The 57,671-nt window shown below is 53.7% G+C and carries 53 protein-coding genes (1 of these 53 running past the window's edge); 12 read left to right on the top strand and 41 right to left on the bottom strand.

Features of this window, described 5'->3' with window-relative positions:
• Positions 1 to 396: 396 nt before the first annotated feature.
• The 4 genes from topA to ylqF form a co-directional block, all read right to left on the bottom strand.
• Entirely contained in the window at positions 397 to 2,478 is a 2,082-nt protein-coding gene (gene topA, locus EKM97_RS02450) for a type I DNA topoisomerase (protein ID WP_125570692.1), read from the bottom strand.
• A 75-nt stretch (positions 2,479 to 2,553) separates the two neighbouring features.
• On the bottom strand, positions 2,554 to 3,405 hold the full coding sequence (gene dprA / locus EKM97_RS02455) for a DNA-processing protein DprA (RefSeq protein WP_125570693.1): 852 nt from the start codon (positions 3,403 to 3,405) through the stop codon (positions 2,554 to 2,556).
• A 56-nt stretch (positions 3,406 to 3,461) separates the two neighbouring features.
• Positions 3,462 to 4,214 (bottom strand): ribonuclease HII, encoded by a 753-nt coding sequence (locus EKM97_RS02460; protein WP_125570694.1) that lies wholly within the window; start codon positions 4,212 to 4,214, stop codon positions 3,462 to 3,464.
• Entirely contained in the window at positions 4,211 to 5,062 is an 852-nt protein-coding gene (gene ylqF, locus EKM97_RS02465) for a ribosome biogenesis GTPase YlqF (protein ID WP_125570695.1), read from the bottom strand. Before ylqF ends, EKM97_RS02460 begins: the two co-directional genes overlap by 4 nt.
• 294 nt (positions 5,063 to 5,356) lie before the next feature.
• Between ylqF and EKM97_RS02470 the strand changes: the two genes are divergently transcribed.
• Together EKM97_RS02470 and EKM97_RS02475 are read left to right on the top strand one after the other, a co-directional pair.
• Positions 5,357 to 5,752 carry a helix-turn-helix transcriptional regulator gene (locus EKM97_RS02470; RefSeq protein WP_125570696.1) on the top strand — a complete coding sequence of 132 codons (396 nt, stop codon included), beginning with the start codon at positions 5,357 to 5,359 and terminating at the stop codon, positions 5,750 to 5,752.
• 10 nt (positions 5,753 to 5,762) lie between these two features.
• Complete coding sequence (locus tag EKM97_RS02475; protein WP_125570697.1) at positions 5,763 to 6,089, top strand: hypothetical protein; 327 nt, start codon at positions 5,763 to 5,765, stop codon at positions 6,087 to 6,089.
• 77 nt (positions 6,090 to 6,166) lie between these two features.
• Here the strand turns inward: EKM97_RS02475 and EKM97_RS02480 are convergent, their stop codons facing one another.
• Positions 6,167 to 7,507: a M20/M25/M40 family metallo-hydrolase gene (locus EKM97_RS02480; RefSeq protein WP_125570698.1), complete on the bottom strand. Its 1,341-nt coding sequence runs from the start codon at positions 7,505 to 7,507 to the stop codon at positions 6,167 to 6,169.
• Between the two features lie 24 nt (positions 7,508 to 7,531).
• Positions 7,532 to 8,431 carry a LysR family transcriptional regulator gene (locus tag EKM97_RS02485; RefSeq protein WP_125570699.1) on the bottom strand — a complete coding sequence of 300 codons (900 nt, stop codon included), beginning with the start codon at positions 8,429 to 8,431 and terminating at the stop codon, positions 7,532 to 7,534.
• Between the two features lie 134 nt (positions 8,432 to 8,565).
• Between EKM97_RS02485 and EKM97_RS02490 the strand changes: the two genes are divergently transcribed.
• The gene (locus tag EKM97_RS02490) at positions 8,566 to 9,048 is read left to right on the top strand and encodes a GNAT family N-acetyltransferase (RefSeq protein ID WP_125570700.1); all 483 of its coding nucleotides are present in this window, start codon (positions 8,566 to 8,568) and stop codon (positions 9,046 to 9,048) included.
• 73 nt (positions 9,049 to 9,121) lie between these two features.
• On the opposite strand, the gene EKM97_RS02495 is transcribed toward EKM97_RS02490, so the two are convergent.
• From EKM97_RS02495 to EKM97_RS02515, 5 genes are all read right to left on the bottom strand, one after another.
• A complete protein-coding gene (locus EKM97_RS02495; RefSeq protein ID WP_125570701.1) occupies positions 9,122 to 9,790 on the bottom strand; it encodes a SpaA isopeptide-forming pilin-related protein in 669 nt (222 codons plus the stop codon).
• 56 nt (positions 9,791 to 9,846) lie between these two features.
• Positions 9,847 to 11,778 carry a BspA family leucine-rich repeat surface protein gene (locus EKM97_RS02500; RefSeq protein ID WP_125570702.1) on the bottom strand — a complete coding sequence of 644 codons (1,932 nt, stop codon included), beginning with the start codon at positions 11,776 to 11,778 and terminating at the stop codon, positions 9,847 to 9,849.
• Positions 11,779 to 11,893: 115 nt separating this feature from the next.
• Positions 11,894 to 13,519 carry a SpaH/EbpB family LPXTG-anchored major pilin gene (locus tag EKM97_RS02505; RefSeq protein WP_125570703.1) on the bottom strand — a complete coding sequence of 542 codons (1,626 nt, stop codon included), beginning with the start codon at positions 13,517 to 13,519 and terminating at the stop codon, positions 11,894 to 11,896.
• A 245-nt stretch (positions 13,520 to 13,764) separates the two neighbouring features.
• On the bottom strand, positions 13,765 to 15,837 hold the full coding sequence (locus EKM97_RS02510; protein ID WP_164507407.1) for a BspA family leucine-rich repeat surface protein: 2,073 nt from the start codon (positions 15,835 to 15,837) through the stop codon (positions 13,765 to 13,767).
• Positions 15,838 to 16,146: 309 nt separating this feature from the next.
• Positions 16,147 to 17,757, bottom strand: coding sequence for a SpaH/EbpB family LPXTG-anchored major pilin (locus tag EKM97_RS02515; RefSeq protein WP_125570705.1), 1,611 nt, complete (start codon positions 17,755 to 17,757; stop codon positions 16,147 to 16,149).
• Between the two features lie 242 nt (positions 17,758 to 17,999).
• Here EKM97_RS02515 and EKM97_RS02520 point away from each other — a divergent pair, with 242 nt between their 5' ends.
• Genes EKM97_RS02520 through EKM97_RS02530 form a run of 3 tightly spaced genes read left to right on the top strand, consistent with a single transcriptional unit; the run spans position 18,000 to position 20,583 of the window.
• On the top strand, positions 18,000 to 18,833 hold the full coding sequence (locus EKM97_RS02520; RefSeq protein ID WP_125570706.1) for a class C sortase: 834 nt from the start codon (positions 18,000 to 18,002) through the stop codon (positions 18,831 to 18,833).
• A complete protein-coding gene (locus EKM97_RS02525; protein WP_125570707.1) occupies positions 18,830 to 19,783 on the top strand; it encodes a class C sortase in 954 nt (317 codons plus the stop codon). The genes EKM97_RS02520 and EKM97_RS02525 overlap by 4 nt, the downstream gene beginning before the upstream one ends.
• Positions 19,783 to 20,583 carry a class A sortase gene (locus EKM97_RS02530; protein WP_125570708.1) on the top strand — a complete coding sequence of 267 codons (801 nt, stop codon included), beginning with the start codon at positions 19,783 to 19,785 and terminating at the stop codon, positions 20,581 to 20,583. Before EKM97_RS02525 ends, EKM97_RS02530 begins: the two co-directional genes overlap by 1 nt.
• Before the next feature lie 69 nt (positions 20,584 to 20,652).
• On the opposite strand, the gene EKM97_RS02535 is transcribed toward EKM97_RS02530, so the two are convergent.
• The 6 genes from EKM97_RS02535 to EKM97_RS02560 all read right to left on the bottom strand — a co-directional run bounded on the left by EKM97_RS02535 (position 20,653) and on the right by EKM97_RS02560 (position 24,872).
• Complete coding sequence (locus tag EKM97_RS02535) at positions 20,653 to 21,561, bottom strand: helix-turn-helix domain-containing protein (RefSeq protein WP_125570709.1); 909 nt, start codon at positions 21,559 to 21,561, stop codon at positions 20,653 to 20,655.
• 331 nt (positions 21,562 to 21,892) lie between these two features.
• Positions 21,893 to 22,735, bottom strand: a complete 843-nt coding sequence (locus tag EKM97_RS02540) for a sce7725 family protein (protein ID WP_125570710.1) — start codon at positions 22,733 to 22,735, stop codon at positions 21,893 to 21,895.
• Positions 22,732 to 23,436 (bottom strand): hypothetical protein, encoded by a 705-nt coding sequence (locus EKM97_RS02545; RefSeq protein WP_125570711.1) that lies wholly within the window; start codon positions 23,434 to 23,436, stop codon positions 22,732 to 22,734. Before EKM97_RS02545 ends, EKM97_RS02540 begins: the two co-directional genes overlap by 4 nt.
• A gap of 115 nt (positions 23,437 to 23,551) precedes the next feature.
• Complete coding sequence (locus EKM97_RS02550) at positions 23,552 to 24,109, bottom strand: hypothetical protein (protein WP_164507406.1); 558 nt, start codon at positions 24,107 to 24,109, stop codon at positions 23,552 to 23,554.
• Complete coding sequence (locus EKM97_RS12190) at positions 23,994 to 24,263, bottom strand: SWIM zinc finger family protein (RefSeq protein ID WP_125570713.1); 270 nt, start codon at positions 24,261 to 24,263, stop codon at positions 23,994 to 23,996. The genes EKM97_RS02550 and EKM97_RS12190 overlap by 116 nt, the downstream gene beginning before the upstream one ends.
• A 66-nt stretch (positions 24,264 to 24,329) precedes the next feature.
• A complete protein-coding gene (locus tag EKM97_RS02560; RefSeq protein WP_125570714.1) occupies positions 24,330 to 24,872 on the bottom strand; it encodes a TetR/AcrR family transcriptional regulator in 543 nt (180 codons plus the stop codon).
• 89 nt (positions 24,873 to 24,961) lie between these two features.
• On the opposite strand from EKM97_RS02560, the gene EKM97_RS02565 reads away from it, so the two are divergent.
• Together EKM97_RS02565 and EKM97_RS02570 are read left to right on the top strand one after the other, a co-directional pair.
• Positions 24,962 to 25,681 (top strand): hypothetical protein, encoded by a 720-nt coding sequence (locus tag EKM97_RS02565; protein WP_125570715.1) that lies wholly within the window; start codon positions 24,962 to 24,964, stop codon positions 25,679 to 25,681.
• A gap of 201 nt (positions 25,682 to 25,882) precedes the next feature.
• Positions 25,883 to 27,226, top strand: coding sequence for an IS3 family transposase (locus tag EKM97_RS02570; RefSeq protein WP_125570716.1), 1,344 nt, complete (start codon positions 25,883 to 25,885; stop codon positions 27,224 to 27,226).
• Between the two features lie 68 nt (positions 27,227 to 27,294).
• Here the strand turns inward: EKM97_RS02570 and EKM97_RS02575 are convergent, their stop codons facing one another.
• From EKM97_RS02575 to EKM97_RS02585, 3 genes are all read right to left on the bottom strand, one after another.
• Entirely contained in the window at positions 27,295 to 27,924 is a 630-nt protein-coding gene (locus EKM97_RS02575; RefSeq protein ID WP_125570717.1) for an SDR family oxidoreductase, read from the bottom strand.
• Between the two features lie 85 nt (positions 27,925 to 28,009).
• A complete protein-coding gene (locus EKM97_RS02580) occupies positions 28,010 to 29,173 on the bottom strand; it encodes a MalY/PatB family protein (protein WP_125570718.1) in 1,164 nt (387 codons plus the stop codon).
• Positions 29,173 to 30,039, bottom strand: coding sequence for a DUF3737 family protein (locus EKM97_RS02585; protein WP_125570719.1), 867 nt, complete (start codon positions 30,037 to 30,039; stop codon positions 29,173 to 29,175). The genes EKM97_RS02580 and EKM97_RS02585 overlap by 1 nt, the downstream gene beginning before the upstream one ends.
• Before the next feature lie 203 nt (positions 30,040 to 30,242).
• Here EKM97_RS02585 and EKM97_RS02590 point away from each other — a divergent pair, with 203 nt between their 5' ends.
• The gene (locus EKM97_RS02590) at positions 30,243 to 30,680 is read left to right on the top strand and encodes a MerR family transcriptional regulator (RefSeq protein ID WP_125570720.1); all 438 of its coding nucleotides are present in this window, start codon (positions 30,243 to 30,245) and stop codon (positions 30,678 to 30,680) included.
• An 84-nt stretch (positions 30,681 to 30,764) separates the two neighbouring features.
• On the opposite strand, the gene EKM97_RS02595 is transcribed toward EKM97_RS02590, so the two are convergent.
• The 4 genes from EKM97_RS02595 to EKM97_RS02610 all read right to left on the bottom strand — a co-directional run bounded on the left by EKM97_RS02595 (position 30,765) and on the right by EKM97_RS02610 (position 34,671).
• The gene (locus EKM97_RS02595; RefSeq protein ID WP_125570721.1) at positions 30,765 to 31,952 is read right to left on the bottom strand and encodes a multidrug effflux MFS transporter; all 1,188 of its coding nucleotides are present in this window, start codon (positions 31,950 to 31,952) and stop codon (positions 30,765 to 30,767) included.
• A gap of 296 nt (positions 31,953 to 32,248) precedes the next feature.
• Positions 32,249 to 33,112, bottom strand: a complete 864-nt coding sequence (locus EKM97_RS02600) for an aldo/keto reductase (protein ID WP_125570722.1) — start codon at positions 33,110 to 33,112, stop codon at positions 32,249 to 32,251.
• Between the two features lie 17 nt (positions 33,113 to 33,129).
• Positions 33,130 to 34,167 (bottom strand): zinc-dependent alcohol dehydrogenase family protein, encoded by a 1,038-nt coding sequence (locus EKM97_RS02605; RefSeq protein ID WP_125570723.1) that lies wholly within the window; start codon positions 34,165 to 34,167, stop codon positions 33,130 to 33,132.
• Positions 34,168 to 34,197: 30 nt separating this feature from the next.
• Positions 34,198 to 34,671: a flavodoxin family protein gene (locus EKM97_RS02610; protein WP_125570724.1), complete on the bottom strand. Its 474-nt coding sequence runs from the start codon at positions 34,669 to 34,671 to the stop codon at positions 34,198 to 34,200.
• 475 nt (positions 34,672 to 35,146) lie between these two features.
• On the opposite strand from EKM97_RS02610, the gene EKM97_RS02615 reads away from it, so the two are divergent.
• Positions 35,147 to 35,962 (top strand): SLAP domain-containing protein, encoded by an 816-nt coding sequence (locus tag EKM97_RS02615; protein ID WP_125570725.1) that lies wholly within the window; start codon positions 35,147 to 35,149, stop codon positions 35,960 to 35,962.
• Positions 35,963 to 36,175: 213 nt separating this feature from the next.
• Positions 36,176 to 38,260 carry an isopeptide-forming domain-containing protein gene (locus EKM97_RS02620; RefSeq protein WP_125570726.1) on the top strand — a complete coding sequence of 695 codons (2,085 nt, stop codon included), beginning with the start codon at positions 36,176 to 36,178 and terminating at the stop codon, positions 38,258 to 38,260.
• An 82-nt stretch (positions 38,261 to 38,342) separates the two neighbouring features.
• Here EKM97_RS02620 and EKM97_RS02625 read toward each other — a convergent pair whose 3' ends face one another.
• From EKM97_RS02625 to EKM97_RS02655, 7 genes are all read right to left on the bottom strand, one after another.
• On the bottom strand, positions 38,343 to 39,164 hold the full coding sequence (locus EKM97_RS02625; RefSeq protein ID WP_125570727.1) for an aldo/keto reductase: 822 nt from the start codon (positions 39,162 to 39,164) through the stop codon (positions 38,343 to 38,345).
• A gap of 219 nt (positions 39,165 to 39,383) precedes the next feature.
• On the bottom strand, positions 39,384 to 40,802 hold the full coding sequence (locus EKM97_RS02630; protein WP_449814792.1) for a S41 family peptidase: 1,419 nt from the start codon (positions 40,800 to 40,802) through the stop codon (positions 39,384 to 39,386).
• Entirely contained in the window at positions 40,799 to 41,035 is a 237-nt protein-coding gene (locus tag EKM97_RS02635) for a YozE family protein (protein ID WP_125570728.1), read from the bottom strand. The genes EKM97_RS02630 and EKM97_RS02635 overlap by 4 nt, the downstream gene beginning before the upstream one ends.
• Entirely contained in the window at positions 41,028 to 41,552 is a 525-nt protein-coding gene (gene msrA, locus EKM97_RS02640; protein WP_125570729.1) for a peptide-methionine (S)-S-oxide reductase MsrA, read from the bottom strand. Before msrA ends, EKM97_RS02635 begins: the two co-directional genes overlap by 8 nt.
• Positions 41,553 to 41,595: 43 nt before the next feature.
• Positions 41,596 to 42,264: a YpmS family protein gene (locus EKM97_RS02645; RefSeq protein ID WP_125570730.1), complete on the bottom strand. Its 669-nt coding sequence runs from the start codon at positions 42,262 to 42,264 to the stop codon at positions 41,596 to 41,598.
• Positions 42,264 to 43,091 (bottom strand): SGNH/GDSL hydrolase family protein, encoded by an 828-nt coding sequence (locus tag EKM97_RS02650; RefSeq protein ID WP_125570731.1) that lies wholly within the window; start codon positions 43,089 to 43,091, stop codon positions 42,264 to 42,266. The genes EKM97_RS02645 and EKM97_RS02650 overlap by 1 nt, the downstream gene beginning before the upstream one ends.
• 104 nt (positions 43,092 to 43,195) lie before the next feature.
• Positions 43,196 to 44,038: a DegV family protein gene (locus tag EKM97_RS02655; protein WP_125570732.1), complete on the bottom strand. Its 843-nt coding sequence runs from the start codon at positions 44,036 to 44,038 to the stop codon at positions 43,196 to 43,198.
• A gap of 192 nt (positions 44,039 to 44,230) precedes the next feature.
• Here EKM97_RS02655 and trhA point away from each other — a divergent pair, with 192 nt between their 5' ends.
• Complete coding sequence (gene trhA / locus EKM97_RS02660) at positions 44,231 to 44,881, top strand: PAQR family membrane homeostasis protein TrhA (RefSeq protein WP_125570733.1); 651 nt, start codon at positions 44,231 to 44,233, stop codon at positions 44,879 to 44,881.
• A gap of 932 nt (positions 44,882 to 45,813) precedes the next feature.
• On the opposite strand, the gene EKM97_RS02665 is transcribed toward trhA, so the two are convergent.
• The 10 genes from EKM97_RS02665 to EKM97_RS02710 all read right to left on the bottom strand — a co-directional run.
• Positions 45,814 to 47,706 carry an ABC-F family ATP-binding cassette domain-containing protein gene (locus EKM97_RS02665; RefSeq protein ID WP_125570734.1) on the bottom strand — a complete coding sequence of 631 codons (1,893 nt, stop codon included), beginning with the start codon at positions 47,704 to 47,706 and terminating at the stop codon, positions 45,814 to 45,816.
• A 16-nt stretch (positions 47,707 to 47,722) separates the two neighbouring features.
• Positions 47,723 to 48,907, bottom strand: coding sequence for a CCA tRNA nucleotidyltransferase (locus EKM97_RS02670; protein WP_125570735.1), 1,185 nt, complete (start codon positions 48,905 to 48,907; stop codon positions 47,723 to 47,725).
• An 86-nt stretch (positions 48,908 to 48,993) separates the two neighbouring features.
• Positions 48,994 to 50,256: a tetratricopeptide repeat protein gene (locus tag EKM97_RS02675; protein ID WP_125570736.1), complete on the bottom strand. Its 1,263-nt coding sequence runs from the start codon at positions 50,254 to 50,256 to the stop codon at positions 48,994 to 48,996.
• A 534-nt stretch (positions 50,257 to 50,790) separates the two neighbouring features.
• Positions 50,791 to 51,066, bottom strand: coding sequence for an HU family DNA-binding protein (locus tag EKM97_RS02680; protein WP_125570737.1), 276 nt, complete (start codon positions 51,064 to 51,066; stop codon positions 50,791 to 50,793).
• A gap of 229 nt (positions 51,067 to 51,295) precedes the next feature.
• Positions 51,296 to 52,603 carry a ribosome biogenesis GTPase Der gene (der, locus tag EKM97_RS02685; RefSeq protein ID WP_125570738.1) on the bottom strand — a complete coding sequence of 436 codons (1,308 nt, stop codon included), beginning with the start codon at positions 52,601 to 52,603 and terminating at the stop codon, positions 51,296 to 51,298.
• 95 nt (positions 52,604 to 52,698) lie between these two features.
• On the bottom strand, positions 52,699 to 53,958 hold the full coding sequence (gene rpsA, locus EKM97_RS02690; protein ID WP_125570739.1) for a 30S ribosomal protein S1: 1,260 nt from the start codon (positions 53,956 to 53,958) through the stop codon (positions 52,699 to 52,701).
• A 105-nt stretch (positions 53,959 to 54,063) separates the two neighbouring features.
• Positions 54,064 to 54,735, bottom strand: coding sequence for a (d)CMP kinase (gene cmk / locus EKM97_RS02695; RefSeq protein WP_225419198.1), 672 nt, complete (start codon positions 54,733 to 54,735; stop codon positions 54,064 to 54,066).
• A 39-nt stretch (positions 54,736 to 54,774) separates the two neighbouring features.
• Positions 54,775 to 55,365 (bottom strand): SAG1386/EF1546 family surface-associated protein, encoded by a 591-nt coding sequence (locus tag EKM97_RS02700; RefSeq protein WP_125570741.1) that lies wholly within the window; start codon positions 55,363 to 55,365, stop codon positions 54,775 to 54,777.
• A gap of 54 nt (positions 55,366 to 55,419) precedes the next feature.
• Entirely contained in the window at positions 55,420 to 56,838 is a 1,419-nt protein-coding gene (locus EKM97_RS02705; RefSeq protein ID WP_164507408.1) for a RecQ family ATP-dependent DNA helicase, read from the bottom strand.
• Positions 56,828 to 57,671, bottom strand: the 3' portion of a protein-coding gene (locus tag EKM97_RS02710; protein WP_164507409.1) for a helix-turn-helix domain-containing protein. The gene runs 173 nt beyond the window's last position; the window shows 844 of its 1,017 coding nt (coding positions 174-1,017); the start codon falls outside the window, past its right edge — the gene reads right to left on this strand; it ends in the stop codon at positions 56,828 to 56,830. The genes EKM97_RS02705 and EKM97_RS02710 overlap by 11 nt, the downstream gene beginning before the upstream one ends.

Genomic DNA, 57,671 nt, shown 5'->3' on the forward strand with positions numbered 1-57,671 from the left:
GTGTTTTCGCCAGCGTGGTCTGAAACTTTCACCACCATAGTCATGTGAATGCGCGTCGGAACTGGGTCGGATTCGCGACAGCGGACGGGAAGGGTGTGCGTGCCCACGAAAATGGCAGTGTATGTTTCGCACATGAACTTCGTGCGAAATGTACACCGCCAATTTCGTTAGGAGCGGGATTTTGCCGGTGGGTTTGCGGCAAAATCACCAGTGGAAGACAGCGCAGCTGGCTGGAACGGTCCCACGCACACCCTTCCCGGGAGCGTAGCAAATCCGGCCCAGTTCCGACCTTCGGTCTAACCACTATTTTCATCCTTACGGATGAAAGTTTCATGACTCACGCTGACGGACAGCGAACACAAAAAGCCGCCCCTTGCGGGACGACTTAGCGTGGTCTTACTTTTGGATTGGTTCTTTGTAATCGCCGTTCGGGCAAACAACCTGGCGGCCAGCCTTGCTCTTCTTCTCAACGAGGAAGTGGTGGTCGACTGGGCAGTCGCGACCGATTGGTTTGTCCCAGGAAACGAAGTCGCAGTCTGGGTAGCGGGAGCAGCCGTAGAAAATCCGGTTGCGCTTGCTCTTGCGTTCCAGAATCTGGCCCTTCTTGCACTTCGGACAGATAACGCCGATTTCCTTGACGATGGCCTTAGTGTTGCGGCAGTCAGGAAAACGGGAGCAAGCGTAAAACTTGCCGTAGCGGCCCATCTTGATAACCATTGGCGCACCACAGATGTCACAATCGAAACCGGCCGGTTCGTCCTTGAGCTGGACCTTCGCCATCCCCACCTCAGCGTCGGAGAGTTCCTTAGCAAAAGGCCGGTAGAAGGAATCCACAACCGGAACCCATTCGTTCTTACCAGATTCGATACCGTCAAGTTCGCCTTCAACCTTCGCGGTAAACTTGATGTCCACAATGTCAGGGAAGAACTTGACGATGAGATCATTGACGATGGTACCGAGCTCAGTTGGCTCGAAACGCCGCGCCGTGAGCTTCACGTAGTAACGTTTTTTGAGCGTTTCAATCGTTGGCGCGTAGGTCGATGGCCGGCCAACCCCGTTTTCTTCAAGCGCCTTAACCAGGTTCGCTTCAGAGTAACGTGCTGGTGGTTGGGTGAAGTGCTGGGCCGGATCGGACTTGCTCATCGTGAGCTGGTCACCCTCAGCCAGTTCTGGCAGTTCCTTGTCGTCACCAGACTTATCGCGCGACGAGACGTACAGCGTGGTGAAACCAGGGAACTTGGTGTGGCTCCCGTTGGCACGGAACTGCACACCGTTTTGCTCAATCTTCACGCTGACGGTATCCATGACGGCGGGCGTCATTTCACTGGCGACGAAACGGGACCAAATCAGCTGGTACAAGCGCATTTGGTCACGGTCCAACACGTCGGTCAGACTCTTCGGCGTGCGCAGCGTTGATGTTGGGCGGATTGCTTCATGCGCATCCTGTGCGCCCTCTTGAAGCTTACCCTGCCGAATTTTGACGGCCGCGTACTCCTCACCATATTCATCATGAATGAACTTACTGGTTTCGGTCTTGGCGACGTTGGAAATCCGGGTACTGTCGGTACGCATGTAGGTGATGAGCCCCACGGTGCCCTGCTTGCCGCCAAGGTTGATCCCTTCGTACAGCTGCTGGGCGAGCATCATCGTCTTGCGCGCGGCAAAATTCAGCTTCCGGTTAGCTTCTTGCTGCAGGGAACTGGTTGTAAACGGCGGTGCTGGGAATCGCTTGCGTTCCTTCTTGACGACGCTGGTCACTTCAAAAGGTGCCTTCTTGTCAAGACGCCCCATGACGTCAACCACGGCGTCGTTGTTTGGCAGCGGCTGCTTCTTGCCGTCAAAACCATAGAATGATGCTGCAAATGCCTTACCGCGGCCCTTTTTGAACTGGGCGTCAATGCTCCAGTATTCTTCTGGCTGGAAAGCGTTAATTTCGTTTTCGCGGTCAATGATGAGCTTCAGCGCAACGGACTGCACACGGCCGGCGGAAAGGCCCTTCTTGACCTTCTTCCAGAGCAGCGGACTGATGGAGTAACCCACCAGCCGGTCCAGAATCCGGCGCGCCTGCTGGGCGTCGACCAGGTTCATGTCGATGCTGCGGGGTGTTTTGAACGCGTTCTTCACGGCGTCCTTGGTAATTTCGTTGAAGACCACGCGGTTAGGTTCGTCTGGTGACAAGCCCAAGATGTGGTTGACGTGCCAAGCAATTGCTTCCCCTTCACGGTCCGGGTCAGCTGCGAGGTAAACGTGCTGCGCCTTGGCAGCATTCTTCTTCAGGTCTTTAATGACATCCCCTTTACCACGAATGGAGATGTACCGAGGTTCGTAATTATTATCAATGTCGATCCCCATCTGACTCTTGGGGAGGTCGCGAATGTGCCCGAGGCTGGCAACTACCTTGTAGTTGCGGCCCAGGTACTTCTCAATTGTTTTAGCTTTGGCAGGGGATTCCACGATGACCAAGTTCTTGGCTGGCATGGTCGCCCTCCTTTCTTAATAGGAAACAAAATCAGAGCCTATCTTAATAGTAGGAAGGCGGTTATGTCAAATGCCTTAAGCAAAATAATGGAGCTCTGCAGTAATATCTGCCGCCGATTGCACCAGCGCCGCGCCGTTTTGCAGAATTTCGTTAGTGCCCACGCCCAGGGGCGCATCAATGCGATTAGGCAGTGCAAACACAGTGCGCCCGGCATCTAGTGCCATGGTGGCGGTAATGAGGCTGCCACTATGGTGCGCGGCTTCCGTCACCAGCAGGCCATGCGCCAGCCCGGCGATGATGCGGTTACGCGCGACAAAGCGAAACGGCAGCGCGGTGGTGCCGGGCGGGTACTCACTAAGCAGCAGTCCCTTGTCAGCGACCTGTTCTTGCAAGTTCTCCGCCCGCCGCGGATAAGTGACATCTAGCCCGGTCGCAATCACGCCAATCGTGGCCCGCTGGTTAGCCAGTGCCGCGCGGTGAGCGCAACTATCCGCACCTTTTGCCAAGCCGGACACGACGCAGACGTCTGGCGGCAGTTTGGGGATGAGCCGCTCCAGCGATTGACGGCTGTACTCCCCCGCCCTGCGCGCACCGACCACGGCCAAACACGGCCGGCGCAATAAATCTAACTGCCCGCGCCAAAACAGAACGAGTGGCGGTTGGGCCAATGTGCGCAGACGCTCGGGATAATCATCGTCCACGTAACTGAGAAACGGCTGAGCTTGTAACTCTGCACAGCGGGCTTGAAAATCCGGATCCGCAGTCGTCGCCGCAAGCCTAGTGCGCTGTTTACTGGTGACCGCAGCCAGCAGCGTTGCCTCACTGGCTTCTTGCCCCGCTGCCAGTAGCGTCAGCACGCTAACGGCAACGCTGGGACTAGCGCCGCTAGCTAAATGGGTGTAAAGCAAAAAATCGCGAATATCCATGGCTACCTCCTTGGTCACCATAGATTTCGCGATTCACTTGCATTTTACCTGTCACACTATAAATATTTCTGCACTGGGCTAAAACTGCGCCGGTGAATTGGCGTGATGCCGTGTGCAGCCATGCCGGCCAGGTGCTTGGCCGTCCCGTAACCCGCATTATCAGTAAAGTCATACCCCGGATAAATCTGGTCATACATATCCATGAGGCGATCCCGGACAACCTTGGCCACGATACTGGCCGCACCGATACTGGCGGAACGGGCATCCCCCTTGATCAACTTGCTTTGCGGCAAATCAACTGGCACCGTCATCGCATCGACTAACAAGTAATCTGGTTGCACGCGCAGGTTGTGCACGGCATCCGCCATCGCCAGTTCGGTCGCATGGTAGATGTTGTAGCGGTCAATATCTTCACTACTGCGTACACCGATCGCAACGGCACGCGCCTGACTAATAATGGCGCCGAACAACTCGGCGCGCCGGTGCGGCGTCAGTTGCTTGGAGTCGTTGACCGGCACGTCAAAATCAGGTGTGATAATTACGGCGGCGGTCACTACCGGGCCGGCAAGAGGGCCGCGACCCACTTCATCAATGCCGGCGATGGCGTCATAGTGCGGCCACAAACCGCGTTCGAGGCGTTTGTGCTCCTCCAGCATGTGCTGTTGCGCGCGGATTTTCGCCTGTTTTTTGTCGTAACTTTGCAACAGCTTTTGCACGCCAGCACGCGGATCAGTGCGTAATTCAGTGATTAGTTCTTCGTCGACGGTTGCGGCACTGAGCAACTGCTTCACTTCCGCAATCGTGCTCACTGCTGGTCGTCCTCGGGCAGTTCCAGCGTGTAACGGCCGAGTTCGCCCTTACGCACGTCGGTGATGAAGCGCTTGGCCGCGCGGTCATATTCACCGCCGTAACCGAACTTGTCCGTCAGCAATTTCATCGTGTCCGCCGCGTTCAGCTGCATCTGCGCATCGCTGAGCTTGTACAAGCGCTGGAGTTCGCCCGGATAGTTGGCCTTAAAGTAGTCCACGCCCCAAAGCGCGACATCGTCGTCAGTGAAGACGCTGTCGGCAATGGCACCAGTGAGTGCCAGACGCTTGCCGATAATCTGGTCGTCAAACTTCGGCCACAGAATCCCTGGTGTATCGAGCAATTCGAGGTTGCCATCGGCCTTGAGCCACTGCTGGTTCTTGGTCACGCCGGGCCGGTTACCGGTGACGGCGATGTTCTTCTTTACCAAGCGGTTCAAAATCGTGGACTTACCAACGTTCGGAATCCCAATACACATTGCACGCACGTGCGGGTTCCGAATGCCCTTGGCACGTTTGCGCGCAAGTTTGTCCGCCAGAATCTTTTCTGCAAGCTGCGGAATTTGCTTCAGCTGGCGCGCATGCTGGGCGTCGATGGCGATGGCAGAACGGTCGTCGCCGCGGTAGGCATCCAACCAGAGTTGGGTGCGCTTGGGATCGGCTAAATCGGCCTTGTTGAGGATGGAAATACGCGGCTTCTGCTGAAGCATTTCCAGTAGCATCGGGTTGCGGGAAGATTCTGGCAAGCGCGCATCAACGACTTCGAGCACGATGTCGACTTGCTTGATTTTTTCGGCGACTTCCCGGCGCGCCTTTTGCATGTGGCCTGGGAACCAGTTAATACTTGGCATGTTATGTAACTCCTTCGTTTTGCGAAATCTACGTCCGGTGCCGGTCAAGCAACGCTGAGTAGCTTTGGCGTTCAACCGGCACATTCTTTTCTATATTAACATGAATCCAGCCGCACCGCTTTGCCGAGCCGGCTGACACACCGCATAATTAAGTTGATAACGGTTTATAATGAGGCCAGATATATACAAATCACGAATTTAATGTCAAAAATGGTAATTTTTGCCTGATGTCAAAAATATTTGCTACTAAAATTCCGCGCTAATTCCTATTCTGAAGCTAAGGAGTGATCAGTCATGATTATTGGTGAACAACTACGCAAGGCCCGCACGGATGCCGGCATGTCGCAAGAGCAGCTGGCCGAAATCATGGCAGTCAGTCGGCAAACCGTCTCGAACTGGGAGAATTCCCGCAGCTATCCTGATATTGAGCGCGTCATGCGCATGGCTGACCTATACCATCTCTCCTTAGACAAAATGTTGCGAGGTGATGAGCAAATGATCCAATCTTGGCTGAACGCGGCCAATCTCGCCAAAACGGGCAAGCGGCTGAGCGGACTGCTGCTTCTGAATATCGCGTTAACAGTCGCAATTATGCTGTTTAGTCACAGCTTGTGGCTATCTGCGATTCTCTTACTGCTTCTAGTCGGCAGCATCAGCGCCGTCTTCTACTTGCTAATCAAACTGATTTGAGGTGAAAATCATGCTAATCTGGCTCTTGTTTGTGCTCTTAGCCGCCATGGTCACGGCAGTAATCACGTTATTTTACCAACTTAGTCAGCTGCTAACACTCGACGCGACGGCCCGTAATCTGGCGCATCCCAAAGTCACTGCCGTTCTGGCCGCAGGCACGCAAAATGGTGTCGTGCTACTAGCCTATTTGGCACTGCGCCGCGGCCACCCCATTGACGCAACGCGGGATGACCCGCGTCGTCGCGAGCGACTCAAAGTGGGAACGATTGCGGCGTTCGCGGTGCTATTGATCTGCGGGGTCTGCACGGCCATGTTGCTGCTGTCAGGGCAAATTTAGTTTCAGCAAGCTGCAAGCAAAACGGTCCAGAATGGTTGGTTGTCCAACCAATCTGAACCGTTTTTTGCTGCAATTCTTTAACGTGCGGCGTGCTCTTCAAACTCACCTGCTAAGGCTGCAATCAGCCGGATGCCCTCTGCAAACGCCCGCTCCGTCATATTCTCATTCTTACTGTGGTTGTTCTGGTCAAAATTCGCCAGTGGCAAAGTAAACGCCTGCGCACCCAGAATATCGGTCCACACGTAGTTCGGCACCGTCCCCGCCATGCACGGTTCAATCAGCAACGGTAAATCAGCCGCGGCGGCTGCGTTCCGAAACACGGCCAGTTCCGCTACACTCGCCTTGGTGGTTGCCGGCGGGATGTCACCAGTGGACTCGATGGTGAGCACGCCGGCCGCGGTGAAGGGTGCAAGCAGTTTAGCGACTGCCGCCGCAATTTGGTCAGGCTTCTGCGTACCAACCAGGCGCATGTTGATGCTGGCAGTCAGCTCACCCGGAATGATTGTCTTAATGCCCGCACCGTTATAACCGGACGCCACGCCCGACACGTTAAAGGTCGGCTCAAACATCAATTTGTGGTAATAGTCACGCTTGTTGCTGGCCGTGATGGCCCCACCAAACACTTCTGCGGTGTGCTCAGGGTCATAGGGCAAATCGTCAATCAGCGCCCACTCGGCAGCGGTGGGTTCGGCAACGCCATCGTAGAAACCCGGAATACGAACGTGCTGCTTGTTCGCATCGTAGAGCAGATTGAGAATTTGCTGGAAAATCAGCACTGGATTCGGCAAAATGTTGCCCGCGTTACCCGAATGATTGTCATGCTGCGCCGTTTTGATATGTAGCTTGATGCCAAACAAACCGCGATTGGCGAGTCGCAGCACATGTGCTCCCGACGCATTCATGGAGCCGTCCACCACGATGACCCGCGTAACGTCCGCTAGTGCAGTCGCACGCAACTTGCGCACAGTATCTGCAAGATGCAAACTCCCCTGCTCCTCTTCGCCTTCAATGAGCAGCTTAATGGTCTGCTTATGGTTAGGGTGCGCAAGCAGGAAGGCGTTGAGCCCGTTAATGGTTGCCAGCAGTTGCCCTTTGTTGTCGCCAGCGCCGCGGCCGTAAAGCCGCTCGCCGCGCTTAGTCATGGTGAACGGTTCACTGTCCCAGTCCGCACGTTTGCCCGGATCCATCACGTCATAATGGCCGTAGAACAACACCGCATCAGGCGTTGTTCTCGGAATGGTGGCCACAAGTGCCGGCGCACCGCCCGTGGTCACGCGCGTCACCACTGCGTCGCAATAATCCGTCAGTAAGGTGGTGAGATATGTACAGATGGCTGCTTTTGCCTGCGGATTAGCGCTTGTACTCTGGTAACTAATGGCTTTGCTGAGGCTAGCCTCAGCGTCGCTAATTTTACGCATCCTTTTGCCTCCAATTAATGTTGATTAATCACCACTGACAGGTCCAAGCTCCGCACGCAAAATGCGCATGAACGCATCCGTCAGCCGCGACTTGCTCTGATTATCGCGCCGAATGACCACGATTTGCAAGCTATCCAGGTCCATCCCCGTTGCGAATTCGCGCAAACTGCCCGCCGCAATTTCAGCTTGTACCACAAACCGCGGCAGGTACACCATCCCCAGGCCGTTCAAAACGCTACGCTTGGTCGCCTCGACACTGCCTATCTCCAGTAAGGAGGCGAATTGCTGGTCGTGCTGGCGTAGATGTGCCACTAGCCGCTTGTGGTAGATACTCTCAACGTCGTCTGTCAGCAGGCTCACCGGAAGTTGCACGTGTTCGCGGCGCAGGGTGTCAGCGTCGACGTGTAAATCCGGACTACCCACCAGGGCCATGGGCACAATACCAAGTTTTGTTACCCGCAACTTGGGGCCATAGCCGCCGACATCGTAGTGCACACCCAGGTCAACTGTTGCCGCGCGCACCTTCTGCGGAATACGAAAGCAATTCGTTCGTTGCAAACTCAATTGCACGCCTGGCAGCTGGCGGTGAAACGCGGCGATAACCGGCTGCATTTTGTAGGTCAGTAGAGTGTCTGGCAACGCCACACGCAGCTCGCCAGTGAGCGTAGCGTCACTGCGGCCATAGTTTTTCATGGCGGTCACGGTGCCCAGCACCTGCTGCACTTGCGGCATCAGGTCGCGGCCGGCCTGAGTCAGAACCATTTTGCGGCCAGTTTTGGCAAACAGCTGCAAGCCCAGTTCCTGTTCGAGTTGTTGCACCTGGGCGGTCACGGTGGACTGCGCATAATTCAGCTGGTTGGCTGCCGCTTGGAAGCTGCCCGTATCCACGATTGTCCGCAGCGTAATCAGATTTTTGATGTCCATGAATGACCCTCCGTGTTTAATACATCGAAATGACTGAATTCATAATTCGCATGTTTCGACTATTCCGAATTAAGCATGTGCTTTACTATATGACCTAAAGAAAGCACTTGTCAATCGAACAAGGAGATAACAACATGCAGATTAGCACTTACCAAGCTTCAGACCGCAACCAGGTCATCGCCCTCATCCTGTACTTACAAAATTACGACAATCGCGTCGACTTATCACTAGAGGAACAGCCGGACATGGCGGACATTACGGGGCACTACCTAGAGACAGAAGGCGGCTTCTGGGTGGCCCGCGCCGACAATGGGGATGTCGTCGGCACGATTGGTCTGCTGAAGCCGAACGCGGACTACGGCGTGCTCAAGAAGTTCTTCGTGCTGCCCGAATACCGCGGCCATGAAAAACACGTCTCGGCCGATTTGTTTCAGCAACTACTCACCAGCGCCCGTGCAAAAGGCCTGCGTGCACTCGTTCTCGATACGCCGGAGAATTGTCACCGCGCACACCACTTCTACCGCAAGAATAGCTTCGTAGAACTGACACGCGAGCAGGTGCCCGTGCAGTACGATTATCCCGATCGGGACTCACTGTTTTTTGAGCTCACACTGTAAGTCGCAGAACACGCAAGAGCGCCCGCCGGAAAAATTCCGACGAGCGCTCTTTATTTACCTTAACTCAGCTGTTTTAACTCAGCTGTTTTTTGCGTAAGGTCACGGCCGCAAATCCGGTCAGCATCAGCAGTGCCAGCAGTGCCGCGACAACTGGTGCCCCCAGCAGACGCAGTTGACCACCAGTCTGCAAAATGGTGTCGCCCGCCTGGCGGTTACCGGTCAGTGTGCTGGTGTGGCGCACTGTGCCGTTGCCAACGGGTTCCTGAGTGTCCGGCAGACTGCCATGCGGCACGTCGACACCTCCAGTCAAACCTGACTTAGGTGTGTAAGTGTACACGGCATGTGTGGCGTCAAAAACCAGGACAACTGGTGCGGACGGCTTGTCCACACCGGTGCCAGCCAGTTCTTCGACGAGGTAGGTCGCACCCAGACTTAAACCGGTCAGTTGCGCTTGGCCTTTGGCATCAGTGGTCAGCACTGTCGACAATGCGGCAGCACCAGTCACGGCGCGATACGAATCCGCCTTAGTCGCATCAATCGGTGCCCCACCACTGGCTTGAATGCGTGTGACCCGGTAGCGAGCCCCGGCCAACGGCACGGTTTCTTGGCTACTACTCTCGTCCGCCGCAGAAACGCGTTTATCGACGTTCAAAACGGCAGTTGTCGTGGCGTTCACCGGTTGCGGCTGCGCCCAGACGACCAGCATAAAGAGCGCGCTCACAATCCATACCCATTTCTTCAATTTCATTCCTCCCTTCTGTGTTTTACCCTTTGTAACTCCTTGAACCATGTTTCAACTTACAAAATGCGCAACTTAGCAATCGTGCCCGTCGCACCGACCATTGCCAGCACAATTCCGGCAACAATCGTTAACAGTGTCCCATGGCCACCAGCCTTAGGATACTGACCGACCAGATCAGCATCATTTTGCTCATCAACGACAAAGGTCACGTTGGCATCCGCCCCGTCAATTGTGGCAGTTGCCGTGTCAACGGATGCGCTGTAACCACCAGGTAATTCGCCCAGTTTGACCGTGTAGGTGCCTGTGGTGACGTTGAGCGGCAGACGCACCGTTCCGTCAGCGCCAGTCGTGCCAGTTAGAACCACTTTGCCGCTTGCATTGGTCACGGTGAGTGGGACATTCGCCAATGGCATCGCCGCGCCCTCACTATTCACAATTTTGGCCACGATATCGTAGGCAAAACGGAAAGTTTCGACACGGTTAGCGGCTGCACTCGGTGGCGTGTACGTTTCTGTCTTGGACCCCGCGCCACTGACGTTGTCCTTGTCGTGGGTCACGCCCCGCCAAGCGCCGTACATGCCGGCACTCAGCAAAAACTGCGGCAAGACGACCTTGCCGGTCCAGTTGCTACCAAAGGTGATTGTCTTCAGCTGCGACTTGGCGCTACCGTTGTATGCGTACGTTGGGAAGACTTTATCGGACGCATCCCATGCGCCCTTAACGGTCCATCCGGAAACATCGATTGCCGTTAAGGCGTTGTCTCCCCATAAAATGTTGGTGATGTTGGTGTTGCCGCGGCTATTGAGTTGCCATTTAGCAACTGGCAAATCAGTGATGCTACTCATATTTTGAAACATACTGGTGAGGTTGGTCGCACTGGCGAGAACCCAGTTTTCAATGCCCGGCAAACTGATTAACTTCTTGTCGCCCTCAAACATACTTCCAAAATCCTCACCAACAGTCGGTTGCCAGCCGCTGAGGTTCAGACTCGTCAGACCAGTGTTCTGGTAAAACATGTTGCTGAAATCAGTGCCCTGACTCACATTCCAACTGCTCAAATCCAGCCTGGTGAGTGCGGCGTCATCGGCAAACATGCTACCAAAAAATTCACCTGAACTCGTGTTCCAGTTCAAGGTGCTTAAATTCGCCAATAGCGGGTCTTCAGCAAACATGAAACTGAAATCCGTAGCAGATTTTGGTTGCCAATTCTCAAGTCCGGCAATACTCGTGACTTTATCCAGATATGCAAACGCGTACTGGAAATCAATCACTCTGCTGACATCCCAACCGTTCAAAGGCTCAATTGAGGACAAACTTTGATCATCATAAAACATGTGGCTCATATTCGTAACATTGGCTGTATCCCAGTTGCCAACCCCAGCAACACTTTTGAGCAAAGGCTGCTTTTGGAACATGAAAGACATGTTTGTAACGTTACTAGTATCCCAGGAGCCAAGTCCACTCAGCGTCGTGATTTTAGCATTTGTTGACGTTGTCGTGTTGTCCGAATTGGAGACCAATGACGCAAACATATAGTTCATATTTGTCATTTTGCTAACATCAACGTTCTCAAGGCCGGTAACCGTTGTTAAATTGGTAAAATTTTGAAAAAAACCCTTTGAACCATCAATCATTGAAGTACTACCTTCAAAACTAATGCCGGTCACCTGATCTTTAAAACTGCTCAGCTTGATATTGTCCGAAATGACGTTCTGAGATAAGGCCCCGGTGCTGCTTGCAAAATGTAGCGTGCCTGCGTTATCCAGATAGAATTTTGCCCCAGCAGCATCACTCGTTGCAGTAGCGGGACCACCCCGCCAGATACCTTTGATACTGGCGGCATTGTACGCCGAATTATTAAATGTCGCAGCGTTGACATCCTGTTGTCCAGAAAGCAGTAGCAAACCCAGCAACAACGTCAGCGTGCCGAGCAAACCGATAGCCCACCGGCGACTGACAAATCGAGCACGTGCATGCGTTTCATTCAATCCTTCCACCCCCTTCCCTGAAGATTGGTAAATTGAGTTGATGCGTTATTCCCCTATTTCCACAAATAGGCGTGGCGATAAAATCGCTACGCCCCTTGCGGAATATCCTACTTAATTACTTAGCTTCACGCTGACGACGCTTCATGACGTAGACACCGGTTGCACCGGCAACAATCAGAACCGTAGTGAAGGCGTAAAGAATAATCTTCTCCTGGGAACCAGTCAGTGGCAGGTTTGGCAGGAGGTTGTCGTTATCGACAACCGTTGCGTCAACATCGGTATCCTGGGTCGCGTGGACAAGGTGTACCGTTTGATCAATATCGTAACCAGCAGGCGCGTCAGTTTCAACCAGGTAGTAATCCCTAGCACTACCGTCGCTGTTAACTTCAAGACCAGTAAACTCGGCTTTCCCGTCTTTATCAGTTGTCACCTTGTACGTGCTGCCGTCTTTCTTGGTTACGGGGTTGGTACCGGCTTCAGCATCTGCCTTAGTTGGGTAAAGTGTGAAGGTCGCGTTAGCCAGAACGTCCCCGTTATCGCTCTTCTTCAGAACATCAACGTTACCAAAGTAAACAGTTGGCGTTGTTGTGTGGTCATCGCCATCACCGCCTGGCTTGGTTGTCTGGTGAGTTTCGGTATCAGGGGTAATGGTACCCTTGTAGTAAGTATCGAAGGTGTTGATGATTTTGGCATCAGAGTCGGCCTTAACCGTCGTGTCGATGGTTGCGACCAGCTTGCTGTCCTTAGAAGCGCCAGCGAACTTCTTAATCCCTTCGTCAGTCAACTTAACGGTAACGGTGGTCTTACCGTCCGCGTCATCGGCAGTCACGGTGTAATCCGTGTCTTTAACCAATGGGGTGTCGGTCATACCGGCCTTAGAGTTAGGAGAACTAATGGCAACCTTAGAAATATCCTTGTAGGTCATCAGCGAGTCGTCGAGGGTATCAACCAGGCGCAGTTCGTTCGCATAGGTCTTGTATTCGGTCGTATCCTTAGTGGTGGTGCTGCCATCTGCGTTCGTAACGGTCTCGGACTTGTTGCCGGCGGTCACAACGCCGGAATCATGGATGTCAGAAGGCCGGTTAATGGTCAGGTCCCAGCTAACGTCCGCGCCGCTTTCAACACTCTTCGTAGTGGAATCATCGTCAAAAGTCTTCACTGGGTTCAGCAGAACACTTGTAGTATCAACTTCGTTCTTCGGGTAAACGTTTACGTCATAAAGCAAAGACTTGTCGTTCGTCGTGGCGTCAGAATGTGTCATTGGTACGTGCACGATAAATGGTGCAGCCGCAGTCTTCACAGCATCACTTTCCTGTTCAGTGACCAGGTAGTAACCGTCGGCGGAGGTACCGGTACCCAAATCAGCTGATGCTGTACCATCTGCAGCAGTGGTTACGGTCTGTTCAGCAAAGCCAGTATCAACGGTGTAGGTTGAGCTGTCGCTCGCATCAAAAGTCTTACCAGCAACCTTCGTCACCTTCTGCACCGTGAAGCTAATCCCGCCAAGTGGCTTGGCACCTTCAGGCACGGTTGAACTTGGTTCGCTGCCGTCAGTGTTAACGGCTGGCGTCCCGGTGTACTTATGCAGGGTAATGCTGCGTTCGCTGGTGGTGTCCGCTACGACCCCAGCTGCAGATACCGTTGCAAAGTGGGTCTGGATGAGCGGTGCGCTGACAGCTCCCAGAGTGCCGAGTGCAAGGCTGCATACGCTCAGCGCATGGATCAATTTCGTCTTCTTCATTATGAATTCCTCCATTCATTTTGCGCCCGGCGATCCCCACTTCGCCTGACTTACAAAAATAGTGTAGCATCGGCAAAAGCCTCTATGTGGAAAGCGGACACTAGTGTCCTAGTCACTTCTGTCCTAGACACTTCTGACCTGTTGGCTGTTATTTCTGGGTCACAATCGCCAGCAAAAAAGCCCTGCCCAACCTCCACTCAGGAAGTTAAGCAGGACTGCCTGCACTTATCTTGATTATTAAGCACCTAGTCGCGCTGCCGCCGGTAATAGACCGCACCAGTGCCACCAAGTATGATCAAACCAATCCCGCCGACAAGCCAGGACAACTGCCCGCGGCCCCCAGCCGCTGGATACTGACTGACCAAATCAGCGTCATTATCCTCGCTTAGCAAAATGTTCACCAGAGCATCGCCTGGTGCTAAGGTTGCGGTTTTGACATCCGAATCACCGGTCCAACCAGTGGGCACAGCCGTGGTCATTTGTGCCTTGTAAGCACCTGCCAGCTGGTTGCTCAGTACTGCCTTCCCGTCACTATCAGTGGTAATGGTCTTGATCGTGCCGTCTGGTGAGGTGAACTTAATATCAATTCCGGCTTTCTTAACGGCGTTACCGTCATTATCTACGAGCTGCACGGTTAGGTCGTTCGCCAAGCGCAAGACATCAGTCCGATCCGCATCGCTCCCACTTGCTGGTGCCTTATATTCGGTCTGGCCATTAAAAAACCTTGCACCGCTGGCAGATGTCAACTGTGAAGCGCCAGCCACTGTTGGCACCGCCAGTGCAACATAGCTCAAATCGTGAGTTTCCCCGCGCCACAGGGCGTAACTAGACATCTTACCTTGAATGAGTGCCTGTGGTGACAGAATCCGCACCGGCAGCATCAGTGAGGTCGTAATACTTGGTCCCACAATGACTTTGGTCAGCTTGGGATCACAATTTGCATCCGTGGGGTCCGTAACGTCGGTCAGCTGAAAGAAATTGATAACACTGTTTGTACTCGTCAATTTGAGACCAGTCAAGTCTACCGTTTCCAGTGAGGCACAGTCGGCCATCCCGTTGCTCATTGTCGATATCGTGGCTCCCCACCCATGTGTCGTGATACTTTTGATATCTGGCATGGATCGGAACATGCTCATCGCATTAGCAAGGGATGGCACCCGCCACTGATCAAGGCCCGTAATCTCCGCCACACTGCTACCAGCAAAGCCGTTGGTAGCGGATGTGAGATTTGGCATCGATCCAAAACTACCGACATCTAATTTATCCAGACTCTTCGTGTTGGCAAATGCGTCGGAAAGATCAGTTACATTTGGCAGGACCCACTGACTCGTGTTCAGGGTTTTAAGGGACTCACACTCTGCAAACAATCCGCTCATGTTCTGCGCACTTTGTGGTCGCCACCCCGAAACATCAAGGATGCTCATGCCACTACGTCCACGAAAAACACTGTTCATATTTGTCACATGACCCACATTCCACTTACCAACGGGAATTGTGTAATCACTGAACGTATCAATACCCTTATAATAATTGGGCGAGCTACTGTCATTTTCCTCGTCCAACGAAAACATGCTGGCCATGTTGGTCGCTGAACTTGTATTCCAATTAGCTAAACCCGTAAAAACGCTGGGAGATAAATTAGGCAGTCTGTTGAACATGTTGTAAAAAAGGCTGACCTTGCTAACGTCCCAATTGGCAAAACTATCAATAGTTTGCAGATTGGGACAACTGGCAAACAGACTGCCCATGTTTGTCACTTTACTGGTATCCCAATTGGCGCTACCACTGATGCTAGTTACACTTAAAGACGCAAACCAGCCTTCCATACTAGTCACTGCACTTGTATTAATATTTTGAAGGCCACTAATACTTGTCAAGCCTGTCTTATTCGCAAAGCGAATCTGAAACAAATTAAACAAATTACCAAAATTATTGTCGACCCGCAACGGGCCGTCAAAGACAATCTTGCTTACCCCTTTGAACGCCGCCTGATTAAGGATACTCAGATCGGTTGCAGCATCAGAACGTCTCGTATCGAAAATCCAGTCACTCCCGGAGTCCGCGGCCGAGCTGCCACTGACGTGCAGTGTGTTATTTGCATCAATATAGGCTTGGATATCATACCGGTACGCCCCAGTATTGACATTACGCATGGCATCAATCGCCCCCTTGTAGGTTGCCGCATTATACGCAGATTGATCAAATGCCGCGGCCACTGTCCTACTTGGTGAGAAGTAACAACTAAGCCCAATCAGGAGCAGTAGGTAACTAAAAAGCAGCGCGAGTCTGCGTCGCGACCCAATCATTTTTTCTTTCATTATCTTATCCTCCAACACTGACTTACACATATACTCGTGCGCTGCACGCGAAGCCGCCAGCGCACTCGTACCCGCCCCCCTTGCTTCTCCTACGTCCAGAGTATCACGCAACACCCCCGTGCAACTGTGACCGGACAGAAGTGACTAGGTCAGAAGTGTCCCGTTCGGCGTGTCCGCGGAATCTCATCAATAAAATACCCCGCCTGCACTCCTCGGGGAGAAGCAGACGGGGTACCTTCATAGGGAATTGGGGGGAATGGTGCGAACCTGCGACCAAAAGTTCTCGGGGGGATGATCGCGGGTTATTGCTTAGGCGTGTTTGCGCTTAAGTAACACCACACCGGCGGCACCAATAACAATCAGGACGCCGGCGGCTGCGTAGAGCAGCAGACGCTCATTAGTCCCAGTTAAAGGTAAGTTTGGCCACAAATTATCGTGGTCGACAACCGTTGCGTCAACCGTAGTGTCGCGCTTTGCGGTAACTGAAAACACCTTACCATTCAGATCGTAACCGGCTGGTGCATCGGTTTCGGCCAGGTAGTAGGTTTGCTGCTGGCTGGCAGGATCAACCTGCAAGCCGATAAACTCTGCACGACCGCTCACATTCGATTTGGCGGTGAGGACCTTTTTGTTACCATCCTCCACCGGATTAGTCCCCGCCTTGGCGTCAGCTGCCGTTGGGTAAAGTGTGAAGACTGCGTTGGCCAGTGCGTGGCCGTCCTCATCCGTCTTGTCGACGTCCACGTTCCCCGTGTACACGACTGGTGCGGAGGTGTCAGCGCTGCTGGGCAACGTTGGCTTTGTCGTATCAGAGCTGCCGGTGGCTAGCGGTTCGTCGACGCCAGAGTGCTCATGGACAAGCGCGCCGGTTGCCGTGCCTTTGTAGTAGCTGTCGAAGGTGTTTTGCACCATACCGTTCACGTCGGCAGTAACGGTTGTTGCCACCGGAATAATGAACTTGGTACCAGCAGGCTGATCAGCAAACTTCTCAATACCAGCAGCGTTGAGTTCAAAACGGGCAACCTGATAGGCACCATCTGACGGCAGATTGCCAACTGCATCACCAGAATGCGTCATCCACTCTACCGGTACATCCGTCTTGGTACCATCAGGTGCCAAGAAATACGGCTTGTCATAGCCCAAATAACTCAAGTTGGCTGTAATCAACGGATCGGCAAGCACGATTTGGCTGGCGTAAGTCACCGTGCCATCGTCGGCTGTCGCCTTAATATCCGTTGGCCGCGTGACGCTGAGGTTCCACAAAACGTAATTACCAGTCATCACTGAAGTTGCGAGCGCATCTTTACCGTCGACATCCTGCACTGTCTTTTGCGGCTTGAGTGCAACTGCATCTTCATCCAAATCGTTCTTCGGATAAACGTTGACGACATACACCAAATCGTTATCGCCGGTGCTGGCATTCTTGGTAGTCTGCGGCAGGTGCACGATGAACGGATCACTCGTGGTCGCAACCAACTTGCTGGCCAGTTCGGTTATTAGGTAGTAACCATCCGCCGCTTTACCGGTGCCGACTTTTGCAGTTGCTGCACCCTGAGCGGTCGTTGTTGTCGTGATTGCATTGAAGCTGTCATCAAGGGTATAGGTGCTCGCATCACTCGCTGCTAGCTTTTTACCACTAACTTTCTGGATGCGTTCGACCTTGAACTGAATGCCCTGAAGCGGCTTGCTGTCGCTCGGCACGTTTGCGGCATCGGCAGTTGTACCGGTGGCCGGGGACGTACTTGGCGTCGTGCTGCTTGTGTACTTATGCAAGGTGATGCTGCGCACCGAGGTATCATCCTCGGTAGCAGCGGCGACGCGGATGGTTGGCGCAACATTCGTGGCAGTCATCATGGCACCCATGCAGCCGAATGTTAATCCAAGTATCAACGCCCCATGGATTAAACTTGTTCTTTTCATTTTGCACGTCTCCTTGGTCGCGGCCAACCCGCCGCTGAATCTAATTTAGCATGGATAAGTGCTCAAAAACGGGCAACGGACAGAAGTGGCCTGGACACTTCTGTCCTGTTCATTGGCGCTTCCAACGCCGGTATCAAGCCAAAGCGGACACGAGTTGCAGCAAAGCGGGGGCTGCCGGCGGTTTACCCCGCAATGAAATCTGCGTATGCTAAACCCAGACATAAGGGGAAGGAACCACGAAAATGAAGCGAAAACGGAGGGTGCGCCGCTACCGCACATATTGGCTATATATTTTGATTTTATTGCTGGGCATTGGCCTCATTCTGAGCCCCAGCATCTACACCCATGTGCTGACGCAGCGGCACCGGGAAACCGCAACGGTTTATGAACACCGCAGCCGTAAACAGCTGGGTAAGAACGCGCAGCAGTTGCAGCGGTATAACCAGCAACTCGCTAAGGGCAAACTCATCACGCTGCCCCTCACCCAGACGCAGCGCAAACAGAGCATTGGCTTCGTCACCATCCCCAGCATCAACGTGACCAACCAGCCGATTTACTACGGCGGCGACGACAAGACGCTGGCAAAAGGCGTCGGTGTGATGCCGGGTACCAGTCTGCCCATCGGCGGCAAGTCGACGCTCAGCGTGCTGTCCGGCCACTCTGGTTTCAGCAACCAGGTGATTTTTGACAACATTCGACACCTAAAGAACGGCGCGTACTTTTACGTCAGCGCGCTAGGTCAGCCGCGGCACGCATACCGCGTTTACAAACGGCTGGTGGTTGACCCACGGGCCAAGAACGCGCGCAAGCCAATCCACATCCAAACTGGTCAGGACATCACCGTGCTCTTAACCTGCACGCCGCGCTTCATCAACTCGCACCGCCTGCTGGTGTTCGGTAAACGTGTGTCCCTGCCAACTAGAGCGCAGGTTAAACACGCGACCCGGAAACAAAACAGCGACTTACCTTGGCCAGCCATCACTGCAATGTTTGTGCTTGGCGTAATCGCAATTGTGGGCGCTATTTGGTTCGCACGGAGCCGCCACCCGCACGCACGTAAAAGGAGGCAGTCATGAAAAAACGGCAAGACCAAACGCAGTCAGTCCCGGCACGCAAAAATCGCCACGGTTGGTTGAAGTGGTTCTTTGGCACGCTGCTGGTTCTTGGGGCCATCCTCTTCTTCGCGCCAATCATTTACGACATGCAACAAACGAACCAGCGCGACAAGCTTGAAGAAAGCTACGTCAAGCACATGTACCCAGCGGATGCGCAGCGCGACGAACTGATCCGCCGTTACAACGCTAACGCGCACGCCACCCAGCAAAAGCTAGCCAAGCCTTACCCTAAGCTTAAAATCAGCCAAATCGTGAAGTACCCGAAGTCACCAATCGGCAACATCACCATCCCGGCGATTAAACTCAAACGGATGCCCATCTACTTCGGGGATAGCGATGAAATTTTGGCCAAAGGTACCGGCGTGATGCCCTTCACGTCCCTGCCCAGCCCTGGCAAGTACGTTACCAGCAGCGTGACGGGGCACACGGGGATGGCGAACCGCGTGTTCTTCGACAACATCCGTTACCTCAAGCACGGGGATGTGTTCTACATGGACGTCTTCGCCCACCACCTGGCCTACGAAGTCACCCGTATCAAGGTCATCGACCCAACCAAAGCCACGGCGGTGCAAAATTTCTACGTCAAGGATGCCAAGAACAAGGCAATTCTCATGACCTGCACGCCAATCGGGATTAATGATCACCGGCTACTAGTCTACGGTAAGCAAATTCCAATCAAGGACGCTAAAAAGCATGCCACGCACGACCGCACCGCACTTAGCCCCTTGCAACTGTGGCAAGACGCCATTATTTTGCTGCTGATACTGGTGCTCATCTGGTGGCTGTACTGCCTCTGGCGCGATCAACGCGAACGGCAAGCTAAGCGGCAGGCGGCGTTGATCCGCATTGCGAGCGCCCTGCTTGCCCGTAGCCAGCAATTGACTGAACAAACAAGAAGGAACGATGACTAATGAAACGTTTTTTACGCTGGTTCTGGCCGCCGATTTTGGTTGTCTGCATACTCGCAGGCCTGGTGTTTGCCGGCAGTGAAGCGGTCACCCACGACGTCCCACTAAACTTGCAGTCGTGGCGCGCTAATGCAACAACCAATCAGGACAAACGTGTTGGCAAATCAGTCGCCATCAACGACATAAGCACGCCGGAACTCGCTAAGGCGCAAGCCGCCGCCCCGACGCAGCAAAAGCACTACGGAATGGGCGAACTCACCATTCCGAAAGTGCACATTGATCTGAGCATATACGCGGTCATCACCAACCTAACACTGGCAACCGGTGTGGCCCGCTATTTTCCTGATCGGCCAATGGGCCAAGGCAACAACGTGTACGCGGCGCACAATATGTTTGGCGCCAACATTTTGCTCGGCGGCATTAGTCGGCTCCATAATGGCGACAGTATCTCTCAGACCGACTTCAAGAAGGTCTACACCTACAAGGTGGTGTACAACCGGGTGGTGCGCATGACCGAGACCACCGTCCTTAACCAAACGAGCGAACGTCGCATCACGCTCATTCGCTGCGAAGGGCCCCGCCACAGCAAGTTCCGGCGCGTCGTGATTGGGCGGCTGCAAAAGGTGGCCGCGTACAAACCGCAGCGGCAAGCACCGCACCATCTTCTGCGGACTAGCCAGCGACTGACCGGAGTCCTCGCGATCGGACGCGTGAACCGCCCGCTCATCGTTGTTTTAATCCTCCTGTTCATCTTCCTGCTCGCTTTGTCATGGCGGGGTTACTACAACGACAACCGCTCATAAAAATAGGCAAAATAAATAGCCCGTGGAATTCAAATTCGAATTCCGAGGGCTATTTATTCGCACCATCGACTAATCGGCATTTGCCGCAATTTGTTCAACGGAGTGCCAGAGTTTTTCAATTCCGTCCCGGTCGTGGCGGAAAATGCCCTCGGGGATGAAATTGGCCACACTGACGAGCAGCTGGTCCTTTGTGCTCGTTGCGTTCACACAGTCACCATCCAGATAGCCGCTAATTGCCAGTGCCAAGCGTTTGTACATCCGGAAGTAATAGTTACTCCAAAGCACCACACGCTTCTTGAACATCTCGCAGACCTCACGAACATTATCCGGGTTGGCAGAGTCAACCGCGCTGTCGAGCAGGCTGATGTAAAAACCATCCAGCACGGAGTCCGCCTGGTCATCAAGATTGGACCAACCAACGTTACGCTGCGCCATGTCACGGCCTGGGAAAATTTTGCGTAGCTCCTGATACGGAATGTAGCTAACGACTCGACTAACCAAACGAAAATCGAATGCAGTCAGGGAGTCGAAGCCGAGATAGCGCCGGAACAACTTCATGGCATCATCCTTGGCATCCTGGGCATTACCCTGCAATTCCGCAATCATCAGTCGACAGGTAATGACCTCACTGCGCATCCACGGTATGTGGTACTGCTCATAAGCCGCCTCGAGCTGGCGCACCAGCTTCTTGAGGTCGTCAATATTCCCCGTGGCGCCGGCGCTGATCACGCGCTCATCCACCAGGTTGCAGACCGCGATGGGATCATCGGTCAACCCGCTAATTTCACTGGCATCTGCGGCCAAGTACGCTAGCAAAGTAAGAAACTGACTCACCTTCATGTCGACCTGCCCGTATGCAATGCGTTGCAGTGTTTTATCCGACCAACCCAAGTCACTGGCAATCTGTTGCCGGGAGATGTGCTTAGACTGCCGCACTTCTTCTAGAAACTCACCAATTGCTTTTAAATTAACTGCCACCTGTAAGTCCTCCTCAATGAACGACCCCCGCAGTTTGGAACATAAGCCCACTCAAACCTATCAACTCTAGCAACCTGCCCCCAAGCAGAATTAACTAATTGTTCGCGCGTTGAAGCTTATGGATAAAGAATACACTATATTCAATGAATTTGTACAAGTGTGGCAAAATTATATTTTTGGTTAATTTAAAGACAATATTTTTTCATTTGTTTGTTAATTACACCTGTAAGCACGCGTTAAGCGGTTAGTGAATCGCTGCGTTAACTATTAAGTCAAAAGTTTTTTTTACTGCATTATTCGTTCAGAACGAAACATGATTCGCGCCTTTGCCCTAGCAATCGAGCCAGCGTCCGTAAATGGCTAACCAGTGGGCAAGTTCCAGCTTACGGACAGTGCCGAGACCGGGAAAATGTTGATCGGTGCTTAAACGTTCCAATTGCATGGTCGCTTGCGTCGCAGCATCGGGGTGCACCGCAAGCCAGGGCGTGAGCGTCGCCAGTGCTTCCAGGAATTTGGCACCAGGTTTACTGAAATCCGCGTTATTCACCGAGACAAAATGGTGCACCCACAAGGCCCCTTCCCGCTCGTACAGAAGATGCAGGGCAATCGCCCGTTGCGGGTAACCATGCTCATCATAATTCACAGAAGCGAGCGGGTAATCGGCCAGTCCGACGCCCTGCTGAAACTTCAAGGGGTACTGATAAAGTTCATCCTGGACGGTGTAGTAATCCGCAGTGTAACGGCGACTGGGTGTGTGGTCCGCGAGTAAAATACGTCGGTCGTGCGGCAAGGCGCGCACGCGCGCCTCATCGATGACAAGGGCCAATTGTGTTGGCGCCAGTAATTGCGCCTGGGCGTACGTTTGGGTCAGAAGCAGTGGTGCCGGCGCGTCGGTACCATCAAAGTAACGGGCAGCCTGCACAGGCGTAGGTAAAGGATACGGTATGGGAAAGCGTGGCTGAGCCAGCAAACCGTATTGCCCCACCTGCGGATTTTGGAGAATGTACAGCGGATGCTGAGCCTTGGCGAATGCCTTCACGAGCCGTGGAAGCGCAGCAATGTCCTTCACGGGTTCGACAATGGGAATAATCCGTTCACTTAGCCCCGCCTGCACCGCATCAATTAGCGCCAGCAGGTCGTACTGCCGCCCACGAATGAGTGGGTAATAGTTCATGCTTGCGCCTCCCCATCGGCTGGTAGATGCATTTTGAGGGTCGCCAACTCCCCGTTCAGCGCGTCCACTTCTTCTTGCAAGGCGGTAATCGTTTCGTTTTGCAGCTCGTCCGCGAACTGGTCATACAAGTTGGCGTCTGGATGGTAAATATCGTAGTTACTGCTACGTTTGCGTAATTCCTTCAAAAGCTGCTCATCGCTGAACTGCCCGAGTCCCTTCTCCACACGCTTGGCCTTCACGACTTCACGGTTCAAGCTCGTCAGGAAGCGTTCCGTAATCGCCGCGTCGTCAACCAGTAATTCCTGCCGGCGCGCGGGCCGCACGATGGTCAGGGCGCCGGGAGTCGTCACCGGCACCAACGCGGCGGCGAGCGCCTGCTTGTCGAAGGCCCGGTAAGTCATCACGCCAACGCCCGCAGGAATTTCATCTCGAACCTGCGCGTACAATTTCGGAGTGAGAACAAAATAATTGTAGTGACCCACGAAGCTCAGCTTGGCGTCGCTGTGGAAATCGCTCTTGGTCACTTTGAGTTCAAAACAGCGCCAGGTGTGCATCTGCGTCGCATCGGTTTGTAACACTAGGGTGTCCACAATTCCCGTATCGTCAGGCATCGCGACTTCTTCCACCGCAAGCGCGCCCTGTTCTTCCCAATAGGCGTAAAGTGTTTTCTCAAGATCAAGGGTGAGCTGCGTTTTGGACATGATGGTGCCTCCTGCAAGTACGATAATTTTGCTACTTTAGTATTAAACCGATTATACGAACATACGCTCGCTAGTGCAAACAAAAAGGACATGTTGCCATGTCCTCTCACTGTGTTTAGTTCATTCCCTTTAAATGGTCATCCAACCGCGCGTCTAAATCGTCATCAAAGTTTTGTCGAAGTAAACTTGGTGTCTTTTTCTTGGCTGTGAACCCTGGCCAAACACCTAATAAATCGATACCATCCAGTTCAACCTCACCTGGGATTTCAAATGCCTGTACAGCTTCAATAAATGCCGAAACATAAGGCGGAATCAGCTTCAAAGCTGAATTGTTTGTTGCTTCATAAATTGCTTCCATTTCGTTTTCATGCTTAGTCATGAACATGCGCGTGGCTTCTTGAAATTTGCGCATCTCTTTACGCCGCAGAACGCGTTCTCCGTCGTTGTTTTCGGCAATATTCGTCTTTTTGGTAATTAATTTCACCAAGAAGTATGGCGTATCAGGAACTAAGTCATATCGATCATAACTAAACGCCCCAACATCACCGTCGATATTATCAACAATCAAATTCAGAATATCTGTCTGCATCTCGCCAAATCCTCTCACTTTGCGCGGCCGTACTATGTTTGCAGTATCCGGCACCGTCGAAAAACGGGCAGTTGCAGCGGCCATCCCGCTCATCCAGTCCCACAATCGCGTCGTAAGCATATGCTCCGTAGACGGTCACTTCAACGAGTTGCGCACCCTCGTCAATCGACAAAATCTGAACCGCCTTTTGTTCACTAAAACCGCACTGCGCTCCCGATAAATGCGCGGCATCCTGCATTCTAACAGGGTGTTCCCCATTCCGTTAAGCTAATGCTGTTATTTTACCACAGAACTGCGCTTGCCCTCACGCGCTCAGCATCCCCCAATCACGCCGCACCATCTCGAGCACCACATCACTTAGCTCCGTAAACGGCGGGGCTTGCGGTGTGTTCAGCCACTCCACATAGAGCGCAATCACACCATTGGCCACGTATTGCGCCCGCATCTGCTGGCGGGCGCTCGGCTGCGGACTGCGTGTCAGTAGCGCCGTCGTCAGCATTTTGGCCATGTCTAGCAGTAGCACATCCTGCCGGCGGTAACGACAAATGTAGGTGAAGCCGGCGAGGTTTGCCTCGAATATGCGATTGAAGGTGCCGACCAGCGTTTCGGGGGATGCTGCCGCACCGGCGAGGACGTGGCCCAACTGTCGGCCGAGCTCCGCCTCGTACTCTGTGAATAACGCCCAGACATTATCGTAGTGCAGGTAAAAGGTGCGGCGATTGATCTGTGCCTGCTTGCACAGTGCCGTTACCGTGATGTCGCCGACCGCTTGCGTTTTAAGGAGCACGAAGAGTGCCGCGCGCAAGGCCTGTTGTGTGCGGATGAAACGGGGATCTGCTTGCCTCATAACTAATTCACACTTTCTACCATGATGTGGTTAATCGATTGTGATGACTGCTTTATATTATACACATTCAATGATTTGGAGGTCATGATATGTATACGATTAATTCCGTCATGAACGTGGTGTACCACAACCCCGCCGCGGCCGTGACGATGGCACTACTCACTTACGCCTTCGGGTTCGCGCAGTACATCACCAGCATGTTGATGCAGGTTAAGGGTAAGGAGGCGCCGTTCTACTTCTGGATGCACGCCTGGTACTTTGGCCACGACTTAACCTTCTCGCTACTGTTCTACCAGTGGTTCCACGTGGTGCACTTCTGGCTGTTTGAAGTCCTGTGGGCCGGCTGCGTCATCTTCGTGGGCATCGAACTCTTCTCGCTATTTTACTCTGTGAAGTACGAACGCGACCGCATCTGGGGCAAGTATCTGCACGCGCAGGTCAGCGTTAGCACCGCTTGGCGTTACGGCATCGTCGGGTATGCGCTCGGCTTCGCCCTCTTCTTCCTGATTCGGCTTGGTTTGGGTGACCAGATGTGCCTGATTCTGATGATGTCCACCAACGCCATCCTCGCACTAGCGGCCTCGTTCAAAATGCAGGAAATGGGCACGCGCCGCTTCGGCACAGTCATGCTCGGCTGGTACACCCTGTTTGGCACCATCTTCACCTTCCTGCCGAAGGGTTACGGTTTCTTCGCCACTCTAGTCGCACCACTGGATCACGCCTGGTTCTCCGTTCTCGGCGTCATCTGCGTGTTGTTTGCCATTCGCTACTTGGTACTGGCGTTCAGAATGCCGAAAGCGGCAAACTAATTGCGTGTCTGAACTGGATCAGTTGAACCAAAATGCACGCAAAATTCAGCACGTGCTAATAATTTATCTTATGTAAACAATGGTGCGACTGAATTCGCAATTTCGTTTATTTTCAAAATTTTTCCCAAACAAAAAGCAGCAGTCAATTATCGCGTTTATGACGTTTACCCCCAAAGTTGGAACAACTTTGGGGGTATTTTTATGACCAAAATTTCTATGGAGACCAAAATTCAGGTAGTTGAAGACTATCTCCTTGGTTCTGAGTCAAAGCTCGCTATAACCAACCGTTATGGCATTGCTCGAACACTCTTCGATATTTTAGTCGCGATTTACGAACAACATGGTAGGAATGGACTACTAAATCCGCCCAGTATTACTGGTCAGCTTCGGGTTTCTCTTGTACAGTGGAAGCAGACTAATCACGCATCCATGGTTGAAACTTGTGCGCAATTTGATGTACTTTCCGTTGAAGCTATTGTTCGCTGGGAACGTATATACAATCTGTATGGCAAGCAACCATTACTTGAGATGCGACCGGGAGTGAAACCTCATCGCAAAAGAATCAGATCAGGACAAGATCAAGCGCCTGGAACAAGAGAACTTATCCTTGCGGATACGCGTCGACGCCTTAAAAAAATTGCATGCCTTGAGACAGCAACTAAGAAAGAAATCAGTGAAGTCATCATCGAACTCAGGGCAAAATACCGATTAACTGATTTAATAGCTGCGTTACCAATTTCGATGTCCGTGTTCCAATACTGGCACCAAAAGCTACGCCATGCAGATCCTGACCACAAGCTCAAACAGCTAATTAGGCAAGTGTTCGAAGAACACCATGGCAATTATGGTGTCCCACGAGTAACAGTTGCCGTTCGGCGGCACTATGAATCTCAGGGGTTAACGAAACCCAATCACAAGAAGATTCAGCGCATTATGCATGAACTTGGCCTTAACAGCTCGGTTTACAGAAGGCGCACTCGTAAATACGATTCTTCGAAAGGTCCTCGCGGTAAGGTGGCTAAAAACCTGCTTCGTCGTCGTAATGTAGCAGACCGTCCATATCAGAAACTCGTGGCCGATGTGACCGAAATGAAGGCCAAGAACGGTGACAAAGTATACGTCGAAATCATCAAGGATTTATGGAGCAATCGTATCGTGTCATGGGCAATGAGTCCGCACCCAAATTTAAATTTTGCGGTAACACCCCTGATAGAACTGATTAGAAACATGCCCGCCACCGGTTACCAGGTTACCCTGCACACGGATCAAGGATGGCAGTATCAACACAAAAAATGGCGCGACTTACTCAAACGTGGTCGCATCAGACAGAGCATGTCTCGTCGCTCAACATGTTTGGACAACGCAGCATGTGAAACGGTATTTGATAAGCTAAAAACAGAGATTGGCCCACTCAAACAATTTGAGGATTATGAAGCAGTCTCCACGCCAGTTGATGTATGGATTAAGTACTACAATGAAACGCGAATTCAAATGAAATTAGGCGGTCAATCACCGCTCGAGTTCGAGCGGCAACTAACTGCCTAATTACAGAAAACTATTCAGTTCCAACTTTAGGGGTAAACGTCATTAACGCGCATCTGACTGCTGCTTTTTTAGAATGCTTCTGCAATTGGTGTGTCGCCGCCGACAATCTCGTAAGTGGCGCCCCACTTTGGTGCCTTACGCAACGCCACAGCAACTGCCTTGGCCACGTCCGCACGTGTAATTGCGGCGGCAGTGCCATTATTCACCGCGATGGTCCCGCGGGCCGGTTCATTCAAGAGTGTGCTTGGCTGAATGATCAGGTAGTTCAGTCCGCTTTCGCGCTTGAGCCACTCTTCGGAGTAGTACTTGGCAACGTAGTACGGCAGAATTGACGTCGGCCACTGCTCGCGCTTGTCAGCATAGAGTGCACTTATTAGCACGTACTTGCCAATCTTGGCCTCGTCCGCCGCCTGCATGGACTTAATCGCCCCATCTAGGTCCACCCGCAAGGTCATGTCGTCGCCGGTCTTACCACCTGAGCCGGCGGCAAAAATCACGGCATCCATACCGTTCATTGCGCGCGTCATGTCCGCGATGGGTCCGGTCACGTCCAGTGCCACCACGTGCACATCGTCCGCGAAATCCTTGGTTTGCGCCATATTGCGAATGCCGGCATACACTTCTTCGCCTTGCGCGCTTAAGTCGCGCACGAGCTGTTGGCCAACTTGGCCGTGTGCCCCAATGACTAGTACTTTCATGTTCTGCACCACTTTCTTTTGTTGTCAGTTCAGTTTCCGTTCACTACCTGCATCATCAGCGCGAACTCGGCACGCCGCAAGTCCTTTACGCACGCTGGTAGGCCGCGATGCCGGCCTGCAGCCGCTGCAAACCATCCGCCAGCATCGCGCTCGGGCAGGCAAAATTCATGCGCAAGAAGCTGTTACCATTACCGCGGTACTCCGCTCCGGAGGAGAGAATCAGACCGGTTTCCTTGCGCAGCGCCGCCACCAGCGCGTCCGCGTCATCCGTAATCGCGCTAACATCCAGCCACATCAGATAGGTGGCGTCACTAGCCACAACCTTAACTCCCGGCACCTTTTGGCTAATGAAGTCGGCTGCTTGCCGGTAGTTTTGCTGCAGTTGTGCGCGCAGGGCGTGCAACCACTCGTGCCCCTGCGTGTAAGCGGCGATGGTGCCCGGCAGCGCGAGCAGGTTCGGCTCGGCCACCTCGTCCATGTTCAACCCGCGGTTCACACTCGCGCGCAAGTTGGCTTCGGGTACGATGACGGTAGCCGCGTGCAGTGCTGCCACGTTGAAGGTCTTACTTGGCGACACCAGGGAGATGACCCCGCGGTTGAGTGGTTCCGGCAGTGAGAATGCCGGCACGTAATCGCGGTCGCCGCGTACCAGATCACCATGAATCTCGTCGGAAACGAGCACCACGTGGTACTGGTGGCACAACTGGGCAATCGCCGTCAGTTCACCGAGCGTCCAAATTTTGCCGACCGGGTTGTGCGGGTTGCACAGAATCATCATCGTGGTCAGCGGATCGGCGAGCTTGGCCTCTAGATCGGTGAAGTCAATGTGATACTCACCGTCCGCGTAAAGCAAGTCGCTGGATAAGGTGTGCCGCCCGTTGTTTTCAATCGAGTGGTAGAACATGTTGTAGACGGGCGCCTGCACCAGCACGTTGTCACCGATTCCACTTAGCCGCCGCACGATGGCGGAAAGCGCCGGAATGACGCCGGTGGCAAAAATCATCCAGTCAGTCTGCGGCCGCGCATTGTGCTCCGCAGCGTACCAGTCCGCTACCGCGTTGAAGTACGCGGCGTGCGGCTCTTCGTACCCGAAAGCACCGAGTTCGAGCTTCTTTTGCATCGCCGCCACAATCTCTGGTGCGGTCGCAAAATCCATGTCGGCGATCCACATTGGTAGTTCGCCTTCCTTGACATCCCACTTCACCGAGTCGGTGTGCAGCCGCTGCGGTGCGTGTTCAAAATCATACATTAAGCCGTCGCTCCTTTTGCTTTGTGTGTCTCCGTAATAATCTGCGTCTTTTGCGGGTCAATCACGGATGCGTCCATAATCAGTTCACCAATGCCGTGGGCGCGAATGATGCCGCTAATCGGGTTCTTCACGCTGTCGATATCGGTCGTAATCTCCGCATCAATCTGGCTGCAATATTCAAACGCTAGGTCGGTCCGCAAGAGGCGGCAGTTGATCATTTTGAGCCCGTCGATGTAGCACAGCCCCTGGTCACTTTCGATGGTGCAGTTCACGAGCGTCAGGTTCTTGGTGTTCCACGCCAGGTACTCGCCATCAATTGTGGAATCGTAAATCGTGACGTTCTCGCAGTTCCAGAACGCATCTTTCGAGATGAAGCGCGAATTGTGGACCTCCACGTCCCGCGCCCCGTCGAAGCAATAATTACCCACAATGTCGACATGGTCAAGGTAAACCTGCTGACTGTCCTTGCCGAAGTAGTTGCCGTTCACCTGCACGTTGGTGAGGCGCACGTCCTGACAAGTCCAAAGTGTCTCCTCGGCGTCGGCAAAATGCACGTGGTCGAGCTTAATCTGACTACTGCGCCGGAAGAGTTTGGGCGCCTGCAGCGAACTGTTCGTCACCGTGATGTCCTTGGTGTACCAAATCCCCGACCGTGACATCGTCTCGAACGTCGTGTTGTCGGCGCGCACGTGCTGACTGTACCACAGCGGGTACTTCCACTTGAAGACACTATCTTGGAGCGTAATGTTACGGCTCTCCTTGAGTGGGGATTCCCCCTGTCCAAAAGTCGTGCCGCTAATTTCGGCGTCGTGTTCACCAAACAATGACCGTTCGCCTTCAAAATACTGATTCTTGTATGTGCTCATGATTATTCCATCTACCTTATTTAAGTATCGGGTCGTGCGAAAAAACCCACAATGCTTATCCTAGACCCTTAGAGCTACTGTAAGGCAAGCGTCTTGGCCAATTTGTCCGTAAAAATTTTGCATGTAGTGTGCACCGAACTTGCGGCAAGTCGCACTTGCGCTATAATAGGCACAACATTCTAGTTAATCGAAGGGAGAACCGCATGACTTACACCGTTCAACAAGTTGCCAAGAAGATGGGCCTGACCGCCTACACCGTCCGTTTCTACCACGATCACGGCCTGTTGCCCTTCGTGAAACGCGACGAAAACAACAACCGCATCTTCGATGACGTCGACCTCGAGTGGTTGCACCTGATTACCTGTTTGCGGCAAACGGGGATGCCGCTGGACAATATCAAGCACTACTTCGACCTCGTACAGGAAGGTAGCGACACCGTCCCTGAGCGCTACCAGATTATGCTCGAACAGCAAAAGCGCACCCTCGACGAAATCGCCGAGCTCAACCGCCACCTGGCAACCATCAACGTCAAGGTTGCCCATTATGCCGACGTGCTGATCAACCACAAGCCCGACAGTTTCGTGCCGTCGAACGTGCAAGAAGCGCAGACATTACAAACTAGCGGTTCTGGCAGTAAGTAAAGCAGCAAATAGGCGCAACGCCGCATCCCCAGCAGGGACACGGCGCTGCGCCTATTTTAATATGACTGATTCAGTTCAGGTAAATTATTCCTGCACATGTCGCAGTCGCGTGTGTAGCCAGCAAGCCAGCAGCAGCATCACCGCCGTTACCCCGAGTACATAGCGCGGTAAAGCCAGCACACTGCCATTGTGCAAGACGCTCATCAAGTAAGTCAGCGCGCTAATGAGCAGGTAGTACACGAAGCTCAGCAGGCCGCTGGCCGTACCGATGACATCCGCAAAGCCAATGAGTGCCCGGTTGAGCACAATCGGCAGCGCGGTGTTAATGCCGGCAAACACCAGGAAGATGGCCATGAGTAGTACTGGCAACAAACGTGCCCCCAACCACATCCCCACCGCCCCACTCAACGCGAGTGTCAGGCCAAGATCAATAATACGCTCCGGCCGTAGCATGCGCGCCAGGAAGTTCGCCGCAACAGCGCCACTAATAGTGGCACCCGCGATGACGAGTCCTAAGTAGCCATATTGCAAGCTGCTGAAGTGGAAATGGCTTTCAAAGATGAACGGCGCCTCCGCGTAGTAGCTGAAGAGAATGCCGTTAATGCCACTGATGAGAAGGCAGTATACCCACACCCGCGGACTACGCAGCATGCGCCGCATCACCGCACCGGTCGCGATCGGATTACTCGTGGCGACTGGCAGTTGCCGCGTTTCCGGCAAACAACGCAGCACGTATAGCCACAGCAGCACGGCCATGATGACCAGCGCGCCGAACACACTCTGATAGCGGCCGCTACCGGCGAGCAATGCCCCGCCGAGCAGCGGTCCCAGTGCGGGTGACAGTGCGAGCGCGGCACTGACCTGGGCGAAGACCTGCTCACCGCGCACACCGCTGAACGATTCGCGCATAATGGTTTGGGTAAGGACGGAGCCAGTCGCGGCCCCAAACGCCTGCAAAATGCGGGCGGCAAGCAGCAGGCCAAAGTGCGGCGCAAGTAGTAGCCCAAGGTTACCGAGTAAGTAGATTGCTAGGCCCCATAGGAAGGCTGGCCGCCGCCCAATCTGATCAGATAGACGGCCCCAAAAGAGCACGCCGACGGCAAACCCGATGAAGTAAGTGCTCATCGTCAGCTGACTACTTTGCGCGCTGACGCGCAATGCACGGCTGAGCGCCGGGAGCACCGGCGTGAAGATGGATTCGCTCAACTGCGGGAAGCCCACGAGGACAATAATTATTAAAACGGATGGTACTTGTTTACGGACGTTTTTCACGAGATTTCTCCTTGAGTAATTAATCTGCGGAAGAACGTCCCTCATCGTTTACGGTTGCACAAACAATGAATTGCACATAGGTCGACATTGCTCGTCTCAACCCCTTTCTGTTTAAAAAGCTTGTTTCAGTCTACATGAAGCGGCACGCTCAGGCAAATAGACCGCGGTAAGCGCGCATACTGACGAAAAATGCCCCGGCGATTCATTATGAATCGCCGGGGCATTAGGTTAAGGCTCACACTAGCAATCAGTAAGAATTCACGCTACCGATAATCGATATTCGCGCGTGAATGTGCTTAGTTAGCGTGTACGTCAAACGCATTCAGCAAGCGTTCCGCAACACCAGGTGCGTCAGGGTCATGACGACCATGGCCGCGATCCAGCGCCACAATTGAAGCCATTTCAGCATCGGTCAAGGCAAAATCAAAAATGTCTTGGTTAGAAGCAATCCGCGCTGAATGTACAGACTTCGGAAATACTACGACACCGGACTGATACTCGAAGCGCAAAATAATCTGGCCGGCGTCCTTACCGTACTTGGCCGCCAACTTAGTAATGGCGGGTTCCTGGAATAATTCCGGATCACCCTGACCGAGAGGTGCCCAGGCCTCCAGTACCGTGCTTGTAGCCGCCATGAGTGCGCGCAGGGGCTTTTGCTGGAAGTAGGGATTGAACTCGGACTGGTTAACGGCCGGTTTAACTGCAAAATCTGGCACAAATTTCTGCCACAGCTTGGGCGTCACGTTAGAAATACCGATTGAGCGAATTTTGCCCGCCTTTTGCGCTGCTTCCAGTGCTTGCCAGGCACCAGGCACGTCACCATATGGCTGATGCAGAAGGTACAGGTCGATGTCATCGACACCGATCTTGCGGAGTGAGGTTTCAATGCCAGTCGTCGCAGCGGCGAATCCATAATCTTGAAGCCAGAGCTTGCTGGTGACCCAGATCTGGTCGCGGGGGATGCCCGATTCTGCGATGGCCTGACCGACTTCTTGCTCGTTGAAGTACGCCGCCGCGGTATCAATGTGGCGGTAGCCAAGGCGCAGTGCAGTGGCAACAGCGGCCTTGGTGGAACCGTCCGCAGGAATCTTGAAAGTGCCGAAACCAAACGCCGGAATCTGGTTACCGTCGTTCAAATTGAACGTGGGAATCTTGCTCATGTTTCTCCTCCCTATTATTATGCAATTACTAGTAGTGACTTGATTGCCTCACGCTTGTCCATGGCCTCATACGCGGCCTGTACATCATCCAGCGCAAAGCGCTTGGTGAATACCTGCCCGGGGTGAATGTCACCCTTGAGCACGGCATCCAGCAGCACACTGCGGTCAAAAGTCGTAACGGAGGCAATCCCGCCACGTAGACCCACGTTCTGCCAGAACAGGTCGTTCGTGTTCATCATCGGGTTCTGCGGAATGCCCACGCGGCCGACGACGGCGCCAGGACGCGCCACCTTCACGGCCGTGTCCACGGACTGTTCCATGCCGACACATTCGAGCACGGCATCGGCGCCCGCGTTGTCCGTCAGCGCCATGACCTTGGCCACAGCCTCATCACCACGTTCCGGCACAATGTCGGTTGCGCCAAACTTCAGGGCAACTTGCTGGCGGTCTGCATGGCGACTCATGGCGATGATGCGCTTGGCACCCATCAGGTGTGCCGAGAGCACGCCGCACAGACCAACGGCCCCGTCACCCATCACCACCACGGTGTCACCCGGCTTCACTTCCGCACTGAAGGCGGCGTGGTAACTAGTGGCCATGACGTCAGACAGTGCCAGCAAGTCATCCAGCTGCTCATCGCTGTAATCTTCAGGCTGACCCGGAATCTTAACCAGTGACCAGTCGGCGTTGGCGTAACGCACGTACTCCGCCTGGAAACCAGTACTACCGCCGCGGGTGTCGCTGGTGCAGTTTCCTTCGTAGCCGGCACGGCAAGCGGCACAGTGACCGCAACCATGGGTGAATGGCAGAACGACGAAATCGCCCGCCTGCACGTGACTCACTGCACTCCCAACAGTTTCAACAACCCCAATGGCTTCGTGGCCGGTGGTCATACCCGGCTGGCGCTCGCTAATCCCGCGGAACCACCATAGGTCGGAGCCGCACACGCAGGCGCGCACGATGCGAATAATCGCGTCGGTTGGCTGCTCGAGTTCTGGCTTGGGCATTTCGCGGACTTCAACTTTGCCCTTTTCAACGAATACTGTTGCTTTCATGATGTACCTCTTTCTTGAATGACTAGGTGACTAAAACTGTTCTAACCAGGACGCAATCTGGATGTCGGCATCAGCGATGTGCGCGCCAACCACACCCATGCCCTTGAAGATCTGGTGCTGACCAGCCAATGCGGCGAATTCCTGCTCGTAATCGTCCGCGCTCCCGGTGTGGGTATAGAACGGCGCGAGCGGTACGCTGCTGCCCGCGATTTCCTTGAGAAAACTACGCACGGGTGTTGCCGGTGCGCCGGACCACACCGGTCCGCCAACCAGCACCAGGTCGTACTGACTGAGGTCAGGAACGACGACGGTCAGACGCGGCAAGTTGCCACTGGCCAGCTGCTTCTGGGCGATGGCCGACGTCTCGTACATGTCGGCGGAGAAGGTATCGGTGGGGATGCTCATGTTGTAGACATCCGCGCCGAGCGCCGCTTGCAACTTCTTGGCTAGACGCGCTGTGATGCCGGACCAGGAATAATAAGCGATGAGAATCTTTTTGGTCATGTAATTGCGACCTCCTTTTGACTTACGGACTTAGTGTAGACCTTTAAGCCCACTTTAAGGCAAGGGCTATTTGCGAAAATTACGCGGCTTTTTGACGCAATAATTGCCGAAGTTACGCCCGGCATGTTTCATATACGTAAAAAATCGGCAAATTAATTACTGCGAACGAAATGTTTTGCGAATCCACAACGATTTGCGATTGTATCAATTGGTGATTTCGCTATTCTTGATTACGGTTGTTGACGTTGCGCGAAGCTGGCACAAAATTATTCTGGATGATGGTGTTTAGGAGAGTCTTGGTGCATGTGGGTCCACACACCAACTCTTAATCCCGCCCCGCCGCCTAAAATAATTATGTGATAGATCCACGCAATAATACCGATATGACAGCGCGCGCCTTGGCCGGCCGCACTCAATTATCAGAGCAAGACTAATTCGAAACGACATAAACACAGAATAAAGGAGAACTAAAACAATGAAGATTTCAACAAAGCTCATGGCCGCCGTGGCGGCACTCAGCATGGCCGCACCAGCCTTTACGCCAGTTGCTAGCACGGTGGTCGCACACGCGGCAGTAATTACAGCAACGGATGCCAAGGCTAATGCCGAACAAGCAGCAAAGGACCAGGCACAAGTTGATGCCAATAACAAAGAAGCAGCTAAGATTGCCGGTGAAAAGTGGACTGGTTCCATGACAAGCAGCAATACATCCTCATCTACTTCCAGTTCCACGAAGAAATCCACCACGTCTTCCAGCTCTTCTTCCAAGACCAGCTCCTCTAGCAAGACGACAACGTCTAAGCCAAGCACGACGAAGAAGACCACTACTTCTACCACTAAGAAGGCAACCACGACCGCAAAGAAGAGCAACTTTCGCCTCTCCTATAAGGGTGTTGCTGTTACTAAGCGTGCTGCTAGTCTTTACAGCATCAACGGTGCTAATCTGGCGAAAACGAGCAAGACACTAAAGAAGAACACCGCCTGGAAGATTACCGCACTGGTATCTCTAAACGGCGTTGACTACTACCAGGTCGGCACTAACCAGTACCTGTCTTCTAAGGACGCTAGCTTCCGCCGTACCGGCACAGCGCATGTTAACTACAACAAGCACTACGGCATTCAGATTTGGACCGCAACGCACGGCTTCGTTAAGAACGCCAACGGCAGTGCCAAGAAGCTCCCAGGCCAGACCAACTGGAAGGTCTTCGGTAAGGCTGTCATCAACGGCTCCACTTACTACAACCTCGGCGGCGACCAGTACATCGACGCGGCATACGTTACTGTAAAGTAATTGCTTAAGTAATTCATCTCTTTAACTGTTCTTATTAACCACGACCCCCCTCAGGGTCATGCAGTTGATAAGGACGGTTATTTTTTTATTTACCGACAATCCTGTCATGATCATTTCTAGATGCTCGCGCTTTTTCATTAGGTCGTGCTAGGATGAAGTCAAGTATGGCGTTTACGCCATCGATAACACCCGTAGATAAGGACGTGAAATGACATGTCGATTCCATTAACTAAAAACATTAAGACCGCGGGTTGTATTCTCGGCGTTGCTGCAGCACTGACTCTAAGTACTGCCATCGCGCCGCATGCAAGCCCCCACGCGTCTGTCAACACAGTCAGCGATTCACTGCCCGTCGGGGCACTAGGTCTCAACAAAACCACTAAGATTGATAGCGCATCTAGTGGTGGTATTCGTACTGACACCGGTATTGCTTCAACCCAACATACCGGTACAAATCGACAATGGGTTATTCCTGTAAGTAATGGCTCATCGCCATCAGTCGTGTTCGACTCAGCAGCCACATATGAAGACCAAGTGCTCGACGTCAAAATCCAATTTTCAGGAATAAAGACCGAAAGTCGCTATGCTTGGCCAAGCCCAAGGCAGAAAGAAACTCACGGGACAACGCCAACAGCCATTGGTATCTATGAGAACATGCAGAACGGGTTCTACTTGTTCGGTGTGCAGGAGGCAACTGTCTCATACACCTACTACCGGCACAATACTTCGGAAATTGTGCATCTAAACGACGCCGCTCATCCAGCCTACATGACCGTTCGCTCCTTAAACCCTTACGCATTGGGCGGTGGCACTGAAAACCAGCAGATGTCCTGGTGGGTTGGTAAAGGTACCGTGCAAAAAACCAAGACCATTACCGTGCCCTACACTGAGCAAGAATCTACTTGGCACTCAGGCTACACTAACAGTTACGGCAACTATGTCTCTGGTTACTACACGTACCGTACCGTTCACTATACCAAGAACGTGAACGTCAAATACACGGTCACCTATCACGGGATGAAGGCCAGCGGTCTTGACGATGGCAAAACGCACAAGAACACCACCCAGAAACTCACTGCTAACTACGGCAATGGATCCGCATCCGCAGGGGTAGATAAGGACATCTATCGTCAGACTCAAGTTGGTGACTCTGGTATCGTCGATAATCCGGGCAGTAACTTAGCCGATTACCTAGCAGGTGACCTGGATACAGTTTCTGGTGAATGGGCAAAATATGTAAACAGTCAGGAAGGATATGTCACAAAAGATTCCCTGATTAAACAATATACGCCCGCATTCAACACCGGTAACAAAAATGCCAAAACGCGTGCGCAATCATCTGGCAAATTTACTTCCGTCACCAATGACGATGGCTACTCGCCAAACCCAACAGAATTCACTGCGGCTAACAGCATCTTCGGGGCCCAAGGCGCTAACGGCTCCGACACGGTTGATTCCGATGCGGCTATGTCCGTCGGTTTCAAGATGAGCCCGACCGCCGACTTACAATCCTTTACCGTTGGTAACCCATGGGGCTTCATGTGGGCCCACTTCAGCGGCGGTGTATACCGCCACAAAGATAAGACCCCGCCTCCACACGAAGACACCCCGAAGAAGGAAGTCTCCAAAGCCACCCTGCATAAACAAGGCGAAACTTTTGACTACACCATCTCCGGTAAGGTGCCGAAGCGTGAATGGGTCTTCGACAACGGGGAATCGATGTACAAGAAAGATAACTTCACCATCTCCGACCAGGTGCCGAAGGATCTCTCCATCACGGGTGTCGACGTCGAAGGCATCTACCAGTGGAGCGGCCCCGACAACGGCAACGAGATGCTGGATAAGAACTACACCCCGGTCAAGGCAACGGTGTCTGGCAATAAAGTGACTGTTTCGACCAAGGACTGGCGCGGCTTCGCCCACTCCAGCGAGAACAACTACAAAATTGTCATCCACGTCAAAGCCGACAAGCTCCCGCAGGCCAAGAACAACGAAGATGCCAAGCAGAATAGTAGCGACGTTGGCTTCAGCAATGACCCCACCAAGAGCGGCTACTACTACATCGATAACAAGGCCGAATCCGACCAGATCATCTACGGCCAAACCTTCACCCCGCCTTCCAACAACGCGCGCACCAAGATTCTGCGTTTCGAAGGCACGGTTTACCACTATGACTACGACAGCAAGGAAACCGGCGATTTCAGCTTCAACAAGTTAAAGCCGCAAGCGACCAATGATGAGAACTTCCAGAAGGCAGGCACTTGGGACAACGCAACAATTTTTGAAGTTTCTACATAGCACCAATCCAGCAATAAATTCATCCATAGCAGTTCATACGAAATAAGGTTCGCACCCTCTTCCGAGATGCGAACCTTATTGTTTAGTACCGGTCTTCGTGCATCGTCGCCGGCCACCCATTAATGCCGTGGTGCTGGTCGAATTGGCGCAAATCCGCCATTTCATCATCGGTCAGCTTGAAGCCGAAGGTGTCGAAGTTGCTGGCGATGTGCGTTGCGTTCAGTGACATCGGGATGGTTACAATCTGCTGCTGGGTCAGGAAACGAATCAGAATCTGGGCACCAGACACGCCATACTTCGCAGCCAATGCCTGAATCTCGGGCAGGTTCATTAGTTCGCGGCCCTTGGTCTCCGCTAGCGGTGCCCAGGATTCATGGATGATGTCGTGCTGTGTTAAGTAGGCGTGCATGCGTTGCTGTTGCCAGTACAAGTGCGTCTCAATCTGATCAATCACCGGCTTGACCGTGCTGTCGGCCATGAGGCTATCGAGTTGTTTGGCATTGAAGTTGGACACACCGATTGCCCGAATTTTGCCCGCCTGATGTGCATCTTCCAAGGCCCGGTAGCTCTCGTGACTCTGCGGCATTGGCCAGTGCAGAATCATCAGGTCAAAGTAATCGCCACCAAAGCGCCGCAGCGAAGCATCGATGCCCTGCTTGGTTTCCTCGTAACCGTCCGTATTCGCCTTCGAAGTGATGAACAATTGGTCACGCGCAATACCGGCGTCTTTAATCGCCTGACCAACGCCAGCTTCGTTGCCGTAAGCCTGTGCAGTATCAATGCTGCGGAAACCCGCATCCAGCGCCTTCTTCACGTTCACCGCCGTGATGGCCGGTGGCGTCTGGTAAGTCCCGTAACCCAGGACCGGCATCTGCACGCCATTGTTGAAAGTCACATATTCCATAGTGAGTGCCTCCGTTTTCTTGATGCCTTCAGTATAAAGTGACTTATCGAAAGTAACCAGAACAATCCGTGAAGTATTGGTGGTCAATGTGCGCGGTCTGTCCGGATTTCGGCGCAGTTGCACCATCAAACCCGACGCGATACAAAAAGTTCCTGCTCTCGGCACGCTGACGCTGCGCCGGAAGCAGGAACTTTTCAATTTAGGCACGAGAACCACAAATTACTTCTCCGCCTGCAGCTTCTTGACCGCAGCCTTCATTGCATTATCATTCTCGCTAATCTTCTTACCAAGCTGAGTTTCAATCTTCGCCAGCGTCTTGGCATCAGCCGTGCCGCTTGCAGTCAGCCCGTTAGCACTCTGGAACTTGGCAACGGCGGCCTTGGTGCTAGCACCATAGTAACCGTTGGTGGAACCAGTGGCGTAGCCGAGTGCGGTCAAGGTCTTTTGCAAGGTCTTGACGTCGGCGCTCACGGCTTCTGGCTTCACGGAGGTGCCGGTGAAGGTGCTCAGGTAAGCGTAACTCGGGTAATCCGCCTTAATGGTTGGCTTAATCCCCTTGTGGTTGATCCACGAACCATCTGGCGTGAGCCACTTGGCAATGGTCAGCTTCAGTTCGGCGTTCTTCCCCATCTGCGCAACGGTCTGCACCGTGCCCTTCCCGTAACTGGTGGTCCCAATCAGCGGGATGCCGGCACTCTGGTTGAGCGCTGCGGCGGTGATTTCACTAGCGGAAGCCGAGTTACCGTCAATCAGCACGACCGTTGGTTCGGTAACCTTAAAGCCCTTGTCGTATTCCTTACCGGCCTTGTAAACTTCGGCCTTACCGGTCCGCGACTTAACCTTGAGAATGGTTTTACCATTCTTCAGCCACATCGAATCAATCTTCAGTGCCTCTTGAAGGACACCACCAGGATTACCACGCAGGTCGAGGACGAACTTCTTGGCCCCCTGCTTGCGCAGCTTCTTGACCGCGTTCTTCACCTGCTTCCCAGAAGTCTCGGTGAAGGTACTGAAGGTGATAATCCCGATGCTCTTGTCGGTCTTATCAAGACTAGTCGTCACACTCGGCACACTGACCTTGGCGCGCGTCATGGTGAAGGTGAGCTGCTTACTGCCGCGGCTCACAACCAGCTTGACCTTGGTGCCAATCTTGCCGCGCACCTTAGAAACGACGGCGTTGATGTCCTTTTTGGCCATCGACTTACCGTCGACGCTGACAATTTTGTCGTTTGGTTTGATACCGGCCTTCTGCGCGGCCCCGCCATTGGTGAGCGAGTCGACGTACACGCCGTCACTCGTCTGCGCCATGGTGGCACCGATACCGCCAAAGGAGCCGGAAATCTGCGTATCAAGGCTCGTCGCGTCGGAATTCTGCAAGTAGTTACTGAACGGGTCGCCCAGCGTCTTGACCATGCCGCTGATGGCACCATCAGCCAGTTTCTTCTCACTGACCTGCTTGTAATAGCTGCCCTCAATTGTGGCGTAGGTTTTGAGCACCTTATCAAAGGCACTCGGCACACTGGTGGTGACCGTCTGGGTAGCGTGCGGCGCGAAGTAACCGCCAAGCGCGCCGACCCCCAGGGCAACAATCATCCCCGTTATCGCGCCCCATAAGGGCATGCGTTTCTTATTCTTCAAAACTGGCTTTCCCCCGTTCCTTGTTCCTGATACAGGCGGAACGCCTCGTCAAAAACATCCATGTTGGGCAGGTAGCTGCCGTTTAATTCCAGGTAATCTGCCAATTCGTGATAATCCGTGCTTTGCTTCGGAAAACTGTGATCCAGGAAGGCATTCTGCGCAAAAGTCGCAACTTCCCCGTGATCATTGGGATTCCGCTGCGTCATCAGGAAGCGGTAAAAAGAATCACTCATCGCCTTTACCCCAATGTTCGGCGTTAAACGCACTACGCTGTTCGTGTTCCTGCGCGTAGCGGCGCGGGTTCTTTTCGTAGAACTGCTGGTGGTATTCCTCGGCCGGGTAGAAGGGCTTGGCGTCCTCAATTTTGGTCACAATCGGGGCATCGAACACACCAGAAGCGGCGAGTTCGTCGCGAGACTGCTGCGCGAGCTGGCGCTGCTCATCTGAGTTCACGAAGATGACTGGCCGGTAGTTGTCGCCGCGGTCCTGGAACTGACCCATGGCGTCGGTCGGGTCTGTCTGTTGCCAGTAAATCTGCAGGAGCTGCTTGTAAGTAATCACTTCTGGGTCAAAGGTGACCTGGACGGCCTCGGTGTGGCCAGTGGTGTGCGAGCAGACCTGCTCGTAAGTCGGGTTGGGCACGTGGCCGCCGGTGTATCCGGACAACACGTTCAGGATGCCGGGCATGGTTTCAAATGGTTCCACCATGCACCAAAAGCACCCGCCGGCGAAAATTGCTGTTTCTTGCATACTCTTTACCTCCAACATCTGGGGTCGTTTGCCGCTTTCGCTGCTACTTGGCCAAGTAACCCGTCAGGTTAATGACATCGCTACTCAGGTCAATGCGCTGCGCGCGCACGTGCAAGCCGTTGCCCAAATCAAATTGGTTCAATCTTAGCACAATGCTTTGTTCCTTACTATTAATGCTGACCATCTTGGGCAGGTCGTAATTCTTAGCGACATAGCTCATGACGTAATCAATCGGCACGGACAGCGCGCCGACGTTAATCTTAGTCGCCTTCAGCAAAATATTGCCGTTGGTTTGCACGTAGGGGTCGCACTGAATGCCAAAGCCCACCGTCGCGCCGAAGAACTTGAAGTTCCCCTTCAGCACCGCGTGGTCGCCAATGGTCAGTGAGTACTTCATGTTGCTGTTCTTCAGGTAGTGCTTGAGGTAGTTGTTAATGAGACGGTTGAGTTGCTCTTTCGTGAGCTTGATGCTCATCACGTTGCCCTTATTGTCGGGCAACTTCACGGTGCTCGTTGTCTCAACTGGCTGGGTAACGCGGTGCACGACCGCCAGGCTCCCGCCGATGATGATGCCGCACAGCACGATGAAGGCCCACTTCCAGAGGTTGAGCGGCCGCTTCAGTTTCATTTTGGCCGGTTTATTGGTACTGCGCTGCGCTTTGCGCGGTGAGCGTACTGGCTGCTTAGGTGTCTGCTGCTGATCTTCTGCCATTACTTATTCCACTTTCCTTCCGTCGTCTTCATCACGTCCCATAGCTGGGTCGTCATCTGCTCATAACCCGCGTTGTTCGGGTGGAAGTGATCCTTACCGTAGATGAGGTTGTTGACCGCCTTTTGCTTCTTGGCGGAGCTGGCCTTCTTCTGGCCGTTCCCCTTGGACAGGACAGAATCGATGTCGACGTAGTACACCTTGTTCAGCGTAGCCAGCGTCTTTTGCGTCTGCTTGTTCCAGCGCTGGACACTGGTCTGCATCTTGGTGATGTTCGGGAAGTAAACGTAGAACGGGTTGTAAATGCCGAAAACGTAGATCGGCGCATTCGGATTCAGGGCGCGCACATCACTAATCAGACTTGTCAGGTGCTTCTGGAAGGTGTTAATCCCCTTGGTGACGTCCTTGGTGTTGATACTGAGCATATTCTTTTGCAACAGGTGCATCAAGTCGTTGCCGCCAACGGTCATGGTGATGATGTCTGCGTTCTTGACGCTGGTTTGCAGTTTCTTTTGCGTGCGCACCCGCTTTTGAATCTGGCGCGCCGTGTCGCCGGTCACCCCGTAGTTACTCGTGGCAACTTTGCGATTGGTGGCCACCTGCATGTCCTGGGCGATGAGCGGCACGTAGCCGCCCTGGTGCGTGGTGTCACCCACCCCGTGGGTCAGCGAGTCGCCAACCGCCGCGAGGTGGATGGTGCCGCCATCACCGCCATTGCCACTGGTATCGAGTGCCTTGGCTGCCGGCAAACCGCTATTGAATGCCAGAAACGCCACGATACTGACAACTAGGAACGTCGCAATCCCCGTGATGACTGATTTCAACTTCATTGTGGCCGCAACCTCCCTTTGTTTAATGCTCTAACTTTAACACAAAAGGGCCGGAACCAAGGTCCCCGCCCTTCAATGCGCCGCTACAATGCGGTAATTGTCGCTTAACCTTCGTAGTACAAAATGGCGAATGCGCCCTGACCCGCGTGAGTGGCCACAACTGGGGTGGTCGTGCGGACGAGCACTTCAACGCCGGGCAGTGCCTGGCGAATTTCTTCGCCCATCGCCTGGGCGTCTTCCGGAATGCCCACGTAGGACACGCCGACGCCCTTCACGTCTGGCAACTGGCTCATGGTCTGGATGACTTCATCCTTGAAGGCGCGGATGGTCTTCATGCCGCGACCCTTCTTGAGAATCTCAAGTTTCCCGTTTTCCATGCTGAGGGTGACCTTGATGTTGAGCAAACTGCCAATCATGCCGGCAGCCTTAGACAAGCGGCCCCCCTTCACGATGTTGGTCAGATCAACAACGGCCATGCGCAAGGTGGTGTTGGCTTCAACCTGCTTGACCGTGTCGAGGATGGTCGCCATTGACGCACCCTGCTCGGCCAACTTAGCGGCTTCAATGACCTGGAAGGACATCGCGCGGTCAGTAAACTCGGAGTCAACGACCGTCACGTCGCCATCAGCCATCTCGGCTGCCTGACGTGCGGAGTTCACGGTCCCACTCAGGCTCTCCGCCATGAAAATGCCGAGCACAGAACTACCGTCGGCGGTCAACTCGTTAAACTTGTCGACCATCGTCCCGATGGCGGGCTGACTGGTTGTCGGCAAGGAATTACTGTTGTTCATCTTCTCGACGAATTCGTCGCGCTGGATGGTCACACCGTCCACGTAGACAGTGTTGTCAATCATAATACTCAGGGGAATCACCGTGACGTCGTACTGTTTTATTTCTTCCGGCGTCATCTGGACAGATGAATCGGTGACTACTTTAATCTTGGTCATCTGGAAGCCACGCTTTCTTTTTAAGTTCTTTCTTTAAATCGTTCACGGATAATTATAACGAACCCGCCGGAAAAATCATAGTGGCTTTAATGTTCCTTATCATATAGTTTTTAAGACTAGATGTGCTTGACTTAGTTTTGAGAACCAGATAGTATGTAGTCAGACATGAAAAGGCATACGGGGGTCAGCAAAATGCAACTCACAACAAACATTCACAGCAAACGCTACAGTATTCTCAACGAACTCTGGAGCGCCGTCACGCACGGCGTCGGCATCCTCTTCGCAGTAACCGCGCTGGTTTTGCTTGCGGTGCGCGCAGTCCAGGTGGGCGGCGCCGTGCGAATTGTATCCTTTGTCGGCTTCGGGGTGGCGCTAATTATCCTCTACACCGCCTCCACCCTGTTCCACGCGCTGTACTTCACGAAGGCTAAGCACGTGCTGCAGGTACTGGATCACTCCGGCGTCTTCGTCCTGATTGCCGGCTCCTACCTGCCCTACTGCTTAGTCGCCATCGGCGGCACGCTGGGCACGGTACTGCTAGCCACCATCTGGACGCTGTGTGCGGCAGGCATCATCATGGATTGCTTCTTCGTCGGCCGTTTCAAAAAGCTGGAAGTTGCCATCTACATTTTGCTCGGCTGGATGTGCCTGATTGCCATGGAGCCGCTCTGGGTGCACCTCGGCGCTATCGGCTTCTTCCTGCTCCTGGCGGGCGGGTTGTGCTACACGATTGGCGCACTGCTGTACACGCAGAAGAACATTCCTTACATCCACGTAATCTGGCACCTGTTCGTTCTCGCCGGATCGGTGTGCATGTTCATTTCCATCTACTTGTTTGTCTAATCACCGCAAAGAAGCGCCCACACAGTTGTGTGGGCGCTTCTTTATGCTGTGCTTCAGCGTATGCATTTCAGTGACGAAGTCACATCGGGCCTCTTTGATGTTTTCATACCGCCGCAAGGCGGTGGGTCGGCAACTCCAGCGTGAGTGCGCTTGGGCTGCGCTCTGGTGAACTACGTCGGGCGGGACCGCTTCAGGCGGCCCTACGGTGTCCGTCTCACTACGCGCTAAAGCGCGAGGTCGACTGGCTTCGCCATCTTCCGCTGGCAGATTTGCCGCAAACCGGCGTCAAATCTGCGCTCCTGAGATAATCTGCAGTGTACACCCGGCAAGACCCATGCCGGGCATACACTGCAGATTATCTTGTCGCCCGACTCCGTTCCCTTCGCTGCGCCCAAGCACACTCACGCCTCCATGGCCGACACGTAACTAGGCAGAAAATACTGCGCTAACCTTTGGCTACAGCTAGGCAATGACTGTCTTCTGCACTTAGAAAGGCAGCGGCAGCCGTATTCACCATGTTCGTAAAGGCAGTTGAATCGCTCGCCGTAATCGCATTTCTCATTACGTATCCGTCTATGGCTGGTATTCCCGCTAGTGTAGTCTGAAACTTCCACCACCAGAGTATTGTTGTAGCACTTAGGGACTGGGGTGAATTGGTGGAACACTCGCGGGCAGGTGACGCGAAAAGAACAGGCAGACCCATGGCAACCGGCGATAGCCGTTTTACCATGGGTCTGCCTGTTCGGGGTGAACCTTTTTGACGTGGGTTTCGGCAAAAAGTTCAGCGGTAGCCTGGCTTGCCAGGCGTGAGCGACCCCGCGTTACCTGCCCGTGAGTGTGGAACCAATTTGCCCCAGGCCCGACCTTCGGTCAATTTTCACAGCAGCCATCCTTGCGGATGGTATTTTCAATCCTTACGCTGACGGACAACTCTAGTTCACGTACTCGTCGAGTTCGAGGTACCGATTCATGAGCTCGTCTTGCTTGGCGTTCGCCTCGTCGAGCTGCTTTTGCAGCTCAGCCAGCTTACCGTAGTCATCCCCGTTAGCTTGCATATCGGCGTTGATCTGGGTGATCTCCTCGTCCAGCTTGTCAATCTGCGGCATCAGGGTGTCGTACTCTTTTTGCTCCATGTAGGTCAGCTTGACCTTCTTCTTCGGCGCTTCCGGTTCAGCAGGCGCTGCTTCCTGCTTCTTAGGTGCCTCCATTGTCGCCGCTTCCTTACCAGCGTCGGCCTGTTTTTGCAGGTAATCGGTGAACATGCCGCGAGCCTGTTCAATTTTGCCATTGCCGTCAAAAATCAGGAGCTCATCGGCAACCTTGTCCAGGAAGTAACGGTCATGGGAAACCGTGATGACGGTGCCGGGGAACGTCTCGAGGTAGTTTTCCAGTACGGTCAGCGTCGCAATATCTAAGTCGTTGGTTGGTTCGTCCAGTAGCAGAACGTTCGGTTCGTGCATCAGCACTTGCAGCAGGTACAAACGCCGCTGCTCCCCACCAGACAGGCGCTCAATCAGCGTGCCGTGGCTTTCGCGTGGGAACAGGAAGGCATCGAGCAACTGGGTGACCGTCATGTGTTCCCCGTTGGCGTTGGTAATGCCCTCGCTGACGGACTGCAAGTAGCTAATCACCCGCATCTTCTGGTCGAGCTGCGGCATCTTTTGCCGGTAGTAACCGATGCGCACCGTTTCGCCAACGTCGATGATCCCGTCATCGGGTTTGAGGTCGCCGGCAATCAGGTTGAGCAGGGAGGACTTCCCGGCTCCGTTGATGCCGCTAATCCCGATGCGCGTGTTGCGCTGAATCAGGTAACTGAAGTCGTTCAGGATGACGTGCGTGCCCAGCTTCAGGCTCGCGTGGTGAATCTCGACAACCTTCTTACCCAGGTGCGTACCGCCAACAGAGATGTCCACGGTCTTGGCCTCAGGGGCCACGGTGCCAGCCTTCATCTCATCAAAACGCTTGATCCGGGCATTTTGCTTCGTGCTCCGCGCGTGCGCACCCTCGCGCATCCAGGCCAATTCGTGCTTGTAGAGCTGTGCCTGCTTATGGGCCGCAGCTGTTTCGCGCTCGACCTGATCGGCCTTTTGCTCAACGTATGCTTGGTAGTTACCGGGGAAGATGCCGAGTTGCCCCTTATCGAGCTCAAAAATCTGGTTGGCCACATGGTCCAAGAAGTAGCGGTCATGGGTCACGACCAGCAGTGCGCCCTTGTATGCAGCCAGGTACTTCTCCAGCCAGGCAATGGAGTCGAAATCCAGGTGGTTAGTTGGCTCGTCCAGCATCAGCAGGTCTGGTTTTTCAATCAGCACCTGCGCCAGGCCGACACGCTTTTGCTGGCCACCAGACAAGCTGCCCACGCGCTGACTAAGGTCGTCAATATGCAGCTGGGTCAGAATCGTCTTGATGTCGGTTTCAACGTCCCAGGCGTCCAGCTGCCCCATCTTGGTTTCGGCCCGCTCGTATTTGGCCTGAACGGCTTCGTCCAGCGGGTTCTGGGTATACTCGTCCATCACCCGCTCGTACTCGCGAATCGCCTGGAAAACGGGCGAACTGCCGCCGTACACGGCATCCATAATGCTGGCGTCCATATCCAGCTGCGGCTTTTGCGCCAGGTAGGCGATGCTGTAGCTTTTAGGCGTCTGAATGTCCGCATGGTCAAAAGGTTCCCGGCCGGACAAGCCCTGCAGCAGGGTGGTCTTCCCCGTCCCGTTGACCCCAATCAGCCCGATGCGGTCCCCTTCGTTAATCAGAAAGTCGACATTATCGAGTAAGGTCTTATCACCATATGTCTTTGATACACCATTCGCAGTTAAAGTCTGCACGTTTTATTCCCCAAATCTAATTTTTAATTGTAGCTAGCAGCGCAGCGCGGTCGTTCGGTAGCTTACCCGCAACGACGGCCTGCACCATTTTGGCCAAGGTCTGCCCCATTTCGCGGCCCGGCTTAAAACCGGCCTGGATGAGGTCGCCGCCGTTTACGGCCAGTTCCTTAGCACTCTTAATGCTCAGCGCGTCATAGCGCGTCTGCACGGCCGCCTGGTCAAATCCAGGTGCCAGCAGTTGCGCCGCCTCCAGCGCCACAGCTAGTGCGGGCTGGCCGCACTGGAACAACGCCCAGTTATCGGCAGTATCATTCAGCAATGCCGGCAAAATGCGCTGGGCTGCCTGCACCTCGGCGGACAAGTTATTGGCCTGTTTCCACTTCTTCATGAACGCAGCGGCCGGCGTATCCAGCAAGTACACCAGAAGTGCCCACGCCGCGCCTGGCTGTTGCAACTGCTGATCCGGCAACGCCTCGTAGCTTGTCAGCGCCGCACCGCCGTCGGCAAGTCCGGGACAGTAACGGTAGAGTTCAGACTGAATGAAACTGGTCAGGCCGGCGCTGCGCTTGATGCCCAGCAGCAGGCGGATGAACTCTGCCGCAATCCGCTCGGTCGCAATGTGTTGCAACAATGGCGCGTTGTCCTTGAGGGCGCGCGCCGTCTGCTCTTCCAGCTGGAAACCCAGCTGACTTTCAAACCGTACCGCGCGCATCATCCGCAGTGCGTCTTCGTGGAAGCGGTCGTGGGCGTTGCCCACCGCCCGCAGCAAGTGCGCATCCAGGTCCTGTAGACCGCCAAAATTATCAATGATGGTGCCATCGTGACGAGCGGCCAGCGCATTAATGGTGAAGTCACGGCGCAGCTGGTCTTCCTTGAGCGAACGCACGAAAGTCACCTGGTCCGGGCGCCGGAAGTCCTGGTAACCCGTCTCGGTCCGGAAGGTGGTAATCTCATAGCCGTGGCCGTGGTCGAGCACGGTCACCGTGCCGTGCTGAATGCCGGTATCCACGGTGCGCTTGAAGATTTGCTTCACCTCCTGCGGGTAGGCGGAAGTGGCAATGTCAACGTCGTGAATCGGCAGGTCGAGCAAAGCATCACGGACACAGCCGCCGACAAAATACGCCTCAAAGCCCGCGGCCTCGATTTGTTTCAAAATGGGAATTGCCGCTTGAAATTCTGGATGCCGTAAATCTACCTGCACGTTCCTACACTCCTGTTCGTTTCGTCACTACCGCGTCACTATGTAAAGCACACGCACGCCCTTCGCAGCGTTCGTGCGGCGTCTTTTTAATACTGATTACCCTTCAATTCGTCCAAACGTTCTTGGGCCTCATAATCATCTGGCTCCAAACTCGTCAGGCGGCTAAGCGCAGCCTCTTCTTCGGCCTTGGCCGCCGTCGTCCGGAAGAAGCTGGCGATGTCGCGTAAGAACTCAGGCCGGTCCTGGAAAGTCCGGAACGCTAGCAGGTAATTCCCGCGAGCGCCATCGTAGTCTTCCAGTGCGGCCTGACTGCGCGCCAGGTTCCAATAAAGTTGTGGGTCACTTGAGCCGTTATCGTCGAGGTCCTTCAGGAACTCACTGTTCTCCTCATGGCGATCCTGAGCAATCAAGAAGTTACTCCAAGCCAGAATGCTGTGCTGGTTCTCGGGGTCAAGGCCAAGTGCAGACTGCAGATATTGCTCCCCGAGCTCGTTGTCGCCAAAACTCAGCGCGAGCTGCGCCCCAATGGCGAAGAGATCTTCATTGGTGTCATCGTAAGCAAGCCCCGCCTGCACCGTCTTGAGTGCCAATTCCGGCGTACCGTTCTCACGTTCGGCCCGCGCCAATGGCAGGTAGGCGTTGGTGAAAGACGAGTCCTGGTCAACCACCGCCTGCAAGGCATCAACCGCCTTCTGGTAGTCCTTCAGCTGCAGGTAAAGTGCACCGAGTTGAAAACGGTCGGCGATTGGCAGTTCGCCGTATTCCTCATAAACGCTGACCGCATCTTCATAGCGGCCGGTATTGGCCAGACTAGCCGCGTAGCGCAGTTTAACCGCAACATCCGCCACAGTGTCCACACCCTTTTGCAAAAGGTCCAGATAAGCCGCAGCGGCCGTCTCGAAGTGGCCCCAGGCAAACTCAAGCTCACCAAGCGCAAAGCCGATGACCGGTTCGTCTGGATCCAGGCGCTGAGCTTCGAGCAACTTTTGCTCACTAACTTCGTATAAACCTAGTGTCTGGTAAACGTCAGCTGTGGCGAGCAGTGCCTGTTCGTAGTTGGGGTCGTCTTGCCCAACACGGGACAAGTAGTCAAGTGCCTTGTCAGTGTCACCGTCAGCGACCGCAATGTCGGCTAACGCAGTGAGCACGCTGGTCTCGTCTGGGTACTTACCCGCCAGTTCCTGGTACAGGCGCTTCGCGTAGCCCGTGAAGCCGTACGCGTACAGTTCTTCAGCCAAGTTGAACTTGGTTTCGTCATCGTCGTTGGCGAGCACCTTCGTGAAAAGGTCACTCACACTATCCATTTCGCCCTGTTCGAGCTTATCAAGCAACTGTTCCGAATAAGACATACTTGGCCTCCTTGAATACATTCAGTTATAACTTTAACGCATCCCGCGCGGTTTGACTACCAATGCGGGCGCGGACAAAATGCGGGTGGTGGCCGGGTCAGTCGTGTACTGACGTAACTGCGCAGTCGCGCGCCAAAGGGCAGGTCCCGCTGCGATGTCCAGAGCTCTATGCGCTAAAGCGCTGAGAGCTCTTGGCTAGCACGTAAATCACGCCCACCATAAAACCTAAACCCGGGTTTTACTGTCACTTTACTGCGCAGTCGCGCGATAAAGGGCAGGCCCCTAGTATGTAAACAGCTCCCACCTAAAAGCCTAAGTCCGGGCTTACACGCTCCCGTTACTGCGCAGTCGCGCACCAAAGGGCAGGTCCCTAGCACGTAGGTCACGCTCACCATAAAACCTAAACCCGGGTTTTACGGTGAGCGTGGCCTACGTGACGGGACCTAACCGCCCTTTGGTGCAGCCTAGCCAACAAAAGAGGCCAGAACCTAAGTCCTGACCTCTCTGCCGTAATTATTACATCTACCGTTCGTTTTACTTAACGGCGTCCTTCAATGCCTTACCAGGCTTGAATGCTGGGACCTTAGATGCAGGAATTTCGATTTCGTCACCGGTCTGCGGGTTGCGACCCTTACGGGCAGCGCGTTCGCGGACTTCGAAGTTACCAAAACCGATGAGCTGAACCTTTTCACCCTTTGCAAGGCTGGTCTGAATGCTGCTGAATACTGCATCAACTGCAGCAGTAGCATCCTTCTTGGTCAAGCCGGTTGCGGTAGCAACGCTTTCGATAAGTTCTGCTTTGTTAGCCAAATTATTTCACCTCCGTGCGATTAGATGCGTGAACACCCAAACATGCCCACTTGATAGTGGTTCAAGAATGAGGAAATAATGAAAACCGAAGCATCACCATTTCATTCGTTAAGATAGCATAGGAACGGCGTCGTAGCAAGGGTTTTCGCACTTTTCGTTCAAAAAAACGTGAATTTTTTTGTTATACGACATGCTTGTTACGTTTGTTACAAAATGACGTCTTTTCCCCTTACTGCCGGCTCCGCGCAATCAGGTGGATAGGTGTACCCGTAAAGTCGAAGGTCTCTCGCAGCTGGTTAATTAGAAAACGCTGATAAGAGAAGTGCAGCAAGTCCGGATCATTCACAAACACGATGAACGTTGGCGGCTTGATGGCCACTTGTGTCATGTAGTAAATGCGCAGCCGCTTCCCGTTCATGGTTGGCGTCGGCGTGACCGTCATGGCGTCATTCAGAACTTCATTGAGCACACTGCTCTGGATGCGCCGGCTCTGGTTTTCAGCCGCCTGCAGGATCAATCCGGGCAGGTTGTGCAAACGCTGGCCCGTCTTCGCGGACACGAAGACAATCGGCGCATAGTCCAGATACTGGAACTGATCACGAATCAGGTTCTCAAAGTCAGTCATCGTGTGGTTGTCTTTTTCAAGCGTATCCCACTTGTTGACGACGATGATGATGGCACGGCCCGCCTCGTGGGCGTAACCGGCGACGCGCTTGTCCTGCTCACGAATGCCTTCTTCGGCGTTCAGCACCATCAGCACGACGTCTGAGCGGTCAATGGCCCGCATTGCACGGAGCACGGAGTACTTTTCAGTGGCTTCGTACACCTTCCCCCGCTTCCGCAGACCAGCCGTGTCAATCATCGTGAACTCAGTATCTTCGGCCGTAAACTTCGTATCGATGGCGTCTCGGGTAGTCCCTTCAATTGGGGACACAATCACCCGGTTTTCACCCAGAATTGCGTTCACTAAGGAAGACTTCCCCACGTTAGGCCGCCCAATCAGGGAGAACTTCACGGAATCGTCTTCTTCGGCATCGTTATCGTCTGGGAACTTGGCAAAGACGGCGTCCAGGACGTCCCCTAGTCCAATCCCGTGGGTACCGGACAATGGCATCGGCTCGCCAAAGCCAAGACTATAGAAGTCAAAGACGTCATTGCGTCGTTCAGGGTTATCAACCTTGTTGACGGCGAGAATAACTGGCTTGTCAGTGCGGTAAAGAATCTGAGCCACGTGTTCGTCTGCATCAGTCACGCCGTTTTCAACGTTGACCAGAAACAGAATCACGTCGGCTTCATCCATCGCGATTTCGGCCTGTTCAGTAATCTGCTGCATGAATGGTTCATCACCGAGGTCAATCCCCCCAGTGTCAATCACAGCGAATTCCCGTGCCAGCCAGGAACCACGACCGTACAAACGGTCACGGGTAACACCCGGCGTATCTTCAACGATAGCCTGCCGGGTCCCAACGATACGGTTAAAAATTGTTGATTTACCAACGTTGGGGCGCCCAACGATGGCGAGTGTCGGTATAGCCATGTCCATACCTCCTTACATAGTTTGCGAATTAGAATTTTTAACAAAAAAAGTTGAGCCGAGGCTCAACTTTTTGGTCATAATCTTTTAAATCAAGATTACTTCTTAGCAACGTCCTTAAGAGCGTCACCGAGAATGTCACCAAGGGAGAAGCCAGAGTCATCCTGCTGGTATTCTGCTGGAATCTTGGTGTGGCTGCCGCCATTGTTACCACGGGAACGGCCGCCGCGGTTGTTGTTGCTGCTCTTACGAGGCTGTTCTTCCTTAGCGCCGGCAGGTGCTTCCGTAAGTGCCTTGATGGACAGGGCAAGACGGTGAGCAGATGGGTCTACGGAGAGAACCTTCACCTGAACAGACTGACCTTCGGAAAGGACGTCTGCTGGGGTAGCAATGTGTTCGTGGGAAATCTGGGAAATGTGAACCAGACCTTCAACACCAGGGAACACTTCAACAAATGCACCGAAGGAGGTCAGACGACGAACGGTACCATCGAGAACGGTGCCTTCGGAAGCCTTGTCTTCGATATCGGTCCAAGGTTCAGGAAGCGCAGCCTTAATGGAAAGGCTAATGCGGTTACGGTCAGCATCAAGGTTGAGCACCTTAACGTTAACTTCCTGGCCAACCTTCAGAACGTCGCTTGGCTTGTTAACGTGATCGAATGAGATTTCGGAAACGTGAACAAGACCGTCAACGCCACCAAGGTCAACGAACGCACCGAAGTTGGTCAAACGAGCAACCTTACCTTCAAGAACGTCACCGACGTTGATCTTGCTGAAGATTTCCTTGCGTGCTTCAGCCTTAGCAGCTTCAAGCACAGCGCGGTGGGAAAGAATCAGGCGGTTTTCCGCTGGATCAATCTCAATAATCTTGAATTCGAGTTCCTGACCCTTGTACTGGGACAGGTCTTCTACGAAGTGGTCTGCAACCATGGATGCAGGAACGAATCCACGCACGCCGGCGTTAACAACCAGACCACCCTTTACTACAGAAGTAACAGGTGCTGTGATGTTGTTGCCAGCTTCGTATTCCTTCTGGATTTCAGCCCAAACCTTCTGAGCTTCCAGACGGCGCTTGGAAAGCAGGTACTGCCCGTTTTCCTTGTCCTTACCAATCGTGCTAATAACCACCAGGTCAAGTTCGTCGCCGACCTTAGCCACCGCGTGAATATCATCGACTGGCTGAGTACTTAATTCCTTAAGTGGCACAACCCCTTCAACACCGGAATTTTCGATGCCGATAACAAGCTGCTTGTCCTCGATTGCGAGAACCTCGCCCTTGACCACGTCACCTACTTTTACCTGGTGCACACTGTTGAGTGCATCCTCCATTGTTTCTGGGTTTACGCTGTTTTCACTCATGCCAAAAAATCCTCCTTAACGACTATCATCATTTGACAGTATACATGAAATATTCCCCAATTACCACTGCCTGACAAAAATAGTCTTCACTTCTCTTTTATTTTGTTACTGACGTGCTTCATAGAGCTTGATAATACTGTCAACCACCTCGTCAATGCTCATTGGCGTGGTGTCTAAGCGGACTGCATCATCTGCTTGTTTGAGTGGTGAGGTCTCGCGGTGCGAGTCCTTGTAATCACGCGCGGCGATCTCCTTTTCGAGCGTCTCAACCGAAACGTCGATGCCTTTTTCCTTGTTGTCCAGAAAACGGCGGCGGGCACGTTCTTCAACGCTGGCCACCATGAAGACCTTCAGCTCTGCATGGGGCAGAACGGTCGTACCAATGTCGCGACCGTCCATCACGATGTTGCCCTTTGCGGCAATTTCGCGCTGCTGGTTCGTGAGTTCAGTACGCACAGCTGGAATGGCGGCAACGGCGGACGCGTTGTTGGTCACGTCCTCTTGGCGAATGGCCAAGGTGATGTCTTCCCCGTTCAAGAGTGTCAGCTGACCGTCAGCACTCGGCTTGAACTCAATGTGCACTTCCGGCAACAATGCCGTCACGGCAGCGGCGTCATCCGGTGCCACACCGCGGCGCAGTACCAGCAAGGTCACACTGCGGTACATGGCCCCAGTGTCACAGTACACGTAACCTAACTTCTTTGCGACCAACTTCGCTACGGTACTTTTACCCGCACTAGCTGGTCCATCAATTGCAATCTGCATGCGATCCTCCAAATTAAAAGCTGGAACCAAGTTCCAGCTTCAGTATTGATACTACTTAACCTTGAGCGTCTGCCCAGGGGTAACGGCTGTGCTTGAGCCCATCCCGTTGAGTGCCTGAATCTCAGACAAGGTCATCCCGTGGTTGACCGCAATCCGGTACAGGTTGTCTCCGGACTTCACGGTGTAACTACCACTGGCGGATGAACTAGAACTAGAGCTGGAACTCGAACTTGAACTAGATGAAGAGCTGCTACTTGCCGAACTGCTGCTAACACTGCTGCTCGTTGACGAGGAACTCTTCTTGCTACTAGAACTAGACGACTTCTTACTTGATTTGCTTGATTCGCTGCTACTCTTGGATTTGCTTGGTGCAGCAACGCTAATGCGCGTCGTCGACTCCGCCGAGTTCGCCATTCGTTTTGAAACGGCTTGCCACACAATTGGGGCTAGGCATAACAAAAGTAAGGTAACAACGAGTACCACTGTGAGCACTGTATTACCACGGCTGTGCTTGCGACGTTCGATACGTGAGAAATTGCCGTCATCGTCCCGATCGTCCTCGAACTGCTGATTCCAGGGCTGCTTTTCCTTGGTTGTTTGCTCTTTGGCAATTTTTTCCGAGCGGTTTGTTTTCCTTGGCACAACAATGCCCCCCTATTTCATCTTGGTTAATTGTATCACATGAAAGCTGGTGGACTAGTCGCTAACATTAAAAATCTGTTTAAAAACTTCTTGCCAAGTATTAAATCCTTGATTATCCGCCTGCTGCTCGCTGTGAATTTGAGCGAGAACACCAGCATCCGCAATACCGCAGCAAAAATCATCGTGCGTTTTGGCCGGACTGTCGAAATAGTGCAAGAGTTCTGCACGCACACAACCGTCTGCCTGTAAGAAGTTCACCACGGCGCTAAACGCCTTTTGCTTGCTGCCGATGCGGGCATCAAGTGCCTGATTGACTTCACTGGCGCTGTAGCCCGCTTGCTGGTAGGCGAGTACTAGCTGAATCTGCGGGTCATCACTACCGGCGTATGCCTTGGGTGCGCGGTAAAGCGCCTTAACCAGGATCGGGCTCGGCAAATTAGCCAACATCCCCGCCGTGTGTTGTGCGTCCTTAGCCGTGTACAGCAGCGCCGTCAGTGCCGGCTGGCCGTCACGACCCGCACGTCCAATGGCCTGCATGTACTCTTCGAGTGTAGCCGGCACGCCCAGGTACAGCACCATCCGGACGTCGGGTTTATCCACCCCCATCCCGAACGCACTGGTGGCAAACAGCGTATCAAGGCTCCCTTCAGTGAACTGGCGCTCACGCAGGGTTCGTGTGTGCCCATCAAGACCGGCGTGATAGAAGGCGACACGGCGGCCGTGCAAGCCGCTAAATTGCTGCGCCAATTGCTCCGTGAGTTTCTTGGTTGGACAGTAAATAATGGCTGGCCCCGCCACTTGCGCGAGCAACGCACCCACTCGCTCGTTAACCGCCCGCTGATCCAGCAGACTCTCCCGGCCGATGAACAGTTCAGGACGATCCACGCTACCAGCGTAGATGGTCGCATTTTGCAGACGCAGTTGCCGCACAATCACGCTCCGGACGTTCTCCGGCGCGGTTGCGGTCAGCGCCATAACTGGTGCACCCAAGCGCTGGCGGACATCCCCCAGCCGCAGGTAGGCCGGCCGAAAATCCGGTCCCCACTGATAAATGCAGTGCGCTTCGTCAACGACGAGCAATCCCACCTTTACGGCCTGCAGCGCGCGCAAAATGTCCGGCCGCGTCAACATTTCGGGCGCGATAAAAATAAATTGATAATAGCTTAAATTCTGCAGCACTACCGACAGTTCGCTAGGCGCTAACTGCGAATTAATTGCCAAAACACGTTTCTCGCCGCTGGCTTGCAGCCGCAACTGCTGATCACGCATCAGCGCAAGCAGGGGCTCCACCACGACTGTCACACCAGCACGCAATTGACCCGTGGCCTGAAAGCAGAGCGTCTTCCCGCTCCCAGTCGGCAAAATGCCGAGCACGTCCTTACCATCCAGCGCCGCGTTGATAATTTCTTCTTGGCCGGGACGCAGGTTCTGGTAGCCCAGCTGCTCAATAACACCTTCGACTTCACTGCGCATGTTGCATCCCCCGTAACTGTTCAATCTGAAACATCCGCACCTGCATGAACTCCAGGTCCGGCAACACGTCCAGCAATTCGCGGTAACTGTGCTGGCCGGCATTCCACGTTGCCAAAAGCTGCGGTTTCGCCGCGGCCGGATAAAAGCGGCTGAACGTTAAGGGTGCGCCAAAAATCGCCGCCACCTGCAAGTGCTCGTTCACTGTGCTTACCCGCAACCGCCGGCGCTGGGCAATCTGTTCAATCGATGCGCCGGCGTTAAATTCGCTAACCGTTTGCTGCATCGGCTGCGAAAGTAGCGGCTGGCGTCCGCCCCAGAGCTGATACCAATGCGGACTTTGCGTTGGCGACATTTGTGCAAGCAGGGCGCACCCCGCCAGTTCAATGGCCAGTTCATTAGTGCTTGCTTCCGGATTACCACTGTAGCCATGTGCGAGCAGCTGACCGGCGAGCGTATCAGCAGTTTGCTGATCAAGCGCGGTGAACAAAGTGGTCAGCTCCGCCACAGCGGCCGCTGTTTCCTGCCCTAATTGGCCATACCACCAGCGTACCCGCGCTTGGACGTGCAAATCCGCTATGGCTGGCCGGTAACGGTGATTGCCGTAGCTGAGTTCGGATAGCGTTTGTACTGCCAGGTAAAACTGCGGCAAGAAGGCCTGCACACCGTAGTCTGGGCGGAAGGTTTTAAGGGCTGCCGCAAAGGTGGTGTCTGCACTGCGCGTTGCAGCGCCAGCATCTGTCAGACACAAACCCGCCTTTTGTTGGGCAATTAGACCGGCCCGCATCAGCGCTGCGACTTCATTTTCAAAATCTCCTCGACTCAGACGCGGCGTG

It is taken from the genome of Lacticaseibacillus songhuajiangensis, assembly GCF_003946025.1.
GTDB classification, from domain to species: Bacteria; Bacillota; Bacilli; order Lactobacillales; family Lactobacillaceae; genus Lacticaseibacillus; species Lacticaseibacillus songhuajiangensis.

Bases quoted from the DNA above. Each gene is read 5' to 3' on its own strand.
- topA (WP_125570692.1), bottom strand. From the start codon at position 2,478: ATGCCAGCCAAGAACTTGGTCATCGTGGAATCCCCTGCCAAAGCTAAA.
- dprA (WP_125570693.1), bottom strand. From the start codon at position 3,405: ATGGATATTCGCGATTTTTTGCTTTACACCCATTTAGCTAGCGGCGCT.
- ylqF (WP_125570695.1), bottom strand. From the start codon at position 5,062: ATGCCAAGTATTAACTGGTTCCCAGGCCACATGCAAAAGGCGCGCCGG.
- EKM97_RS02470 (WP_125570696.1), top strand. From the start codon at position 5,357: ATGATTATTGGTGAACAACTACGCAAGGCCCGCACGGATGCCGGCATG.
- EKM97_RS02475 (WP_125570697.1), top strand. From the start codon at position 5,763: ATGCTAATCTGGCTCTTGTTTGTGCTCTTAGCCGCCATGGTCACGGCA.
- EKM97_RS02480 (WP_125570698.1), bottom strand. From the start codon at position 7,507: ATGCGTAAAATTAGCGACGCTGAGGCTAGCCTCAGCAAAGCCATTAGT.
- EKM97_RS02485 (WP_125570699.1), bottom strand. From the start codon at position 8,431: ATGGACATCAAAAATCTGATTACGCTGCGGACAATCGTGGATACGGGC.
- EKM97_RS02490 (WP_125570700.1), top strand. From the start codon at position 8,566: ATGCAGATTAGCACTTACCAAGCTTCAGACCGCAACCAGGTCATCGCC.
- EKM97_RS02505 (WP_125570703.1), bottom strand. From the start codon at position 13,519: ATGAAGAAGACGAAATTGATCCATGCGCTGAGCGTATGCAGCCTTGCA.
- EKM97_RS02510 (WP_164507407.1), bottom strand. From the start codon at position 15,837: ATGAAAGAAAAAATGATTGGGTCGCGACGCAGACTCGCGCTGCTTTTT.
- EKM97_RS02515 (WP_125570705.1), bottom strand. From the start codon at position 17,757: ATGAAAAGAACAAGTTTAATCCATGGGGCGTTGATACTTGGATTAACA.
- EKM97_RS02520 (WP_125570706.1), top strand. From the start codon at position 18,000: ATGAAGCGAAAACGGAGGGTGCGCCGCTACCGCACATATTGGCTATAT.
- EKM97_RS02525 (WP_125570707.1), top strand. From the start codon at position 18,830: ATGAAAAAACGGCAAGACCAAACGCAGTCAGTCCCGGCACGCAAAAAT.
- EKM97_RS02530 (WP_125570708.1), top strand. From the start codon at position 19,783: ATGAAACGTTTTTTACGCTGGTTCTGGCCGCCGATTTTGGTTGTCTGC.
- EKM97_RS02540 (WP_125570710.1), bottom strand. From the start codon at position 22,735: ATGAACTATTACCCACTCATTCGTGGGCGGCAGTACGACCTGCTGGCG.
- EKM97_RS02545 (WP_125570711.1), bottom strand. From the start codon at position 23,436: ATGTCCAAAACGCAGCTCACCCTTGATCTTGAGAAAACACTTTACGCC.
- EKM97_RS02550 (WP_164507406.1), bottom strand. From the start codon at position 24,109: ATGGCCGCTGCAACTGCCCGTTTTTCGACGGTGCCGGATACTGCAAAC.
- EKM97_RS12190 (WP_125570713.1), bottom strand. From the start codon at position 24,263: ATGCAGGATGCCGCGCATTTATCGGGAGCGCAGTGCGGTTTTAGTGAA.
- EKM97_RS02560 (WP_125570714.1), bottom strand. From the start codon at position 24,872: ATGAGGCAAGCAGATCCCCGTTTCATCCGCACACAACAGGCCTTGCGC.
- EKM97_RS02565 (WP_125570715.1), top strand. From the start codon at position 24,962: ATGTATACGATTAATTCCGTCATGAACGTGGTGTACCACAACCCCGCC.
- EKM97_RS02570 (WP_125570716.1), top strand. From the start codon at position 25,883: ATGACCAAAATTTCTATGGAGACCAAAATTCAGGTAGTTGAAGACTAT.
- EKM97_RS02575 (WP_125570717.1), bottom strand. From the start codon at position 27,924: ATGAAAGTACTAGTCATTGGGGCACACGGCCAAGTTGGCCAACAGCTC.
- EKM97_RS02580 (WP_125570718.1), bottom strand. From the start codon at position 29,173: ATGTATGATTTTGAACACGCACCGCAGCGGCTGCACACCGACTCGGTG.
- EKM97_RS02585 (WP_125570719.1), bottom strand. From the start codon at position 30,039: ATGAGCACATACAAGAATCAGTATTTTGAAGGCGAACGGTCATTGTTT.
- EKM97_RS02590 (WP_125570720.1), top strand. From the start codon at position 30,243: ATGACTTACACCGTTCAACAAGTTGCCAAGAAGATGGGCCTGACCGCC.
- EKM97_RS02600 (WP_125570722.1), bottom strand. From the start codon at position 33,112: ATGAGCAAGATTCCCACGTTCAATTTGAACGACGGTAACCAGATTCCG.
- EKM97_RS02605 (WP_125570723.1), bottom strand. From the start codon at position 34,167: ATGAAAGCAACAGTATTCGTTGAAAAGGGCAAAGTTGAAGTCCGCGAA.
- EKM97_RS02610 (WP_125570724.1), bottom strand. From the start codon at position 34,671: ATGACCAAAAAGATTCTCATCGCTTATTATTCCTGGTCCGGCATCACA.
- EKM97_RS02615 (WP_125570725.1), top strand. From the start codon at position 35,147: ATGAAGATTTCAACAAAGCTCATGGCCGCCGTGGCGGCACTCAGCATG.
- EKM97_RS02620 (WP_125570726.1), top strand. From the start codon at position 36,176: ATGTCGATTCCATTAACTAAAAACATTAAGACCGCGGGTTGTATTCTC.
- EKM97_RS02625 (WP_125570727.1), bottom strand. From the start codon at position 39,164: ATGGAATATGTGACTTTCAACAATGGCGTGCAGATGCCGGTCCTGGGT.
- EKM97_RS02635 (WP_125570728.1), bottom strand. From the start codon at position 41,035: ATGAGTGATTCTTTTTACCGCTTCCTGATGACGCAGCGGAATCCCAAT.
- msrA (WP_125570729.1), bottom strand. From the start codon at position 41,552: ATGCAAGAAACAGCAATTTTCGCCGGCGGGTGCTTTTGGTGCATGGTG.
- EKM97_RS02645 (WP_125570730.1), bottom strand. From the start codon at position 42,264: ATGGCAGAAGATCAGCAGCAGACACCTAAGCAGCCAGTACGCTCACCG.
- EKM97_RS02650 (WP_125570731.1), bottom strand. From the start codon at position 43,091: ATGAAGTTGAAATCAGTCATCACGGGGATTGCGACGTTCCTAGTTGTC.
- EKM97_RS02655 (WP_125570732.1), bottom strand. From the start codon at position 44,038: ATGACCAAGATTAAAGTAGTCACCGATTCATCTGTCCAGATGACGCCG.
- trhA (WP_125570733.1), top strand. From the start codon at position 44,231: ATGCAACTCACAACAAACATTCACAGCAAACGCTACAGTATTCTCAAC.
- EKM97_RS02675 (WP_125570736.1), bottom strand. From the start codon at position 50,256: ATGTCTTATTCGGAACAGTTGCTTGATAAGCTCGAACAGGGCGAAATG.
- der (WP_125570738.1), bottom strand. From the start codon at position 52,603: ATGGCTATACCGACACTCGCCATCGTTGGGCGCCCCAACGTTGGTAAA.
- rpsA (WP_125570739.1), bottom strand. From the start codon at position 53,958: ATGAGTGAAAACAGCGTAAACCCAGAAACAATGGAGGATGCACTCAAC.
- EKM97_RS02705 (WP_164507408.1), bottom strand. From the start codon at position 56,838: ATGCGCAGTGAAGTCGAAGGTGTTATTGAGCAGCTGGGCTACCAGAAC.